At 66.5% G+C, this 57671-nt stretch carries 54 protein-coding genes, 1 tRNA gene and 1 pseudogene (2 of these 56 running past the window's edge); 23 read left to right on the top strand and 33 right to left on the bottom strand.

The features are described 5' to 3' along the window. Positions 1-130: the 3' portion of a metallopeptidase family protein gene (locus QI450_RS03180; protein ID WP_226773603.1), read on the top strand. 407 nt of this gene lie to the left of the window's left edge; the window shows 130 of its 537 coding nt (coding positions 408-537); its start codon lies beyond the left edge, outside the window; the stop codon is at positions 128-130. 45 nt (positions 131-175) lie between these two features. Here the strand turns inward: QI450_RS03180 and QI450_RS03175 are convergent, their stop codons facing one another. The 3 genes from QI450_RS03175 to QI450_RS03165 are packed head-to-tail and all read right to left on the bottom strand — an operon-like array spanning position 176 to position 5854. Continuing rightward, the gene (locus QI450_RS03175) at positions 176-1933 is read right to left on the bottom strand and encodes a DUF5719 family protein (RefSeq protein ID WP_226773604.1); all 1758 of its coding nucleotides are present in this window, start codon (positions 1931-1933) and stop codon (positions 176-178) included. Next, positions 1923-5312, bottom strand: coding sequence for a glycosyltransferase family 2 protein (locus tag QI450_RS03170; protein ID WP_348994532.1), 3390 nt, complete (start codon positions 5310-5312; stop codon positions 1923-1925). Before QI450_RS03170 ends, QI450_RS03175 begins: the two co-directional genes overlap by 11 nt. Then, on the bottom strand, positions 5312-5854 hold the full coding sequence (locus QI450_RS03165; protein ID WP_256446544.1) for a WhiB family transcriptional regulator: 543 nt from the start codon (positions 5852-5854) through the stop codon (positions 5312-5314). Before QI450_RS03165 ends, QI450_RS03170 begins: the two co-directional genes overlap by 1 nt. 350 nt (positions 5855-6204) lie before the next feature. On the opposite strand from QI450_RS03165, the gene QI450_RS03160 reads away from it, so the two are divergent. Further along, positions 6205-6909, top strand: a complete 705-nt coding sequence (locus tag QI450_RS03160) for a TIGR03089 family protein (protein ID WP_226773606.1) — start codon at positions 6205-6207, stop codon at positions 6907-6909. 8 nt (positions 6910-6917) lie between these two features. Here the strand turns inward: QI450_RS03160 and QI450_RS03155 are convergent, their stop codons facing one another. After that, positions 6918-7496, bottom strand: coding sequence for a GtrA family protein (locus QI450_RS03155; RefSeq protein ID WP_226773607.1), 579 nt, complete (start codon positions 7494-7496; stop codon positions 6918-6920). A 302-nt stretch (positions 7497-7798) separates the two neighbouring features. On the opposite strand from QI450_RS03155, the gene QI450_RS03150 reads away from it, so the two are divergent. The 5 genes from QI450_RS03150 to QI450_RS03130 all read left to right on the top strand — a co-directional run bounded on the left by QI450_RS03150 (position 7799) and on the right by QI450_RS03130 (position 13551). Further along, entirely contained in the window at positions 7799-8947 is a 1149-nt protein-coding gene (locus QI450_RS03150; protein WP_256446556.1) for a 5-(carboxyamino)imidazole ribonucleotide synthase, read from the top strand. A gap of 83 nt (positions 8948-9030) precedes the next feature. Beyond that, on the top strand, positions 9031-9555 hold the full coding sequence (purE, locus tag QI450_RS03145; RefSeq protein ID WP_226773622.1) for a 5-(carboxyamino)imidazole ribonucleotide mutase: 525 nt from the start codon (positions 9031-9033) through the stop codon (positions 9553-9555). Between the two features lie 10 nt (positions 9556-9565). Beyond that, positions 9566-11203, top strand: coding sequence for an LCP family protein (locus tag QI450_RS03140; RefSeq protein ID WP_226773609.1), 1638 nt, complete (start codon positions 9566-9568; stop codon positions 11201-11203). 58 nt (positions 11204-11261) lie between these two features. Next, positions 11262-12554: a mannose-6-phosphate isomerase, class I gene (gene manA / locus QI450_RS03135; protein WP_226773610.1), complete on the top strand. Its 1293-nt coding sequence runs from the start codon at positions 11262-11264 to the stop codon at positions 12552-12554. A gap of 4 nt (positions 12555-12558) precedes the next feature. Continuing rightward, on the top strand, positions 12559-13551 hold the full coding sequence (locus QI450_RS03130) for a peptidoglycan bridge formation glycyltransferase FemA/FemB family protein (RefSeq protein ID WP_226773611.1): 993 nt from the start codon (positions 12559-12561) through the stop codon (positions 13549-13551). Positions 13552-13719: 168 nt separating this feature from the next. Here QI450_RS03130 and galE read toward each other — a convergent pair whose 3' ends face one another. Further along, complete coding sequence (galE, locus tag QI450_RS03125; RefSeq protein WP_226773612.1) at positions 13720-14694, bottom strand: UDP-glucose 4-epimerase GalE; 975 nt, start codon at positions 14692-14694, stop codon at positions 13720-13722. A gap of 107 nt (positions 14695-14801) precedes the next feature. Continuing rightward, entirely contained in the window at positions 14802-15824 is a 1023-nt protein-coding gene (glpX, locus tag QI450_RS03120; RefSeq protein WP_226773623.1) for a class II fructose-bisphosphatase, read from the bottom strand. Positions 15825-16050: 226 nt separating this feature from the next. Between glpX and QI450_RS03115 the strand changes: the two genes are divergently transcribed. The 5 genes from QI450_RS03115 to QI450_RS03095 all read left to right on the top strand — a co-directional run bounded on the left by QI450_RS03115 (position 16051) and on the right by QI450_RS03095 (position 21435). Then, positions 16051-16779, top strand: coding sequence for a DUF4245 domain-containing protein (locus tag QI450_RS03115; protein ID WP_226773613.1), 729 nt, complete (start codon positions 16051-16053; stop codon positions 16777-16779). A gap of 9 nt (positions 16780-16788) precedes the next feature. Next, entirely contained in the window at positions 16789-17403 is a 615-nt protein-coding gene (locus QI450_RS03110; protein ID WP_226773614.1) for a carbonic anhydrase, read from the top strand. 71 nt (positions 17404-17474) lie between these two features. Beyond that, a complete protein-coding gene (locus QI450_RS03105) occupies positions 17475-18911 on the top strand; it encodes a class II fumarate hydratase (protein WP_226773615.1) in 1437 nt (478 codons plus the stop codon). 173 nt (positions 18912-19084) lie between these two features. After that, positions 19085-19765 carry a TetR/AcrR family transcriptional regulator; helix-turn-helix transcriptional regulator gene (locus QI450_RS03100; RefSeq protein ID WP_226773624.1) on the top strand — a complete coding sequence of 227 codons (681 nt, stop codon included), beginning with the start codon at positions 19085-19087 and terminating at the stop codon, positions 19763-19765. Further along, positions 19762-21435: an MDR family MFS transporter gene (locus QI450_RS03095; protein WP_226773616.1), complete on the top strand. Its 1674-nt coding sequence runs from the start codon at positions 19762-19764 to the stop codon at positions 21433-21435. The genes QI450_RS03100 and QI450_RS03095 overlap by 4 nt, the downstream gene beginning before the upstream one ends. Before the next feature lie 78 nt (positions 21436-21513). Here the strand turns inward: QI450_RS03095 and QI450_RS03090 are convergent. The 4 genes and pseudogenes from QI450_RS03090 to QI450_RS03075 all read right to left on the bottom strand — a co-directional run. Continuing rightward, positions 21514-21858: pseudogene (locus QI450_RS03090) on the bottom strand (NUDIX domain-containing protein); the annotation flags it as partial. A gap of 24 nt (positions 21859-21882) precedes the next feature. Next, positions 21883-22845: an IS481 family transposase gene (locus QI450_RS03085; protein ID WP_282468098.1), complete on the bottom strand. Its 963-nt coding sequence runs from the start codon at positions 22843-22845 to the stop codon at positions 21883-21885. Between the two features lie 52 nt (positions 22846-22897). After that, complete coding sequence (locus QI450_RS03080; protein WP_309485668.1) at positions 22898-23050, bottom strand: hypothetical protein; 153 nt, start codon at positions 23048-23050, stop codon at positions 22898-22900. A gap of 37 nt (positions 23051-23087) precedes the next feature. Beyond that, positions 23088-23651, bottom strand: coding sequence for an A24 family peptidase (locus QI450_RS03075; RefSeq protein WP_226773518.1), 564 nt, complete (start codon positions 23649-23651; stop codon positions 23088-23090). A gap of 58 nt (positions 23652-23709) precedes the next feature. On the opposite strand from QI450_RS03075, the gene QI450_RS03070 reads away from it, so the two are divergent. Continuing rightward, a complete protein-coding gene (locus QI450_RS03070; RefSeq protein WP_226773519.1) occupies positions 23710-24537 on the top strand; it encodes a hypothetical protein in 828 nt (275 codons plus the stop codon). A gap of 48 nt (positions 24538-24585) precedes the next feature. Beyond that, positions 24586-25236: a GNAT family protein gene (locus QI450_RS03065; RefSeq protein WP_226773520.1), complete on the top strand. Its 651-nt coding sequence runs from the start codon at positions 24586-24588 to the stop codon at positions 25234-25236. 229 nt (positions 25237-25465) lie between these two features. On the opposite strand, the gene QI450_RS03060 is transcribed toward QI450_RS03065, so the two are convergent. Both QI450_RS03060 and QI450_RS03055 read right to left on the bottom strand, forming a co-directional pair. Beyond that, complete coding sequence (locus tag QI450_RS03060; protein ID WP_226773521.1) at positions 25466-26908, bottom strand: PhoH family protein; 1443 nt, start codon at positions 26906-26908, stop codon at positions 25466-25468. A 233-nt stretch (positions 26909-27141) separates the two neighbouring features. Further along, on the bottom strand, positions 27142-27903 hold the full coding sequence (locus QI450_RS03055) for an isoprenyl transferase (protein ID WP_226773529.1): 762 nt from the start codon (positions 27901-27903) through the stop codon (positions 27142-27144). Positions 27904-28117: 214 nt separating this feature from the next. Between QI450_RS03055 and QI450_RS03050 the strand changes: the two genes are divergently transcribed. Next, a complete protein-coding gene (locus QI450_RS03050; RefSeq protein ID WP_226773530.1) occupies positions 28118-28780 on the top strand; it encodes a hemolysin III family protein in 663 nt (220 codons plus the stop codon). A gap of 94 nt (positions 28781-28874) precedes the next feature. On the opposite strand, the gene QI450_RS03045 is transcribed toward QI450_RS03050, so the two are convergent. Together QI450_RS03045 and mca are read right to left on the bottom strand one after the other, a co-directional pair. Beyond that, positions 28875-29204, bottom strand: coding sequence for a hypothetical protein (locus QI450_RS03045; RefSeq protein WP_226773522.1), 330 nt, complete (start codon positions 29202-29204; stop codon positions 28875-28877). A gap of 110 nt (positions 29205-29314) precedes the next feature. Then, positions 29315-30220, bottom strand: a complete 906-nt coding sequence (gene mca, locus QI450_RS03040) for a mycothiol conjugate amidase Mca (RefSeq protein WP_226773523.1) — start codon at positions 30218-30220, stop codon at positions 29315-29317. A gap of 107 nt (positions 30221-30327) precedes the next feature. Between mca and QI450_RS03035 the strand changes: the two genes are divergently transcribed. Together QI450_RS03035 and greA are read left to right on the top strand one after the other, a co-directional pair. Continuing rightward, positions 30328-30786 (top strand): DUF4307 domain-containing protein, encoded by a 459-nt coding sequence (locus QI450_RS03035; protein WP_226773524.1) that lies wholly within the window; start codon positions 30328-30330, stop codon positions 30784-30786. A 177-nt stretch (positions 30787-30963) separates the two neighbouring features. Then, positions 30964-31458 (top strand): transcription elongation factor GreA, encoded by a 495-nt coding sequence (gene greA / locus QI450_RS03030; protein WP_226773525.1) that lies wholly within the window; start codon positions 30964-30966, stop codon positions 31456-31458. Between the two features lie 79 nt (positions 31459-31537). Here greA and QI450_RS03025 read toward each other — a convergent pair whose 3' ends face one another. The 4 genes from QI450_RS03025 to QI450_RS03010 are packed head-to-tail and all read right to left on the bottom strand — an operon-like array spanning position 31538 to position 35710. Beyond that, the gene (locus QI450_RS03025) at positions 31538-32152 is read right to left on the bottom strand and encodes a rhomboid family intramembrane serine protease (RefSeq protein WP_226773526.1); all 615 of its coding nucleotides are present in this window, start codon (positions 32150-32152) and stop codon (positions 31538-31540) included. Positions 32153-32161: 9 nt separating this feature from the next. Beyond that, a complete protein-coding gene (gene ilvA / locus QI450_RS03020) occupies positions 32162-33400 on the bottom strand; it encodes a threonine ammonia-lyase (protein ID WP_226773527.1) in 1239 nt (412 codons plus the stop codon). 3 nt (positions 33401-33403) lie between these two features. Continuing rightward, positions 33404-34696, bottom strand: coding sequence for an AI-2E family transporter (locus QI450_RS03015; protein ID WP_282468097.1), 1293 nt, complete (start codon positions 34694-34696; stop codon positions 33404-33406). 48 nt (positions 34697-34744) lie between these two features. Continuing rightward, the gene (locus QI450_RS03010) at positions 34745-35710 is read right to left on the bottom strand and encodes an aldose 1-epimerase family protein (protein ID WP_226775033.1); all 966 of its coding nucleotides are present in this window, start codon (positions 35708-35710) and stop codon (positions 34745-34747) included. Between the two features lie 76 nt (positions 35711-35786). Between QI450_RS03010 and galK the strand changes: the two genes are divergently transcribed. Further along, a complete protein-coding gene (gene galK / locus QI450_RS03005; protein WP_226775034.1) occupies positions 35787-36947 on the top strand; it encodes a galactokinase in 1161 nt (386 codons plus the stop codon). A gap of 20 nt (positions 36948-36967) precedes the next feature. Further along, complete coding sequence (locus QI450_RS03000; protein WP_226775035.1) at positions 36968-38206, top strand: acetyl-CoA C-acetyltransferase; 1239 nt, start codon at positions 36968-36970, stop codon at positions 38204-38206. Positions 38207-38320: 114 nt separating this feature from the next. Here the strand turns inward: QI450_RS03000 and QI450_RS02995 are convergent, their stop codons facing one another. After that, the gene (locus QI450_RS02995; protein WP_226775036.1) at positions 38321-39193 is read right to left on the bottom strand and encodes a Bax inhibitor-1/YccA family protein; all 873 of its coding nucleotides are present in this window, start codon (positions 39191-39193) and stop codon (positions 38321-38323) included. Positions 39194-39709: 516 nt separating this feature from the next. On the opposite strand from QI450_RS02995, the gene QI450_RS02990 reads away from it, so the two are divergent. From QI450_RS02990 to QI450_RS02975, 4 genes are read left to right on the top strand one after another with little or no spacing between them, the layout of a single operon-like run. Further along, on the top strand, positions 39710-41011 hold the full coding sequence (locus QI450_RS02990) for a branched-chain amino acid ABC transporter permease (protein WP_226775037.1): 1302 nt from the start codon (positions 39710-39712) through the stop codon (positions 41009-41011). Positions 41012-41020: 9 nt separating this feature from the next. Further along, positions 41021-41989, top strand: a complete 969-nt coding sequence (locus QI450_RS02985; protein ID WP_226775038.1) for a branched-chain amino acid ABC transporter permease — start codon at positions 41021-41023, stop codon at positions 41987-41989. Next, complete coding sequence (locus tag QI450_RS02980; RefSeq protein WP_226775039.1) at positions 41986-43065, top strand: ABC transporter ATP-binding protein; 1080 nt, start codon at positions 41986-41988, stop codon at positions 43063-43065. The genes QI450_RS02985 and QI450_RS02980 overlap by 4 nt, the downstream gene beginning before the upstream one ends. Further along, on the top strand, positions 43062-43835 hold the full coding sequence (locus QI450_RS02975; RefSeq protein WP_226775040.1) for an ABC transporter ATP-binding protein: 774 nt from the start codon (positions 43062-43064) through the stop codon (positions 43833-43835). Before QI450_RS02980 ends, QI450_RS02975 begins: the two co-directional genes overlap by 4 nt. Positions 43836-44207: 372 nt before the next feature. On the opposite strand, the gene QI450_RS02970 is transcribed toward QI450_RS02975, so the two are convergent. From QI450_RS02970 to QI450_RS02905, 14 genes are all read right to left on the bottom strand, one after another. Beyond that, positions 44208-45566 carry an ABC transporter substrate-binding protein gene (locus tag QI450_RS02970; protein WP_226775041.1) on the bottom strand — a complete coding sequence of 453 codons (1359 nt, stop codon included), beginning with the start codon at positions 45564-45566 and terminating at the stop codon, positions 44208-44210. Between the two features lie 176 nt (positions 45567-45742). After that, a tRNA-Leu gene (locus QI450_RS02965) sits at positions 45743-45816 on the bottom strand. Beyond that, a complete protein-coding gene (locus tag QI450_RS02960; protein WP_226775042.1) occupies positions 45807-46796 on the bottom strand; it encodes an N-acetyltransferase in 990 nt (329 codons plus the stop codon). Before QI450_RS02960 ends, QI450_RS02965 begins: the two co-directional genes overlap by 10 nt. Before the next feature lie 150 nt (positions 46797-46946). Next, positions 46947-48407 carry an FAD-dependent oxidoreductase gene (locus tag QI450_RS02955; RefSeq protein WP_226775043.1) on the bottom strand — a complete coding sequence of 487 codons (1461 nt, stop codon included), beginning with the start codon at positions 48405-48407 and terminating at the stop codon, positions 46947-46949. A 38-nt stretch (positions 48408-48445) separates the two neighbouring features. Continuing rightward, entirely contained in the window at positions 48446-49834 is a 1389-nt protein-coding gene (locus tag QI450_RS02950) for a S8 family serine peptidase (protein ID WP_282468096.1), read from the bottom strand. Between the two features lie 128 nt (positions 49835-49962). Further along, positions 49963-50910 carry a Ppx/GppA phosphatase family protein gene (locus tag QI450_RS02945; protein WP_226775045.1) on the bottom strand — a complete coding sequence of 316 codons (948 nt, stop codon included), beginning with the start codon at positions 50908-50910 and terminating at the stop codon, positions 49963-49965. Beyond that, on the bottom strand, positions 50907-51617 hold the full coding sequence (locus tag QI450_RS02940; protein ID WP_226775060.1) for a DUF501 domain-containing protein: 711 nt from the start codon (positions 51615-51617) through the stop codon (positions 50907-50909). The genes QI450_RS02945 and QI450_RS02940 overlap by 4 nt, the downstream gene beginning before the upstream one ends. Before the next feature lie 102 nt (positions 51618-51719). Continuing rightward, entirely contained in the window at positions 51720-52421 is a 702-nt protein-coding gene (locus QI450_RS02935; RefSeq protein ID WP_226775046.1) for a septum formation initiator family protein, read from the bottom strand. A gap of 189 nt (positions 52422-52610) precedes the next feature. Beyond that, entirely contained in the window at positions 52611-53891 is a 1281-nt protein-coding gene (gene eno, locus QI450_RS02930) for a phosphopyruvate hydratase (protein WP_226775047.1), read from the bottom strand. 156 nt (positions 53892-54047) lie between these two features. Next, positions 54048-54653: a MazG nucleotide pyrophosphohydrolase domain-containing protein gene (locus QI450_RS02925; protein ID WP_226775061.1), complete on the bottom strand. Its 606-nt coding sequence runs from the start codon at positions 54651-54653 to the stop codon at positions 54048-54050. 121 nt (positions 54654-54774) lie between these two features. Next, on the bottom strand, positions 54775-55932 hold the full coding sequence (locus QI450_RS02920; protein WP_226775048.1) for an adenosine deaminase: 1158 nt from the start codon (positions 55930-55932) through the stop codon (positions 54775-54777). Positions 55933-55987: 55 nt separating this feature from the next. Beyond that, a complete protein-coding gene (locus QI450_RS02915; RefSeq protein WP_282468095.1) occupies positions 55988-56743 on the bottom strand; it encodes a DedA family protein in 756 nt (251 codons plus the stop codon). A gap of 96 nt (positions 56744-56839) precedes the next feature. Next, a complete protein-coding gene (locus QI450_RS02910) occupies positions 56840-57490 on the bottom strand; it encodes a DedA family protein (RefSeq protein ID WP_226775050.1) in 651 nt (216 codons plus the stop codon). Positions 57491-57608: 118 nt separating this feature from the next. Continuing rightward, positions 57609-57671 carry the 3' portion of a thymidine phosphorylase gene (locus tag QI450_RS02905; protein ID WP_226775062.1) on the bottom strand. 1242 nt of this gene lie beyond the right edge of the window, so only the last 63 of its 1305 coding nucleotides appear in the window; its start codon lies off the right edge, out of view — the gene reads right to left on this strand; its stop codon occupies positions 57609-57611.

Raw genomic sequence — 57671 nt, 5'->3', positions numbered from 1 at the left:
AGTCGAACATGCCTGCGCGAGCCGCGAGGAACTTCAGGACCTGGTCCATGACGTTGTGGTGGAGTACACGGCAGAGATGCTCGGCGTTCCGCCCGAGTCACTGGACCCGGTCTACCGACGCCGATACTAGTTGGCCGCCGGGGTTCGCTGCGGCGGCCTCCTGGCCAGGGTGTGGTCAGTACCCGAGGGTGACAGGCACCTGCTCCTGGCCCGCGGCCCCCGGGGCAATGGTAATCGTTGAGACGTCCTGCCTGCCGTCCTGCTGCAGCAGCACCGCGCCATAGGCGGGATCGCCCGCGGCGGACACGAGGTAGCCAACAACCTTTGCGCCGTCGGCCTCGTCCGGGACCCTGATGGAGGCCGTGGTGCCGCCGGCGATGTCAGCGGAACCGGCCGTACGGATCTTCCCGTCCGCAGTAATCGGGGAGTAGGAAATGGTGGCCCGCCCCTCGGGAGCCCCGAATATGAGGAAGCGGTCGCCTGCGCCGGGGACCGGAACAACGTGTTGGCTTCCCAGCCGCGCCGAGGCCGCCGACCAGGCGAAGTCGGCAGCGTCTTCGGCCTTGAGGCCCCGCGTGACGCGGGCTGCCGCGGTGAACGATACGTCCGAAGCGACCGCCACCGTATAGGGACCGGCCGGCACGCCGGCGAGTGGGACCTGGGTGACTGATCCGGCCTTCGCCGTGACCACCCCGCCGCCGGGAAGGGCCTTCTGGCCGTCCCGGCCGAACAGCTTAATGGCGACAACGGCGTCGGCGGACCCCGGCACCGTGATTTGCAGCGCCGGGCCGGCGTCTGCGAAACCGGGCTTGGCGGTCAGGGCTGCCACAGCTGCGCGATCCTGGATGTCGACGCCGGAGATCACCTGGCGCTGGGCCGGGGCCGCAGCGGGGACAATGAATTCCACACCGCCTGGGGTCAGCCCGCGCAGAACGCTCTGCTGGATGACAGCAGCCACGGGTCCGCCGGCGCTGCGCACCCGGACGCTGAGCTGTTCCTGTCCCGGCGCGAGTCCTGCCAGGATGACGGAGCGTGTAGTTCCCGGCGCGACCAGGAGCCCGCGGCTGCCCGGGGCCTGGAGGGGGCCCTTGGCTCCGAAGAGGTCGAGGCTGACAGTGGCCGGGCTGCTCGAAGCGTTGCTCAGCTTAAGGACCGCCGTGCGGCCCAATGCGGTGTTCGCCCCGACGAGCCAGAGATCGTTGGCGGGCTGCTGGCACGCTGCGGCTGCCGCCCCGCGGAGGTCCCCGTCCCCTGCCGTGTAGCTCATCACAGCTCCCGCGGAGGGCTGCAGGCCGCCTTCGGCGTCAGCGCTGAGGACGCTGACGTCATCAACTCCGCGCTGGGACACCACCCCGGCCACGGGCGCGGCATTGGCCGGCCTGGTTGGTGCGGGGGCAGGGCTTTCGGCCGCCGCCGTGGTCTTGGCAAGCTCCACCAGCGTGCTCCCGGTGAGCGCGGCGAGCCTGCTGCCGGGCAGGGCACCGGTGCCGGATGCCAGCACAATGGCGCTGACGTCGGTTTTGGCGGTCGCAGAGACAGGACTGAATTGCGGGTCAGTACCGATGGGTGCGCCGTCAAGCAGCCTGGCCGGGCCCGGGCAGACACCGACGCTGTTGCCTGCCGGGACGGCCGTCAGGGGGGCCGCGATGGGGCGGCTGCCGGCGGGCCCCTGCGGGGCAAGCGCCGTGGCGGCCACAAGTCCGCCGCCGGCAGCGACGAGCGCTATGGCGGCGAGCACGCCGCCCAGCCGCCGGACGCGCACAGCAGCAGCCGCCCGCTCGCCGCGCGACCCGAGTGTCCTTCGCTTGGCGCGGGCCAGCTTGGCGGGTGTGCCCGCCGTCCCAGCAGGCTCGCCTGCTGGGACGGCGGGCTTCCCGTCGGTGTGCAGGGCGTCCGGGGCTTTGTTCACCGGGTAGTCGTCGTTAGGGATCAAGACGTTCCTTACGCAGGGAGCCTTCGTCCCGGGAGAGGCCGGTGTTTGGCCGGCGGGCAGGCATGGGGATGGCAAGAAGGGCTGTCAGTCCAATGATGACGGCCTGGGCAACCCCGGCCCAGAGCGCCCAAGGTGCTTCGTAGCGGACACTTAGCTGCCCGCCCTGGGCCGGCAAGGTGAAGGCCTGCGCCCAGCCCGAAGTGGTGGCGGTGAGGCGGCGGCCGTCGAGCCAGGCACTCCAGCCCGGATCGGCGCGTTCGGCCAGCACCACCAGCCGGCCTTCCGGACCGGCGGCGACCGCAGCGTCGGCGGACACGGCGCGGGACGGGACCAGAGCGACTGTGGCGCCTGCGCCATCAACGATCCGCACCCGGTGGGCTACGTCGGCGGCCTGGATTACCGGCTGGTTCAGCGGGCTTATACGCCACAGCCAGCCGACGTCGGTTTTGCCGACGGAGACGAGTCCGGGGACGGCATCCATCCGGCTGGCTGTCAGTTGCGCCGCGGTATCGTCTGCCCTGAGGACCACGAAGCCAACGCCGAGCCGTTCAAGGTCGCCGCGGGGGTCCACGCCCTGGGCTGCGACGATGGTGGCTACAACCTTGCGGACGGACGCCACAACGGCGTCGTCGTCACGGGCGGTCTCCTGCCCCGGCGCACCCATGATCGGGCGCGCAGTGGCGATGGTGGACAGGGCATCGAGGGTGGTGCCGGCACCACGCATCAGTGCGGCGTCGAACGTGCCGTTATCGCCGGTGGAAATGACCAGGCTTCGAGTCTGTTCCGGCCCCTCGCCGCGGTCGATTGCCGTTGCCGGCAGGACCCGGGACGCTGCGGGCTGCACCAGCCGGCGAACGCCAAGTGAAGCCGTGGCCGGCGAATCAGCCGGTCCGGCGCCAGGACCAGCCGCGGCCAGGGTGGATTGTGAGAGGACGTTTTGCGTGGCCCACACGGTGAGGCCGGCCGCGGGTCCGGCCAGCAGGAGGACCATGGCCACGGCCGCGGTGACCCGGGTCGTGACCTTGCGGCCCACCGTTGCGGCGGCCGCGCGGTCGGCGGTGTCCAGCAGGCCCGCCGCGCCGATCAGCGCCGACGCCAGCAGGGCGAAGCCTGCCGCCGACACGGCGGGGCCCGTAAAGGGGGTGACCAGGACGTTGGTACCGGCGCCGGTGGCGAGCTGGCTGCTGAGCCAGCCGCCGGCCAGCAAAAGCAGCGCCGCGGCCCAAAGGGCCCGCGCGATCCGCGGCGGGCGGCCGGGGAGGAACAGCGCAGCAACGGCCAAGGCCAGCACCGGCAGCCCCACCAGCAGGGCAAGCAGGAGCGCCCACGGCACAGCAAAACCAGCGCCGAAGAGCGGCAGGCCGGTGAGCCCGCCGTCGGCTGCGAAGCGCAGCGGCTGGCCGAGGAACTGCTGCCACAGGGGTGCGGCGTCAAAGGCCAGCGGCACGCCGGGGTCGGCGAGCAGTGCGCGGGGCCGGTCAAGGGTGGAGGCCAGGAACGGTACGAATAGGGCGAGGCTTGGCAACAGCGCCCACCAGACGGTCCGTCCGCGACGGCCCGGAAGAGCTCCGCACAGCGCCACGAGGGCGATGCCGGGCACCAGCAGCGAAGGGGCTGCCGCTGTGCAGGCCGCCAAGGCCAGGCCGGCAGCAGCGGCGGCGGTCCAGGACGGGGTGCCGTTGATGCCGGGCTTGGCTGGCGGCAGCTCGGTGAAGCGCCGCTCGCCTGGGGCCGGAACGGCGTAGCGCCCGCGTCCCGCGGCGGTTCCGGTGGCCCGCAGCAGGGCCAACACCAGCACCGGCATCAGGACGTGGACCACCAGGGCCCCAACGCGGCCCTGGTTGAGCGCCACCTGCAGGGCGGGTGCTCCGGCCCACACGAGGGCTGCCGCGAGCCGGAGGCGGCGGCGCTGCGTCAGGGCACCGGCAGCAAACCAGGCTCCGAGGGCGGAAAGGGGCATGGCCAGGATCAGCAGCGAACCCAGCGCGGTGTTGGCGTTGCCGGCGCCGAGCACGCCGAGGACCCAGAGGAGGTACCCGAAGGGATCGCCATGGCCGGGAACCCCCGGGCCGAGGCTGATCCACCAGCCGGCGGCGTGGTCCCAGATCTCACCCAGCCGCTGCGAGACGGGGATCATCGCGCCGCCGGAGACGGCTTCGGCCCGGAAGAGGCTGAGCAGCCCGGTCAGGGAGGCTGCGGTGGCAATCAGGATGGCGAGAAGCGCGCCGTTGCCCACCCAGCCGCGCTCGGAGGTAGTGAGCGCGGCGAAGTCGTCGTCCGAGTCGCCGGTGGGCTGTTCGGCCAGCGGATCATTCGCCGCCAGGGCGTCCGCTGAATCGTCCGCGCCGAGGGCTTCCATCAGTGAGCGGCGGTGCGCCCACACTTCGCGGCGCGGTGTCTGCAGACCCTTAATCACAGAACGCCGGATGCGGCGGGACCGGCCAGCACTGCGCCGCCCGCGGACCACGGCAGCGGGCCGGCCAAGCGCAGCAAACGTTGCCAGGAGTTGGGAAAAACCGTGGCCCGGATCCTTGACCGCAATACTCAGGACTACTTTGAAAATGCTCCCCAGCAGGGCACCGGCTGCATGCAGCGGCACCTTCCATACCGGGGCGTGCTTGAGCCGCAGATACACCTGCGCCTTGCGCGCCGCCTTCGCATTGCCCAGGGCATGCGGGCGGTGCGAGACGTGGAACATTTTGGCACCCGGCACAACGACTACCCGGTGCCCGGCGAGCCGGTTGCGCCAGCAGAAGTCAACGTCGTCGCCGCTGCCGGGCAGGGCCGGATCGAAGCCGCCGAGGTCCTCCCAGACGTCGCGGCGGACCAGCATCCCCGCGGAATTGACGGCAAACGTGTCGCTGCGGCCATCATATTGGCCTTGGTCGAGCTCGTCGGCGTCGATCAGGGTCAGCCGTTCGGCCCAGCGGCTGGTGGAGAGCCCAACGTCGATCAGCCGCCGCTCGGAGTGCCAGTCCAGCTGCTTGCAGCCGGCAACCGTGACGGACGGTGCACGTTCCACGGCCTGGAGCAGCTCGGCCAGGGCTTCCGGAGCCGGGGCAGCGTCGTCATGCAGCAGCCAGATCCATTCGGCCGGCGCCGCCTTGGACGTGCCGCGGCCGTCCCAGGGGTCGAGCGCGGCGAGGCCAGCCTGCACGGCCGCGCCCATGCCGCTGCGGGCCTGCTGATAGACGGTGACGTTGGCGGTGCCGAGAGCCTGTTGGAGGAGGGTCGCCGATTGGTCGCGGGAGCCGGTGTCGACACCGATACAGGCGTCTGCGGGCCGGGTCTGGGCTGCCAGTGCCGCGAGGGTCCTGGGGAGAAAGTCACCGCCGTCGTGGGAAACCACAACGGCGGTGACTCGTACTTCCTGAAGAATTAGATCGCTCGCTTCCTAAGCCGGCGCCGCTCGCGCTCGGAGAGGCCACCCCAGATTCCGAAACGCTCGTCGTTCGACAGAGCGTATTCGAGGCACTGCGAGCGGACGTTGCACGCCCCGCAGACCTTCTTGGCGTCGCGTGTGGAGCCGCCCTTCTCGGGGAAGAATGCCTCCGGGTCCGTCTGGGCGCAGAGCGCGTCCGTCTGCCAGCCCAGCTCGCCTTCATCGTCGAAGTCCTGCTGGGAGGGCAGTCCGATCCACACCGGCTGCGTGGTGGTGCCGGCATGGAGGGTCTGAAGTTCCATCGGGGGATCGTGAAGATCGTTTTCCTGGTCCGGTCCGGACAGGAGTTCATCGTGCGCCGCAAGGAAGGCAGTCGCCTGGTCCTGCAGCGGGTCTTTGGCCCGTTCGTTGTAACGGTCCGCAGCGTCCGGATCGGCCGGATCGACGTACCAGTCGCTCGGTACACCTCGTGAACGGTACGTGGCCGTGGCCTGCCCAGCAACGACGGCCTGTTCATGGATACGCTCTGCTAGCCCCATTGGCGTTTCCTTTCTGGTTTTGCGGCCCTTGCCTGTCCCGTTGACACTCGGCTCGAGTACGGGATTCAGCGCTTTGGCCTTCGATACCTAATTACACGTGTGTAAGTATCCGGTAGTCAAGCCACGCCGGGGATAATAATCACTTTCCTACCTGAACGCCGGGCACGCCACGCGAGTAATTTTTTGGCATCAGCCCGCTGATTACGCGGATTAATCAGCGTACTGAGCACTTCCGGGGACATTTAGCTGAATTTTAGGCAAACTTCCCCGTGCACCGTGGCGCCGCAGAGCTAAACCCCCGCGACACAGGTGATGGAGATCACGCGGTTCGGCCGTGGCAAGATGAACCCATGAGCATCCCGGCAATCGAACTGATGACAGCCCTGCGTTCCGGCCAGTCGACCTCTCCGCGGCTGACTTGGTACGGGCCCGACTCCGAGCGGGTAGAGCTTTCCGGCCGGGTTTTGGACAACTGGGTCGCGAAGACAGGCAACCTGTTGCAGGACGAGCTCGACGCCGAGCCCGGGACGCGGTTGCGGCTGGACCTGCCGGCGCACTGGAAATCCGCCATCCTCGCCCTCGCGGCCTGGCAGCTCGGTATGGAGGTTGTGTTCGGCGACGCCGAGGCCGAACTGCTGGCCACCGCCGATCCCGGCCCCGGCGCAGCGCTCGGCGCCTTCGACGCCGTCCTGGCTGTGGCGCTCCCGGCGTTGGCCATGCGCTGGCCGGGTGAGCTGCCCAGCAGTGTGCTGGACTATGCCGCCGAGGTGCGCTCCCACGGCGACGTTTTGATGCCGCATGTGGCTCCGGAGGCCTCACGGCGGGCCGTGCGGTCAGCAACCGGGGCAGAGCATAGCCACGGCGGATTGCTGGACGGCTTCGCGGCGGCCCCGGCGGACGGCGTGCGGTTGCTGGTGCCGGCCGGCAACGGCTTGGAAGCAGCGTTGGCCCAGGCCTTGGGCGCCTGGCACCGTAACGGTTCGGTAGTGCTGGTGCACCCCGAGGTCACGGTAACGGAAAAGCTGCTCGCGGACGAGCGCGTCAACGGCGGCTGAGGGCTGACTTAGGCCGGCGGGCCGGGGACTTCCCGGTCCTTGGCGGTGCTGCCCTGGACCAGGTGGCTCTCGAGGGCGGGGCCGGACTGGGTGTGCGGGTGCCGCTCGATGATCTCGTGGTCGTGGGAGAATTCCGGTTCTTCGTCGAGTTCCTTGTTAAAGACCAGGAACCGGTAGGCGAAAAAGCGCACCACTGTGGCAACCAGGATGCCAACAATGCCGGCGGCGAACAGCATGTTTTTGTCCGTCACGTTGAAGCTGTACTTGGCGAGGGCCGTGAACCCGGTGGAGATACCGATGCCAATGCCGTTGATCAGGATGAACATCGCGAGCTCCCGGAGGACGTTGTCCTGGCGGCGGTGGCGGAAAGTCCAGAAACGGTTCGCAATCCAGGAGAAGATCGTGGCGAGGGTGGCGCCGACAAAGCGGGCTTTGGCTTCGCTGTCGGTCATCGGCCCGTGCATCAGGTAGTAAGTGAGGCCGTTGTCAATAATGAACGCCACCCCGCCGACGGCACCGAACTTGGCGACTTCGCGCCAGAACAGCGAGGCAAGTCCGCGCAAGCGCTCGGTAAGTGTAGTAATCATGACCCTCCGTGGCCGTCGTGAACTCGTAGGCCATTGGGCCAACGGCCCATTTTAGCGCCGATTCCCGGCAACTCACCGCCTCCAGCGGTCCGGCCGCCGCAAACCGGCCAGCGTGGAATGGTACCGGCGGCCGGTTGCCGTGCCGGGCGCGTCCCCTGCCGAAGCTTGCTTAAATCCGGCCAATGGCAGCCCGGAACCCGCTCCGGGACTACCAAAAGCCGGGTTATTGCGAGCTTTTCGGTAGGCTGGGGCTTGTGACTTTTCCTGTGATCGGTGTAGTTGGCGGCGGCCAGCTCGCCCGTATGATGGCCCCCGCGGCCACCGCCCTGGGCTTCGAGCTCCGCGTCCTCGCCGAAGCTGAGGACGTTTCGGCAGTTTCGGCCGTGGCCCATGCCCCGGTCGGTGACTACACCGACTTGGACCATCTCCTTGAGTTCTCCCGCGGCCTTGACGTCCTGACCTTCGACCATGAGCACGTGCCCACCGAGCACCTGCGGGCCCTGCAGCGGGCCGGTGTCAACGTCCACCCCGGACCGGATGCGCTGGTCAATGCCCAGGACAAGCTTGTGATGCGGGCCGCTGTCGACCGCCTGGAGCTGCCCAATCCGCGCTGGGCCGCCGTCGACGGCGTCGCCGCCCTGATCGCGTTCGGTGCGGACAGCGGCTGGCCCGTTGTCCTGAAGACCCCGCGCGGCGGATACGACGGCAAGGGCGTGCGGATCGTGGCCTCCGCGGCCGACGCCGAGGAAACCGCGGACTGGTTCGAGGCAATGTCGCCGCTGCTCGCCGAGGCCAAAGTGGAATTCAGCCGGGAACTCTCGGCCCTTGTAGCCAGGACACCCGACGGCGAGTCGCGGGCCTGGCCCGTGGTGCATACCGTCCAGGTCGACGGTGTCTGCGACGAAGTCATCGCCCCGGCGCTGGACATCCCGCTGGACGTCGCTGCCGCGGCGGAGAATGCCGCCTTGCGGATCGCCAATGAGCTCGGCGTCACGGGGGTGATGGCGGTGGAACTGTTCGAAACCCCGGGCGAGGGTGCCGGCTTTCTGATCAACGAACTGGCGATGCGTCCGCACAACACCGGTCACTGGACCCAGGACGGTTCGGTGACAAGCCAGTTCGAACAGCATCTGCGGGCAATCCTCAATCTGCCGCTGGGCGCCACGGACCTGCTGGGTCCAGTTGTGGTGATGAAGAATTTCCTGGGCGGCGAGAACGAGGATCTGTTCTCCGCCTACCCGGCAGCCCTGGCCAGCGAACCGGCAGCAAAGGTCCACTGCTACGGCAAGTCCGTGCGGCCAGGGCGCAAGATCGGCCACGTTAACCTCATCGGCGGTTCCGTGGCCGAGGTCGATTCGGTGCGCGACCGCGCCGCCACGGTCGCAAACATCATCCGCAACGGCGGGTCCCAGTCCCGCACCGCCGCCGGTGCCCACGAGGAGAACGCATGAGCGTCAGCAACACCGTCCCGTCCACGGACCGGTCCCCCGCAGCCGCGGACACCGAGCCGGCGACCCCGATCGTTGGGCTCGTGATGGGTTCGGACTCCGACTGGCCCGTGATGGAAGCAGCTGCCGAGGCCCTTGCCGAGTTCGGGATCCCTTTTGAGGCCGACGTCGTCTCCGCGCACCGAATGCCGCTTGAGATGATCCGTTACGGCCAGACGGCCCATGAGCGCGGCCTGCGTGTGATCATCGCCGGCGCCGGCGGCGCGGCCCACCTGCCCGGCATGCTCGCCGCCGTCACTCCCCTGCCGGTCATCGGCGTCCCGGTCCCGCTCAAAACCCTCGACGGGATGGACTCCCTACTCTCCATCGTCCAGATGCCCGCCGGGGTACCGGTCGCGACAGTATCCATCGGCGGGGCCCGCAACGCCGGGCTCCTGGCCGTGCGCATCCTGGCCTCGGGCGCGGACCCGCTGGCCGTAAGACTCCGGGCGGAACTGCTCGACTTCGCCCGGGAGCTCAACGACGTCGCCACCCGGAAGGGCGCGAACCTGCGGCACAAGGTGGGCGACGTGTTCGCAGCCGCAAACGTTGTCACCCGGGGCAGCCGTTAAGGATCACCAGATGACCAACAGTTACGCCCCTTCCCGTCAGCCGGCGCCACGGAACCCGAGAGCTTCCGGGTCCCTCACGGATCCCGTTCGCTACCCCTCGGGAGCGGCTGCCCCGGTCCGGATCAAACGTGCTTTTTTGCTGGTCCTGATGACGCTGCTGGTGCCCGGCAGCGCCCAGACGGTCGCCGGCGACCGGCGGCTGGGACGGATCGCCCTCCGTGTCACCCTGACCGTCTGGGCGCTGGCGGTTGTTGCCGCGGTACTCCTCGCGGTGTCCCGGTCCACGCTTATCAATCTGCTCACCAACCGCTTTACCTCGCTGCTGCTGATCATCGGGCTCGTGGCGCTGGCCCTCGGCTGGGCAGCCCTGTTTATCAACACCCTGCGACTGATCCGCCTCGTGCTGCTGCCGCCGGGAGTTCGTCCCGCCGTCGTTATTTCCCTGGTGGTCGCGATGGTCCTCAGCAGTGGCTCGCTGGGCTACGCCGCCTACCTGCTCAACGTCAGCCGCGACGCCATCGGCAACATTTTCTCCGCCGGGCCGACAATTGAGCCCTCAGAGGGCCGCTATAACTTCCTGATGATGGGCGGCGACGCCGGTGCGGACCGAACCGGCCGCCGGCCGGACAGCCTCTCCGTCATCAGCGTTGACGCCAAAACCGGCCAGACCGCCATCATCTCGGTGCCGCGCAACCTGCAGAACGCACAGTTCAGCAAGGATTCCTCGATGCGCGCAATTTACCCTGACGGCTACAACTGCGGCGATGAGTGCCTCATCAACGCCATCAATACCGAAGTCACCAACGAGCACAAGGACCTTTACCCCGGTGTGCAAGACCCCGGCGCGCAAGCCACGCTGGAGGCCGTCTCCGGGACCCTTGGCATAAAGGTCCAGGCCTACGTCCTGGTCGACATGGACGGCTTCGCCAAACTTGTGGATGCCATGGGCGGCATCCGGATCAAGGCCGGGGGCTGGGTCCCGATCAGCGGCGAGACCATTGATGAAGCCAACGGTATCCACGGTATGCCGCTGGGCTGGATCCCCGCCGGCGACAATACGCTCGACGGGTACCATGCCCTCTGGTACGGCCGCTCGCGCGAATTCGTGGACGACTACGCCCGGATCGCCCGCCAGCAATGCGTCCAGCAGGCCATGCTCAAGCAAATGGACCCCGCAACCCTGCTCACGAAGTTCGAAGACATCGCCAAGGCCGGGACCAAGGTGGTCGAATCCAACGTCTCGGCCAGCCAGCTTGGAAGTTTCGTTGACCTGGCCATCAAGGCGAAGGGCCAGGAAACGAAGCGGCTGACCATTGGACCGCCCGACTTCGACGCCTCGTTCTCGACGGTCCCGGACTTCGACCAGATCCACCAGAAGGTCGATGCCCTCCTTGGGCCCGCCCCCGCGGCCGCCGGTGACAGCCTCCGCCCGCAGGACGCCGTCCCCGGGCCGCTGTCCGCCGCCGGCGGATTGCCGCGCACACAGCCCGGCACCGAGCCCGGGCCGTCGTCGGACTTCACCCCGGTGACAACCACACCGGACGGCGAGCCGATCACCGAAGACATGCTGAACCAGTTCAAGCTCGACGGTGATGAGCAGTCCATCCGCAACCTGGTGGCCACCAACGGCCAGTGCGCTCCGCTCTAGCGCCGTCGATCAGTCTTATTCCGTAACAGGCTTCCACAACAGACAGGGACACCCGGCAGTGTACGAACTCGAAAATGTCCTCCGCCCCTATGCCTGGGGCTCCACCACAGCTATTTCCGGGCTCCTGGGCAGGCCGGCTTCAGGCGGTCCCGAAGCGGAGCTGTGGATCGGCGCGCACCCGGATTCGCCCTCAGTTGCGCTCAGTCCCGCCGGTGCGGGATCAACCGGCGCCCACGCCGCAGTGGCGGAGGACGGCGGCCGCCTGGGCTTGGATTCGCTGATCGCGTTGGACCCCGAGCACCATCTGGGCAGCGACAGTGTTGCCCAATTTGGCCCCCGGCTGCCGTTTCTGCTCAAGGTCCTGGCCGCCGACAGTCCGCTGTCCCTTCAGGTGCACCCGACCCTGGAGCAGGCGCGCGCAGGGTTCGCCCGCGAGGAGGCCGCCGGCGTCGGCCACAAGGCCACGGAACGCAACTACAAGGATGACAACCACAAGCCGGAGATGATCTTCGCGCTGACACCGTTCGAGGCGCTGTGCGGTTTCAAACCGGCCTCGGACGCCCGCGCCGTCTTCGATCTGCTGGTGGCGGACTTTGAGCTGGCCGGCCTCGATCTTCCGGAGCTTGTGCCGCTGCTGCTGCAGGATCTGGCGCAGCCGGACGAGCACACAGCCCTGCAGTCGGCCTTCGAGCGGCTGATCGCCGGCGGCGAGGCCGTAGCCGAGGCGACGGCCGTGATTGCGGCCGCCCTTATCTCCGGCGCCCCGACGGCGCCCTACCAGGCCGAGCTTTCCACAGTGGTGACCCTCAACGCCCGGTATCCGGGCGATCCCGGCGTACTGATTTCGCTGCTGCTCAACCGGATCTCGCTGGCACCGGGCGAGGCTGTCTACCTCCCGGCCGGCAACGTCCACGCCTATCTGCACGGGCTGGGCATCGAGGTCATGGCCGCCTCGGACAACGTGCTGCGTGGCGGGCTGACGCCGAAGTTCGTGGACGTCCCAGAACTGCTCCGGACCGTTTCCTTTGCGGCCGCCGGTGTGCCGAAGCTCAGCCCCGAGACCACCATGTTGGGCCAGGAGCTCTTCCGGCCGCCGTTTCGCGAATTCCAGCTGCAGCGCATTGTGCTGGAGTCCGGCGCTGGACCTGTTCCGGTGGCGCAGTCGGGCGCCGCAGTGATCATCGTGGTGGCCGGATCCGTGCTCCTGGACTCTCCCAAGGGCGAGTTGCGGCTGGAGCGCGGTGCCAGTGCTTTCCTGCCCGCCGCCGAGGCACCGGTCAACGCCCACGCAGTGTCCGGCGCCGCCGGGACCGCCATCGCATTCGCCGTCACTACCGCCCTGAAAGCCTGAATCCGTGGACCACTTCCTGCAGAGCCCGGCGTGGGCCGATTTCCAGCGCAGCCTGGGCCGGACAGTACACCAGCGCTCCGGTCCCGGCTGGAGTTTCCTGGCCATCGAGGAAAGCAACCCGGCCGGAAAACTCCTCTACGCACCCTACGGCCCGGTCGCCGCCTCGCTGGCTGCTTTCGACGCCGCCGTCGCTGTGCTGACGGACCTGGCCCGCGGCTGCGGCGCGGTGTTTGTCCGGATCGAACCGGTCGATGCCGGTTTCACGGCCGCTGACGCCGATGCCGTGCTGCGCACGCGCGGCCTCCGTCCCGCCCCGGCCAACCAGCAGCCGGAACTCAGCTGGGTCGTGGATGTGGACCGCGACTTTAAAGACGTCCTCGCGGAGATGAAGCCGGCAAACCGCAACCTGTACCGGAACATCCACAAGAAGGGCGTAACGTTCCGCTCCAGCCAGGACGCTGGTGAGATCTCCGTGCTGCTGGGATTCCTGCATCTGACGGCGGCACGAAACGGTTTTAAGCCCCAAAGCGACGACTACCTCACTGCGGTGGCCAGCTCACTGATGCCGGCCGGTGCTGCGACGCTCTTCATTGCCGAACTCGAGGGCGAGCCCATTGCTGCATCCCTGGCCTACGATTCCTCGGACACCCGCGTCTATGCCCACGCCGCACTGGACGACGCGCACCGGAAGCTGAGCGCCGGCATTCCGCTGCTGGTCACACTGATGGCTGATGCCAAAGACAGGGGCCTGAAGTTCGTGGACCTGTGGGGCGTGGCACCGGCAGACCAGCCGGAGCACAAGTGGGCCGGGTTCACGGCCTTCAAGAAGTCCTTCGGCGGCCGTGAAGTCGCCTACCCCGGAACCTGGGATTTGCCGGTGCGGCCCCTGCGCTACGGCGGATACCAACTGGCCAGAAAGGTCGCGCAGGCCGCACGCCGCGTACTCGCGGCGGCGCGAAAGGTGCCTGTCCGGCTGCGCAGCGCGCTCCGCCGCTAGGTCTCCGCACCGCGGACCGGCTCACCCCCCTGCTGGACATGCCCCGCGTCAGGCTTGGCGAGTGGACACAACACCACTATGTCCACGCCCTGGCGTGACCAGCGGACATGTCCGTCGGTGGGGGCACGTCCCGGCCGCAAGACCGGACATGTCCGTCGGGAGGCGTCCCTAGTTGCCGGCTTCGGCAGCTTTCTTCTGCGCTTCGTAGGCACTGGCCACCATGTCCTCGACGGAGTGCCGCATCTTCCAGTCGAGGTCGCGTGCGGCCAGGGTGCCGTCCGCCACGATCCGGTCCGGGTCTCCTGTCCGGCGGGGTCCGATCTCCGGCTCGAAGTCGATGCCGGTCACCGCGGCCATCGCCGTCATAATCTGCCGCACCGAGAGCCCGTCGCCGGACCCGAGGTTGTAGACGCGTTCCAGCGGCCCACCGGCGGCGAGGGCCTGGGCGGCCGCGACGTGCGAGGTCGCCAGGTCGGCGACATGAACGTAGTCGCGCACGCAGGTGCCATCGGCTGTGTTGTAGTCGATGCCGTTGATTCTTGGTGTTTTTCCTGCGGTTAAGGCGCGGAGCACTATCGGGAAGAGGTTGTGCGGGCTCGTGTCGTAGAGCTCGGGCGAGCCGGATCCGACGACGTTGAAGTAACGCAGCGAGGTGTGTTTGAGGCCCCTGGCCCTGCCCTGGTCACGGATCAGCCATTCGCCGATCAGCTTGCTTTCCCCATAGGGCGATTCCGGCTGCGTCGGAGTCTCTTCCGTAACAATGTCGCCGGCGGGGGTGCCGTAGGTCGCGGCGGAGGAGGAGAAGACCAGATTCTTCACCCCGGCTCGTTCCATCCCAGTCAGCAGCACCGCCGTGCCGGTGACGTTTTGCTCGTAGGTCAGCAGCGGTTCCTGCACCGAAACGCCAGCGTATTTGAAGCCGGCAAGATGGATCACGCCGGTTACCGAATGTTCCGCCAGGGTTCCGGTGACGAGGTCCAAGTCGAGAATACTGCCGTGCACAAAGGGCACGTCCGCCGGAACAAACTCGCGGTGCCCGCTCGAGAGCGAATCAATCACCACCGCCTGGATGCCGGCCCCGCGCAAAGCGGAGACCACATGCGAACCGATATATCCTGCGCCACCTGTTACGAGCCATGTCATGGTCCCACCCTACCTAACGACGACGGCCAGCGGCCGGCCGGAAACGCCGGATCCCGGGGCGCGGTCCGCGCCCCGGGATCCGGGTGTTCTGGCCGATCCGGCAGGCGCTAGTTCCTGCGCGCGTAGCCTTCCCACTTGCTGGCTTGGTGCTCGCCATCAACGAAGCGGATGGTCCCGGACTTGGACCGCATCACGATGGACTGGGTAAGAACCTTGTCCTTGGAGTAACGCACGCCCCTGAGCAGGTCACCGTCGGTGATGCCGGTCGCGGCGAAGTAGCAGTTGTCGCTGGAGACGAGGTCGTTGGTCGACAACACCCGGTCCAAGTCGTGTCCGGCGTCGATCGCCTTCTGCTTTTCGTCATCGCTGGTGGGCCACAGCCGGCCCTGGATCACGCCGCCGAGGGACTTGATCGCGCAGGCCGTGACGATTCCTTCCGGCGTTCCGCCGATGCCCATCAGCGCGTCAACCCCGGTGCCGGAGCGGGCCGCGGCGATGGCTCCGGCGACGTCGCCGTCCATGATGAACTTGGTCCGCGCGCCGGCTTCGCGGATTTCCTCCACAAGCGGGCGGTGCCGGTCCCGGTCGAGGATCATCACGTTGAGCTGGTTGACTTTGACGCCTTTGGCTTTGGCGATGAGGTGCAGGTTTTGTTTGACCGGCAGGCGCAGGTCAACCATGTCGGCCGCTTCCGGGCCGGTGACGAGCTTCTCCATGTAGAACACCGCGGAGGGATCGAACATCGAACCGCGCTCGGCCACGGCAAGGACGGCCAGGGCGTTATTGATGCCCAGGGCGGTCAGCCGGGTTCCGTCGATCGGGTCAACGGCGACGTCGCACTCGGGGCCGGTGCCGTCACCGACGTGCTCGCCGTTGAAGAGCATCGGGGCTTCGTCTTTTTCACCTTCGCCGATCACCACAACACCGTTGAAGTGGACGGTCTGGAGGAAGGAACGCATAGCGTCGACGGCGGCGCCGTCGGCCTTGTTCTTGTCCCCAAAACCCACCCAGTGGCCACCGGCGATGGCGGCTGCTTCGGTGACGCGGACCAGTTCCAAAGCAAGGTTGCGGTCCGGCTCGTCGATACCGACGGCGAGCGACGGGGAGAGCGTGGAGTACTTCTGGGTCATTGGCGCTGGTGTCACGTGAACCTCTTCTTCGAGTGGCGATCATTGAAGCCGCACGGACAGGATCGATCCGCGGCGGTGATTCGTATCATGGTGATCTCGTCTGCTACTGATCATAGTCGCGGTGGAAAGCTGCGTCGTGGAATGACCAATCCGTGAACGTTATGCCCCGCGGCCGGCCCCGCCCGGCCGAATGTGAGATCGGCCCGGAATGGGCGACTATAGAGGGGTGAGCGAATTGCAGGAAACACCCCCAGCAGCCCGGGCCGGCAACGCCGGCAGCGCCGGCCCGAATGTGCCCGGCGCGCCGGACCAACCGCCCGTTAAGCCAGTCCTGAGCGCCGGAGCGGCCAAGCGGGCGAACGCCTCGGTGCTCGGCATGATCATTGCGCTGGTCCTGAGCATTGCGGCATTCCTGCCGATCGTCCTGATGAACCCGTCGCCCAAGACCGACGGCTACCGGCCCAACATCGATGTCAGCGCCGTGGCGCGCAACGCGGCCGGTGTGGCAGGATTCACACCCGCGGCCCCGGAAACCGGCGACACATTCCGCGCAAATTACGCCCGCTGGGAATCGGGCGCGGGCAGCGGCGTCCCGACGTGGGAAGTGGGCTACCTCACCCCCAAGGAGTCCTTCATTGCCCTGGTGCAGGCCCGGCAGTCCAATCCCACGTGGCTGCTGCAGCAGGTGAAGAGCGCGCCCGTGACCGGCACCCGCAGCGCCGGCGGACGCGATTGGGAACTCCGTGACACGGGCAAGGGTGAGAAGAGCATGGTGCTTGCCGACGCCGGCGGCACCACGGTTATCCTGACCGGATCCGCGCAGCTGGACGAATTCACGCTGCTCGCTGCCGCCGTGGTGAAGTCACTCGAGGGCACTTCCGGTGCGGCCGGCGGCGCGTCACCAGGGAGCTCCGCGGACGCAACAGGTTCGCCGTCGCCCGCCCCTTCGCCGTAAGGTAGGGCCGTGGCCACCTATCTCACCCCTTCCCTTGCCTGGCGCCGCCTGCGCGAAGGCAACGATCGCTTTGTTGCCGGCGAATCGTCCCATCCCAACCAGGACGCGTCCCGCCGTTCCTCGCTGGTGGAGAACCAGCACCCATTTGCGGTGATCTTCGGCTGCTCGGATTCCCGGCTGGCCGCTGAGATTATCTTCGACCTCGGCCTTGGCGATGCATTCGTGGTCCGCACCGCGGGCCACGTGATCGACGACGCCGTCCTCGGCTCGCTCGAGTACAGCGTCAGCGTCCTCTCGGTGCCGCTGATCGTCGTCCTCGGGCATGACAGCTGCGGCGCGGTCACGGCCACCAAGAACGCCATGGAGACCGGGCAGATGCCCGTCGGCTTTATGCGCAGCCTGGTCGAACGCATCACGCCGTCGGTGCTGACCTCGCTGCGCAACAACCAGAACGACATCAACGACATGGTGGTTGAAAACGTCAAACAGACATCACAGCGGCTCGTGGACAGCTCACGGGTGATATCCGATGCTGTCGGGGGTGGCCGGGCCGCCGTGATCGGCCTCGCCTACAGCCTGTCCGACGGCAGGGCGGACCTCGTCTTCGAAATCGGCGAACTCTAGTTTCCTGCCACTGCAGGCAGCATGCTCTTCACGGTTTTCGATGGGACGCCTCCGCCCAATAAGCTAGCCCCATGACTTCCACAGAAGAATTGAACACCGAAGAGTTCCGCATCGAACACGACACCATGGGCGAAGTCCGCGTCCCGGTGAACGCCTTGTATCGCGCCCAGACGCAACGAGCCGTGGAAAACTTCCCGATCTCGGGCAAGACCCTTGAGCGCGCCCACATCGAGGCCCTCGCCCGGGTCAAAAAGGCGGCAGCACAGGCCAACGCAGAACTGGGAGTGCTCGACGGCGAGCTCGCCCAGGCGATCGCTGATGCTGCTGACGAGGTGGCCGCCGGCAAGTACGACGGCGATTTTCCGATCGACGTGTTCCAGACCGGGTCGGGGACCTCGTCGAACATGAACACCAACGAGGTCCTTGCCGAACTGGCCACCCGTGCGCTTAAGGCCGCCGGCAGCGACAAGGTGGTCCACCCCAATGACCACGTCAATGCTTCGCAGTCTTCCAACGATGTTTTCCCCACCTCGGTCCATGTGGCCGCCACCTCTGCCCTGATCAACGACCTGATCCCGGCCCTCGGCTACCTTGCGGAATCCCTGGAGCGCAAGTCCGTTGAGTTCAAGGACGTTGTAAAATCCGGCCGCACGCACCTGATGGACGCCACCCCGGTGACGCTGGGCCAGGAGTTTGGCGGCTACGCCGCGCAGGTCCGCTACGGCGTCGAGCGGGTTAATGCCGCGCTGCCCCGGGTCGCTGAAGTTCCGCTCGGCGGCACCGCCGTCGGTACCGGCATCAACACCCCGGCAGGTTTCCCGGAGCGGGTTATCGAGCTGCTTGCCGCTGATACCGGCCTGCCGCTGACGGAGGCACGCGACCACTTTGAGGCGCAGGCCAACCGTGACGGCCTGATCGAGGCATCCAGCCAGCTCCGCAACATCGCGATCTCCTTTATGAAGATCAACAATGACCTGCGCTGGATGGGTTCCGGTCCCAACACCGGCCTCGGCGAAATCTCGATCCCGGACCTGCAGCCGGGTTCCTCGATCATGCCCGGCAAGGTCAACCCGGTGATCTGCGAGGCCTCCATCATGGTCTGCGCCCAGATCATCGGCAACGACACTGCCATCGCCTGGTCCGGCACCAACGGCGCCTTCGAGCTCAATGTCGGCATCCCCGTGATGGCCGCCAACCTGCTTGAGTCCGTGCGGCTGCTGGCCAACACCAGCCGCGTGATGGCCGACAAGATGATCGACGGCATCACCGCCAACGTCGAGCGGGCCCGTTTCCTGGCCGAGGCGTCACCGTCGATCGTCACGCCGCTGAACAAGTTCATCGGTTACGAGAACGCCGCCAAGATCGCAAAGAAGGCAGTGGCCGAAGGCCTGACCATCCGCGAGACAGTAGTGGCTATGGGCTTCCTGGAACGCGGCGAACTGACCGAGGGGCAGCTGGACACCGCGCTGGACGTAATGTCCATGACCCGGCCGCCGCACAAAGCCTAGGCACCGCGGGCGGCGGCGCCCGCTCAGCGAACTAAACGTCCTTCGTCGGCCGGCACCTTTTCGCAAGGGTGCCGGCCGACGTCGTTCCTCCGGTTGGCCACCCCGGCGGCGGTGTGCTGCCCAAGGCCGGAGTGCGGCATCAATTTTTGCACTTTAAGAAATTGAGTGCAAATATGTACTTTGTGATTGATAGTGCAAAACATGAGTGCGGACTCCGCGAACGCAAACGGGCCGCAACGAGGGCGGCAATTACCGCCGTCGCGCGCACCATGACGGCCGAGCTGGGACTCAACGGCTACACGGTGGAGGAAGCCTGCGAACGCGCTGGCATCTCCCGCCGGACGTTCTTCAACTACTTCCCGACCAAGGAAGATGCCATCATCGGACACGTCGACGACGACTTCCCTGCCGACGTGGTGCGGCGCTTCGTCGAAGGCGGTGCAGGTTCGCCGGCCGGCGAAATCTCCCCGACCCTGCTCTCTGACCTCGTGCGCCTGGCCCTTGTGTTGTCCGAACAGATGACCGCCAGCGAGGAAGAAACCCGCCAGCTGATCGCCGTCGTCCAAAAGGAACCACAGCTGATGCTGCGGATTATTGGCGCCTCGGAACAACGCGAAGGCCAAATCGCGCGGATGCTTGCGGTCCGGGAGCAGGTTCCCCCGGACCACCCGGTGGTCCGGATGGCGGTTCTTCTGTTCGGCAGCATCACCCGCAAAACGAGCGCCGCCTACTTCTCGGCGGACAACTCCCGCCCGTACCGGGAGATGCTGCTCGACAACGTCGCGGCAGCCCGCACCTTTTTCTCGCAGACCCTGGATATTGACCCCGCACCCTCCACCGAAGGACCCCAATGAGTTCTGCCGTCACCACCCCGGCAGCGCCCACGCCGCTGCTCCTGACCCAGAAACGGATCTGGATCATATTTTCCGCGCTGATCGCGGGCATGCTGCTCTCAAGCCTCGACCAGACGATCGTCTCCACCGCCATGCCCACCATCGTTGGGAAACTCGGCGGCGTGGAACACCAAGCCTGGATCACCACGGCCTATCTGCTGGCGACCACGATCGTTATGCCGATCTACGGCAAGTTCGGCGACATCCTGGGCCGGCGCAACCTTTTCCTGGTTGCCATCGCCCTTTTTACGCTGGCTTCGGTCGGCTGCGCCTTTGCCACTGACTTCTGGGGCTTCGTGATCTTCCGCGCCGTTCAGGGCCTGGGCGGCGGCGGTCTCATGATCCTCTCCCAGGCGATCATCGCCGACATTGTTCCGGCCAAGGACCGCGGAAAGTACATGGGCCCGCTCGGCGCCATCTTCGGCCTGTCCGCAGTGGCCGGTCCGCTGCTGGGCGGCTATTTTGTGGACCACCTGACCTGGGAATGGGCCTTCTACATCAACATCCCGATCGGCATCGCGGCTTTTACCATCGCGTGGTTCACACTGACCCTGCCGAACAAGAAGGCCGAAAAGCGGATCGACATCCTGGGCGTACTCCTGCTGTCCGCGGCCACCACTTGCCTGATCTTCTTCACCGATTTCGGCGGCAAAAAAGACGAAGGCTGGGATTCCCCGCTGACCTGGGCCTTTGGTGCCGGCACCGTGCTGGCCGCCGTGGCATTTGTTCTCGTGGAGCGCAAGGCCGAGGACCCCATCATCCCGCTGAACCTGTTCAAAAACCGGATCTTCGTGAACTCCACGGCGATCGGCTTTACCCTTGGCCTGGGCATGTTTGCCGCGATCGCGTTTGTCCCCACGTTCCTGCAGATGTCCTCCGGCACCTCCGCCGCGGAATCCGGGCTGCTGATGCTGCCGATGATGGTGGGGCTGATGGGCATGGCAATCTTCTCCGGCATCAGGATCTCCAAGACCGGCAAGTACAAGATGTTCCCGATCCTCGGCGCTGTCCTGACCATTGCCGCAATGCTGTGGCTGACCACGCTCACGGCGGCGACCCCCATCTGGATCATCTGCGTCCAGCTTTTCATCTTCGGTGCGGGCCTGGGCTCCATCATGCAGGTGATAGTGCTGGTGGTGCAGAACTCCGTGCCCGCTGAACAGATCGGCACGGCAACCAGCACCAACAATTACTTCCGCGAAGTGGGAGCCTCGCTGGGTGTGGCCGTCTTCGGTTCCATCTTCACCGCCCGGCTCTCGGAGTCACTGGCCCGGGCATTCACCGGGGCAGGCGCCTCGGCCGAAGAGGCCTCACAGTCCACCCGGACCCTCGATCCGCAGGCCCTGAGCCAGCTCCCGGCCCAGCTCAAGGACGCCATCGTCAACGCCTACGCCGATTCGCTGGCCCCGGTGTTTTGGTACCTGCTGCCGTTCCTCGCGATAGCCCTGGTGCTGGCGCTGACGCTGCGGCAGATCCCGCTCTCTGACACCGCTGGCATGGTAGCCCGGGGCGAAGCAGTGGGCGGCGAGGAAGCAGACCGTTTGGAGGCCGAACGCCGGGCCGGGACCAAAGCCGTTGCGGGTCAAACTGGTGCGGCACCGGCAGCGGAACTGCACAGCCTGGACCGCTAGACGCCGGAGCTTAGCTCGCCGGGACGCCGTACCCCTTTGGGTTGCGGCGTCCCTGCGTGCGTGCCGGGCCGGCGGCTGTCAGCGTCGGAAGTGCGCGTCCCCGGCCGCTGGTGCGGCACGTTTGATGCTCTCCAGATGCCCGGGCGGCAACTCGGGAAAATCCTCCGGCCGGAACCAGTCCACGGCGAGGGACACGTCGTCGTTGACACGCGCATCCCCGGAAATGTAGCGGCACCGGAACACCAGGGTCAGGAAGTGGCAGACGTCGCCGTTCGGATAGGTGGTGGGCCCGACGGAGTCCACCGAGACAAGCCGTTCAGCCGCGGCCACGACGCCGGTCTCCTCCAGGATTTCCCGCAGTATGCCCGCGGCAGCCTCTTCCCCGGGCTCCAGAATCCCGGTGATCAGTCCCCATTTGCCGTTGTCCGCCCGCTGGCCTAGGTGTACTCAGCCAGCAGGTTGGTTACATCTGCTGATGGGTGGTCGTCCTCCGAGGGCTGCGTGGTTTCGGCGGTGGTTGTAGAAGTCTAGCCAGCCGGTGAGGGCCTGGGTGCGATGGTTGCTGGAGTCGTAGGCGTTCTTGTAGGCCCAGCCTTCCTGGAGGGTGCGGTTGAACCGTTCGGCTTTGCCGTTTTGCCAGGGGCTGCGGGGTTTGGTGCGCCGGTGTTTGGCGCCGAGGTCCTCCATGACTTTGGAGAAGGCCGCGGACCGGATGTAGGCCAGGGCGTTGTCCGTCATGACCTCTTGCACGGGGGCTCCGTTGGCGGCCATGAACGCTGCGGCGTTGGCCAGGAACGCCGCGCAGGTGGGGCCCTTCTCATCCGGCAGGACCTCGACGTAGGCCAGGCGGGAGTGGTCATCGACGGCCACGTGGACATAGTCATAGCCCAGTCCGCGGCCTCTGACGGCTTCGGACCGGCCGTGGACCCGCCAGCCTCCGCCGTCCGGGATTTTCCCGAGTTTCTTCACGTCGATATGCAGTAGTTCTCCGGCGGTGTCGCGTTCGTAGCGGTGGTCGGTTGCCCGGCCGGCGCGGATGCGTTCGCCGCTGATCGGGTCCAGTTCCCATAACCGGGGCAGCCCGGCCCGGGCGATGATCCGGGAGACCGTGCGGGCCGGGACGTTGCAGCGTTCGGCCAGATCGACCGGGCCCTCGCGGTGCTTTACCCGCGCCTCGAGGACCTCGTCGATTTTCGCCGAGGGGGTGGCGTGCGGGCAGGAACGCGGGCGGGACGAGCGATCCTCCATACCGTCCGAGCCGTGCTCCAGATATCGCCGGAACCACCGGTGGGCGCAGGTCCGCGAAACACCCATTTCCTTGGCCACGTGGGCCACGGGACGGCCCTGAAGAACACGCTGGACAAGAATGCTTCTACCGGCAGGAGTCAGACGGGCATTACGGTGGACCATGAAGACCTCTTAGTCGTTCGGTGAGTGTGGTAACCACCAACCTAAGAGGTCTTCACCCTTTCACCGTGTAACCAACGTCCTGGCTGAGTACACCTAGGAGGACCCTGCCGTCGTCGTCGAACACAACGGCCCGGGCTCCGGGAATCCAGAGGCTCTCATGGCCGATCCTGCCGCGAAGCTTGAGAATGAAGTCGGGGGTAGCCATACCCCCAGCCTAGCCAGCGGACGCTGTAGTCCCCGCCTTAGCCGGCAGGCAGGAGCAGCATGGCCGCCGCGGTGCCGGCCAGCATAAACGGTCCGAAGGGAATGCTCGATTTGACCGTCCCGCGCCGCGAAACGATCAGCGCCAGGCTCCATAGTCCGCCGAGCAGGAACGCAGCGAAGGTCCCGGCAAAAACGTGCTGCCAGCCGAGGAACCCCAGATACATTCCGAGTACCCCGGCGAGCTTAACGTCGCCAAATCCCATCCCCGGCGGATACACGGCACGGAGCAGGAAGTAGAAAACCCACAGCGCCGCTCCCCCGGCCACCACACGCAGTCCGGGCAGCCCGAAGAGTCCGGCACCGCCGTCCGGCACCGCCGCCAGCGCGGGGGCGCCCGCCGCCGTGTGGGCGGCCACCGAACCCAGCAGCAGCGCAGCGGCGACCGCGTAGGCCGGAAACACGATCCGGTCCGGTAGCAGATGGTGCCTGACGTCGATGACGGCGAGCCGGACGGCTGTCACCGCCAGGAAGAGGCACGCCAGCAGCACCAGCCAGAAGGCCAGCGGCGCCACTTCCCCCAGCCCGCCGAGTCGTTGGATCATCCTCGGATGCTACGGGAAATTCCGCTGCCGTGGCCGGGCACGCGCGTAAACTGTGGATATGGCCGGATGGGAAAGTTCGTACGCGCGCGGGCCAAGCGGCCCCGGGGACCCCGGGGAGCAGGCTGCCGCGTTCCGTAACCTGTGCCGTTCCTCGCCATGGCGGTGGCAGTCCCTGCGCTTCGAGTACGTGGACCGTCCTCTCGCCGACGGTTCCGCCGCATCCCTTAACGGCAATCCCCAGGGCCTGGTGCGTGCGTGGCTGCGCCGCCCCGGAGCCCTGCGGCTGGAGTCCGCGGACGGGCTGGTCCTGCAAAGCACCACCGGGATCAATGATTCCCGTGACGTGTTCTACGTCAGCTCGACCAGGAAGACCTGGCTACTGCCGCCCCACCTCGTTACCCCGGTCTACGATGACCGCGGCCTGGTCCGGCGCCGCCCCGAAGCCGCCTACGGCGAGCCAGGCTTCGGCAACGGCCGATTCGCCGCAGCCCTCGACCCGGTGGAACTGGCAGGCAACGCCCCAGTGCCGTTGGAGTTTCCCGCGGCCAACGCCGTGGAGCTTGGCACCATCAAGGACGTGATGCACGAGGGCCGCCCAGCACTGGAATGCACCGTAACCCCGAACCCCGGCTACCGTCCCGGCGACCCCGGGGCGCCGCTGTGCCGGCCAGGGCGCACCCTGGTAAGGATCGACGCCGGCACGGGCGTCTGTGTGGCGAGCCGCTGGCTGGAAGTTGGCGGGCCCGGCCACGAACCGGACGGGTATGGGCATTGGCTCCGGATCCTTGCCGTGGACGAGTACATGCTCGATGACCTGTTCCTCGCCGAGTCCATGAACCTGACGGATGTCCGCAGGCACATTAGTTGGGAAATCCCGGCCGGCTGACGGCGCGTATGACTGGCCGGGTGCGCGCGGCGCGGCTAGGCTTCCCGGATGACTGAACTCGCCCGCTTCTGGCCGCCCTTCGGCCTCACCCTGACCACACCCCGGCTGGTGTTGCGGCCGATCCGGGACGAGGAGATCCCCGCGGCTGCGCAGGCTGCCTTGACCGGCATCCACGAACCGGGCCGCAGCCCCTTCAGCAACCCGTGGGCGGAGGCTCCGGCCGAGGAGCTCGGCCGGAACATGGCCCAGTGGTACTGGCGGTGCCGCGGAAACATGTCCCCGCAGGAATGGACCCTGCTGCTGGGCATCTGGCTCGACGGCGAATTCATCGGCTGCCAGGACATCGAGGCCAAGGATTTCGCCACCCTCAAGACGGTGAGCACCGGTTCCTGGTTGAAGCAGGGCGCGCAGGGCAGGGGGCTTGGCAAGGAGATGCGGGCCGCGGTAGCCCTCTACGCCTTCGACTGGCTCGGCGCGGAGGTCGCGGAATCCGAAGCGGCCCTCTGGAACCAGCAGTCCCTCGGCGTCTCCCGTTCCCTCGGCTACGAACTCAACGGCGTTGCGCGCGCCGCCTGGGGAGGCCGGCGCCAGGAAACCCAGAAGGTCCGTCTCACCCCCGCCACGTTCAACCGCCCCGACTGGACGCTGCAGGTCCAAGGCCACGAACCCACGGCGAAGTACCTGGGGATCCAGAGCTAGCAGAAGCGTGGCAGCGGCGTCCCGCCGTCGCTTAGACACCTCCCGTCGCTCCGCTGCGGTCGCTGGGCGACCTTCGCTTCGCTTTGGTCGGCGATGCGCTCCTTAGCGGAACACCGCAGCCCAGCGACCGAAGCGGGCGGCAACCGTCGTGTCTAAGCGACGGCGAAGGTGCCGCGGCCCGGCGAACCCAGCCACGGCCCCCCGCACAGGCGAGCCAAAGACCGAGGACTTAGATCTCCGCCCCTTCGAGCAGTTCGGTCACCAACGCGGCGATCGGCGAGCGCTCCGAACGGGTGAGGGTGACGTGGCCGAAGAGCGGGTGTCCCTTGAGTGTCTCGACGACGGCGGCCACGCCGTCGTGCCTGCCGACCCGGAGGTTGTCGCGCTGGGCGACGTCGTGGGTGAGGACAATCTTGGAGTTCTGCCCGATCCGGCTCATCACTGTCAGCAGCACGTTCTTCTCGAGCGACTGGGCCTCATCCACGATCACAAACGCGTCATGCAGCGAACGCCCGCGGATGTGGGTCAACGGCATCACTTCGAGCATGCCGCGGTCCATCACTTCCTCCACGACTTCCTGGCTGACCAGTGCCCCGAGCGTGTCAAAGACGGCCTGCGCCCATGGGTTCATTTTCTCCGCTTCGGAACCGGGCAGGTAGCCAAGCTCCTGGCCGCCCACGGCGTAGAGCGGACGGAAGACAATCACCTTGCGGTGTTCCTGGCGCTCCAGGACCGCCTCAAGCCCCGCGCACAGGGCCAGCGCCGACTTCCCGGTGCCGGCCCGGCCGCCGAGGGACACAATACCGACCGCGGGGTCCATCAGCAGGTCGATCGCCAGCCGCTGTTCGGCTGACCGCCCGTGCAGCCCGAAGACGTCCCGGTCACCCCGCACCAGCCGGACCTGTTTGTCAGCCCCTACCCGGCCCAGGGCAGAGCCCCGCGGCGAGAGCAGCACCAGGCCGGTGTTGGTCGGCAGCTCCGCGGCTTCCGGGATGAAGACGGGCTCGTGGCCGTAGAGCGTCGAGACGTCCTGCTCGCTGGCATCAATTTCCGCGACGCCGGTCCAGCCGGAGTCCTTAACGAGTTCGTTGCGGTACTCGTCGGCCTGCAGGCCCATGGCCGACGCTTTGACACGCATTGGGAGGTCTTTGGACACCACAGTGACGTCCCGGCCTTCGTTGGCAAGGTTCTTGGCGACGGCGAGGATCCGGCTGTCGTTGTCCCCGCCGCGGAAGCCGGCCGGGAGCACCTCGGATGAAATGTGGTTCAGCTCCACCATCAGCGTGCCGCCGTCGTGGCCGAGCGGGATGGGGCGGTCGAGTCCGCCGTGCTGGACCCGCAGGTCATCGAGGAGCCGGAGCGCCTTGCGGGCGAAATAGCCGAGCTCGGGATCGTGGCGCTTGCCTTCCAGTTCGGTGATGACGACTATCGGCAGAATCACTTCGTGTTCCGCGAAGCGCAGCAGGGCCCGCGGGTCAGAGAGCAGCACCGAGGTGTCGATCACGAAGCTCCGGGCCGGTTCCGGTTGTGCTGTTCCTTCCCCGGAAACAGCAAGACCGGCTCCAGCGGCGCTCTGCCCTGTACCGGTCTCTGCGGTGGCTCGCTTGGCGCGAGAGGTAGCTTTCTGTCCCTGGTCGCTCGCAACGTCGGGCAGTTGTTCAGAAATAGCCACATCGACTCCAGCCCCGGGGCGTATGCCCGGAATTGTTAGTGGTGAGGCGGCTCGGCCTTGAGGCCGGACACGGCCTCCCATACACCCGGTGCGAACTTCCGCTCCATGTACTGGCCTCCCCGATCAGCCGGCGGCTTGCCTGCTGATGGGATTAACGTACGTCCCGCGGGCGGCGTTTGGTTGTCCATTCCCCGGCGATTCCTGTTGCCATCGGGTGAACACGGGATGACGCGTCAGGAGCCGTAGCGCCGTTGCCTGCCGGCGTAGTCGCGCAGGGCCCGCAGGAAGTCCACTTTCCGGAAGGCCGGCCACAGGGCTTCGCAGAAATAGAACTCGCTGTAAGCACTTTGCCACATCAGGAACCCTGATAGCCGCTGCTCCCCGGAGGTCCGGATCACGAGGTCCGGATCGGGCTGGCCGCGGGTATAGAGGAAACGTGAGATGTCATCAACACTGAGTTCCTCGGAGAGTTTCCCGATGTCCGCACCGCGTCCGACGGCGTCGTGCAGCAGTTCCCGGACGGCATCGACGATTTCACGGCGTCCGCCGTAGCCGACGGCAACATTGACGTGGAGCTTCTCGCGCGCCGGGGTACGGGCCGTGAGCCGGTTGAGCCGGGCGGCGAGGTAATCGGGGAGCAATTCCGGTGCACCCATGGCGTGGACCGAAATCTCGGCGTCCCCGTCCAGCCTGTCCAGCGTGTTGGCAATGATCCCCATCAGCAGGTCCAGTTCTTCGCCGGAACGGCTCATGTTGTCAGTGGACAGCATGTACAGGGTGACCACCTTGACGCCCAGTTCCTGGCACCAGCCGAGGAACTCGTGGATCTTGTCGGCACCGGCCTGGTGTCCCTGGCTGGTTGGAGCGTTGAACTGCCGCGCCCAGCGGCGGTTGCCGTCCACCATGACGCCGATGTGCCGGGGGATGCGTTCCGGGTCCAGGGAGCGCTGTAACTTGCGCTCATAGAAGCCATAGAGGAACCCGGGCATTTCCATCCGGAGTTTCACCTGGCTTCCTTGAAGTACGACGTCAGTGCACAACCTAGGCTACCTGCCGCGGTGCCGGCCGTGGCGCATGAACGTGACGATTCTGCACCGGGCATCTTGTTACTCGAAGGTAACTTACTGCGCCGTAGTTTATTATTGCGGCATGGAAAGCAACAGTCCCGAGCCCCGGCCGGATGAGCCTGCGGAGCGCGGGACCGGCCCGATGGACGACGCTGCCGTGCGACTTGCCGAACTCCTGATGATCAAACCCAAGTGGCGCGGCTGGATCCACACCGTGACGGCTCCGCTGGCACTGGCAGCGGGCCTGGTCCTGGTGCTGCTGGCACCGACGCCGGACCTGAAGATTGCGTCCGCGGTCTACGCCTTCACCGGTGTCCTGTTGTTCGGCATCAGCGCCATCTACCACCGCGGGAACTGGTCAGCGGGCGTAAAGATCGTGTTGAAGCGGCTGGACCATACCAACATCATGCTGGTCATCGCCGGCAGCTACACGCCGCTCGCCTGGGCGCTCCTGGACCGGCCCAAAGCCGAAGTGCTGCTGTGGGTGATCTGGACCGGGGCCATCCTGGGCGTGCTGTTCCGCTTGCTGTGGACGGACGCGCCGCGGTGGCTGTACGTGCCGATCTACATTGCACTGGGTTGCGGCGCGCTGTTCTACCTGCCGGACTTTTTTACCGCCAATGTCGCCGCCGCCGTGCTGATTTGTGCCGGCGGTGCCCTCTACATCACCGGCGCCGTCTTCTACGCGATGAAAAAGCCGAACTTCAGCTATGAACACTTCGGTTTCCACGAGCTCTTCCACGCACTCACGGTTTTTGCTTTCGCGGCGCACTACATCGCCATTGCCATAGCCGTGCTGAGCTAGAGTCCGCATCCACGCCCCGCGGCACCGGGGAGGTGCGCAAGCTGTCTTCGACGACGGCGCCACCCTACGGTGCCGGACCGCGGCTGGGGAGTCGTCAGTGGTTTCCGGGTTCTGCCTTGCCGGTGGTCTCCGGGCTGTCCGCGGGCCGGCCGGATTCACGGGCTGCGGGGGTCTTCGCAGCTCCGTCATTGGCGGCTGCTTCGGCGGCGGCCATGCGTTCCTCCTCCACCTGGGCGCGGTACCGGACCCGGCGGATCCGCCGGACCATGTCCACAATCAGGAGCGCTGTCAGCACCACGATAAAGGCCGTCAGGAGGAACCCGAGCAGGCCGGGCGTGACCTGATCCTGGGAGAGGCCCTCACGCAGTGACGGCGACGGGGCGGGAGCCGGGGAGGTTGCCAGGGCGATAAGCAAGGGATGCACGGTGAGGACCTTCTGTGGGGCTGGTTGGCGGTCCGGCGGGGCGGGACGCGGAGCTGCGTTGGAACGGCTTCCACGACGTCTTCTACACGTCATAGAAAAGCCCTTTAGCTCTATCTTAGCCCGGCGAAGAAGTCCTTTTCCGGCAGTTCCGAGCTAACCCGGGATTGGATCAGCGAGTAGTCCTCCCAGGGCCAGACCCGGCGCTGCATTGCCGGTGTGACGGCGAAGAAGAAGCCTTCCGGGTCAACCTGGGTGCGGTGGGCACGGAGCGCGTCGTCGCGGGCTTCGAAGAAATCCCCGCACTCGATCTGGGTGGTCGTCGGATGGGTGGGCGCCGGCGGGGTGTGGCCTTCCGCGTCGGCTTCGAGCCAGGCAGCGATGCGCTCGGCGTAGGGCGACTGGAGACCGGTTTCCTCCAGCGCCACATGCAGGGCATGGAAACGTTCGGGGCTGAACGCACGGTCGTAGTAGAGCTTGCTCGGCGCCCAGGCTGCGCCGGCCTCCGGGTAGCGGGCCGGGTCACCTGCGGCTTCGAAGGCCTCGACGGCAACACGGTGGGCCATAATGTGGTCCGGGTGCGGGTAGCCACCGTTCTCGTCGTAGCTCAGGATGACTTGGGGCTTGAAGCTGCGGACCAGCCGGACGAGGGGCGCTGCCGCCTGTTCCAGCGGCAGCGTCGCGAAAGAGCCAACCGGCAACGGCGGGAGCGGATCACCTTCGGGCAACCCGGAGTCGACGAAACCGAGCCAGCGCTGGCGGACTCCCAGTACCGCGGCGGCACGCGCCATCTCCAGGTTGCGGGCTCCGGCCATATCGCGTTTGGGGTGCGGCATGGCCGCCATGGCCGGATTCTGGATGTCACCGCGCGAGCCGTCCGTGCAGGTGGCCACCAGGACGTCAACGCCGGCTGCGGCGTACATGGCCATCGTGGCGGCACCCTTGCTGGATTCGTCGTCGGGATGCGCATGGACGGCCAACAGCCGGAGCGGCGCTGACGAGGTGGTGGACGCAGTCATCGTGGACGGCTCCTCTTTCATCTTCAGGGACAGGAATATTGGCGGGCACAACAAGCCGGATCGGCGCCACGGTGAACAGCGCGCCCGATCCACACTAAACTGAAGCAGTGACTTCCAAGGATCAGCCTGCCGCGCCCGCGCCGGTATCTCCCAGCCTAGCCAATCGTTACGGTGGTCAAAAGCCGGCGCTGAGCCGCAAGGCAAAACGCGCCATCCTCGTGCTGGCCCTCGCGGTCGGGCTGGCCTTTTTGGCATGGGTCGCGGCGTCCAACGCGACAGCGAGCGTCACCTCCAAGGACATCGGCTACAGCACCCCGGACGCCACGGTCGCGGAGGTCGATTTTCAGGTCACCAAGGAACCGGGCACGGCAGCGAAATGCGCTGTCAAAACGCTGGATGCCAAGTTCGCCGTCGTCGGCTGGAAGGTCGTGGACATTGCCCCCAATGCCGCCGACGCGGGAACCGACGGCGGGCGCACCACCTCCCACCGCGCCACTGTGCGCACCGAGTCCCAGGCCGTCTCCGGCCTCGTGGACACTTGCTGGATCCCTGACGCAAGCAAATAGCGCAACGTACGGACTCGGTTCGGGAACACGGTGTGATCCAGGCCGCAGCAATCTTTGGTTTATCCAAGGGATTGACTACAATGGATCAATACCTTTGCCCCGCTGAGCTGGTTACTGCGTCCTAAAAGTGGCCACCGTGGCGGGGTCTTTGCTTGTTTGACCATAAAGGAGAAGTCCGTGTCTACCACCAACAGCGCAACTGCAGCTTGGCTTACCCAGGAAGCTTTTGACCGCCTGAAGGCAGAGCTGGACCACCTCTCCGGCCCCGGCCGGGCGGAAATCGTCCAGAAGATTGAGGCCGCCCGCCAGGAAGGCGACCTCAAGGAAAACGGCGGCTACCACGCGGCCAAGGAGGAGCAGGGCAAGATCGAAGCCCGCATCCGCCAGCTGACCGCGTTGCTCCGGGACGCCCATGTGGGCGAATCCCCTGCCGATGACGGAATCGTCGAGCCCGGCATGATTGTTGTTGCCAAAATCGCCGGCGATGAGGAGTCGTTCCTGCTCGGCTCACGGGAGATCGCGGGTGACTCGGATCTTGACGTCTTCAGTGAGAAGTCCCCCCTGGGCGCTGCCATCGTCGGCCACAAGGAGGGCGACAAGCTCAGCTACACCGCCCCGAACGGCAAGGACATCACGGTGGAGATCATCTCCGCCAAGCCGTACGCCGGCTGACCTGCCCTGAACTGCCAGCAGCAAACGACGCCGGCCCTCCCCCACGGGAGGGCCGGCGTCGTTCGTTGCCAGGTTGCCGCTAGTTCGCGCGGGTAGCGGCCCGGGGCGAACGCAAAAGCAGGGCTGCGAGTACTCCGCCGATTGCGCCGCCCAGGTGCGCCTGCCAGGAGATGAACGCCGTCACAGTGGGCAGTACACCGAACAGGATGCCGCCGTAGCTCAGGAAGAGCACCACCGAGAGCAGGATCTGCCACCAGTTGCGGTTGAAAAAGCCGCGCACCAGCAAAAACGCGAGGAGCCCGAAAACCAGGCCCGACGCCCCAACCGTGACGCGCAAACCGCCGATCAGCCACACCGCCGCGCCCGAGGCCAGCCAGCTCAGCGCCAGTGTGGTAAAAAACACCCGCAGCCCTGAGAGCAACACCAGGAAACCGAAGATGATCAACGGAAGTGTGTTGGAGAACAGGTGCGCCAGGTTCGCGTGCAGCAGCGGGAACGTCAGGATGTCCAGGATCCCGTCGGGGCTGCGCGGCCGCAGGCCGAACACGCCATTGAGCGAATGCTGCAGCAGGGTGTTGATGATCTCGATGACGTAGAGCACCAGCACAATCGAACCCACGACCAGCAATCCCGTGCGGGCACGCCCGGCTGTGGTGTCGCCGGCACGCGGCCTGCCGCTGGTGGAGTTAAGCACAGTGGTCCCCTAATGCACAACGATCGGTTGGAAGCCTTCGGCCCGCAGCGCCGCGAGGACTTTCTCGCCGTGCTCGTGGCCCTTTGTTTCCAGGTTCACCGTGATGGACACATCGCCCATACTGATCGAACCGCCCACCCGGGTGTGGTCCAGACCCGTCACGTTGGCGTCGTTCTCGGCGATGATCCGGGCGATCGTCGCCAGTGAGCCGGGACGGTCGTCAAGCATCATCCGGACGGTCATGTACCGGCCGGCGGCGGAGAGCCCGCGCTGGATGACCTTGAGCATCAGCATCGGATCGATGTTCCCGCCGGAGAGCACCACGGCCACGGTGCCGGGATTTTCGATCTTTCCTTCCATCAGGGCAGCAACCCCCACGGCCCCGGCCGGCTCCACCACCATTTTGGCCCGTTCGAGCAGGAAGATCAGCGCCCGGGCGAGGGCGTCCTCGCTGACGGTGACGACGTCGTCGACAAGTTCCCTGATGATGCTGAAGGGCAGCTGGCCCGGCCGGCCGACGGCGATGCCGTCGGCCATCGTGGACACGCGTTTGAGCGGGACTAGGGCGTCCGCGGCGAGCGACGGCGGGTAGGCGGCGGCGTTCTCGGCCTGGACGCCGATGATCCTGATCTCCCGGCCGAGTTCCTTGGCCCTGGCCTTTACGGCCACGGCCACCCCGGCGAGCAGCCCGCCGCCGCCGACGCCCATCAGGATGGTGTCGACCTGGGGCAGCTGTTCCAGGATTTCCAGCCCCACGGTGCCCTGCCCGGCGACGATGTCGACGTCGTCAAAGGGGTGGACGAAAACTGCGCCGGTCTCGTCCGCATAGCGTTTGGCTTCGGCGAGGGCCTCGTCAACATTATGGCCGTGCAGGACCACTTCGGCCCCGTGGCTGCGGGTCGCGGCGAGCTTGGGCAACGCGACGCCGAGCGGCATGTAGATGCGGGCATTGATGCCCAGGCTCTTGGCGGCAACGGCCACGCCCTGGGCGTGGTTGCCGGCCGAGGCCGCCACCACGCCGCGCTTCTTCTCCGCCGGGGAGAGTTTGGCCATCCGGACGTAGGCACCACGGACTTTAAAGGAACCGGCCCGCTGCAGGTTCTCACACTTGAGGAACACCTCGCCGCCGACCATCCCGCCCAGGGCGCGGGAGGATTCAACGGGCGTCCGCGTAATGATCCCGTCGAGCAGCTTCTGCGCCTCCAGGACATCGTCCAGCGTGACGGGCAGGCTCTCCAGGGTGTTCACGAACTAGTCTCCTTCTGTTGGCTCAGTACCGGCATCGTCGCCGCGACCGGCGGCTGCGCCCGGCAGCCGGGCGTCCCTCACGGTGGTATCGGCGCCGGCTGCAGGAACAGGGAAGCCCTGCTGGCCCGCGGTGGCCGACGCACTTTTATGTTCCCACGTTCTGCCCGCAATGTAGCGAATCGACGAGTTTGCTACGGCGAGGATGGGAACGGAGAACAGGGCTCCGGGAATCCCGGCGAGATAGGAGCCTGCGGCGACGGCGAGGATCACGGCCACCGGGTGCAGCGATACAGCCTTGCCCATAACCAGCGGCTGCAGGATGTGGCTCTCCAGTTGCTGGACCAGCAGGACGATGCCCAGCATAATCAAGGCGTTGACCCAGCCGTTGGCGACGAGGGCCAGCAGGACGGCAACGGCGCCGGTCACGAGGGCGCCGATAATCGGGATAAAGGAGCCCAGGAACACCAGCACGCCCAGCGGCAACGCCAGCGGCACACCGATAACTGCCGCACCCACACCGATCCCCACCGCGTCCACAAAGGCCACGAACATCTGGATCCGCGCGTAGCTCACCATCGAGGACCAGCCCACCCGCCCGGCCCCGTCCGTCGCGGGGCGGGCCTGCCTGGGCAGCAGCCGGACAAGGAAGGCCCAGATGCGGTCCCCTTCCAGCAGGAAGAAGATGAGGATAAAAAGCGCCAGGATCATTCCGGCAGCGAAATGCCCGGCGGTGCTGCCGAAGGACAGAGCGCCGTTGAGGATGCTGCTGCTGTTGTTCTGCAAGGCGGCGGTGCCGTCCTGCAGGTACTGGTCGATCTGGGCCGCCGTCAGGTGCAGCGGGCCGTCCGCGAGCCAGACCTGGACTTTTTGGACTCCGGTCAGGGCCTGACTCCACAGTTCGGCGAAACCGGACGTGAGCTGCCGGCCGACGAGTGCCAGGGAACCGCCGATCACACCGATAAAGCCCAGGACGGTGAAGGCGACGGCGAGGCCGTTCGGGACGTGGCTTCTCCGGAGCAGGTCCTTGACCGGGGCCAGCAGCCCGGCGAGGAGGGCCGCAACCATCACCGGAATCACCAGAAAACTGATCCTGCCCAGCAGCCACACGAGGGCACCGGCCACAACAATGATGAGCAAGAGCCGCCAGGACCAGGACGCCGCGATCCGCACGCCGTACGGGATGTCCTCGTCGATTTCCCGGTCCGTGACGGACCGCAGCGGTGCGGCCGGGCCGTGTGTGGTCGGGCCGTGTGTGGTCGGCCGGTTCGGCAAGGCGGCATCGTCAGCTGGCGTCATAGCCCAATGATTCACCAGCGCCGCCCGGATGGGAAACCCGGAGCCCGCTCAGCGCTTGAGGTCCGCGCTGATGCCCCACGTCATCGTGAACGGTTCCCCCGGGTCCAGCCAGCGGAGATTGTCGCCGCTGTTAAAGGCATTGGCCGGCCCGGTCATGGGTTCAAGGGCCACCGCTTTGGTCCGGCCGGGAAATTCGGTAGTGACAAAAACATGGACGTAGCCGCAGTTGGCCTCCTGCCAGAGGGTCACACTTTGGCCGTCCGGCGCGCTGAGCGTGTGGCGGGCGATGCCGCCGTCGAACTCCAGATCCGTGTAGGCAGCATCGATATCCAGTGCCGCGACGGGCCGTCCGGCACGCAGGTCAAAGTCCCCGCTGGCCGGTTCGGTGCTGCGCGGAATGAGCCGGCCGTCCGTCACGAGCCTGGTGCGGGCGCGGACCGTGAGCGTGAGCTCCTCGCTGGGCAGCTCCCCCAACCGGAGATAGGGGTGCGCGCCCAGGACAAAGGGGGCCGGTTCCTGCGAGTCGTTGACGAGGCTCTGCCGCACCACCAGGCCCAGGTCCCCGGCGAGTTCGTAGCGGACCCGGTGGCGGAGCAGGAATGGATAGCCGTGCTGGGGAAAGATCACTGCTTCGAGGGTGACCGAGAACTCCGATTCCTCCACCAGCATGTAAGCGGTGTTGCGCAGCAGCCCGTGGCTGGCGTTGTTGCGCGAGACCTCGGTGATGTCGAGCTGTTGTTTTTTGCCGTTGAGGTACCACAGCCCGTCTTCCACCCGGTTGGCCCAGGGCGCCAGGGTGATGCCGGTGGCACCGGGCGGAATCTCGGCCTCGCCGTAGCTCTCGGTCAACTGGGTGCCGCCGCGGCTGTAGACCCGAAGGCCGGCTGCCAGTTCGGTCACCACGGCCAGGGCGTCACCGCGCCGCAGCTCGTATTGCCTGCCGGAGGCATAACGCCGCGCCCTGCCGCCGCCTGCCGCGGATTCGTTGTGGGGAACGAAGCTCGTCTGATCCATGCGCACCACCGTACAGACCGGCCCGGCAATCCGTATAGCGTGGACCCATGAGCCGCATCACGTTAGCCGCACAGCCATGACCCGGCCGCCGGGCACTGGCGAACTGGCGGCCCGGTTCCACAGCGCGTTCGGGGTGGCCCCCGACGGCGTCTGGCAGGCCCCGGGCCGGGTCAACCTGATCGGCGAGCACACCGATTACAACGAGGGGTTCGTGCTGCCGTTTGCGATCGACAAGGCAGCCCGGGTGGCCGTCCGGATCCGGCCCGATTCGACCCTCCGGCTGCTGTCCACGTTCGGCAACCAGGGAATGACGACGGCGGACGCCGGCGCCCTGGACCGCGGCACGGCCCGAGGCTGGACGAAGTATCCACTCGGTGTGCTCTGGGCACTGCAGCAGCGCGGGCTCCCGGTCCCGGGCCTGGACATCCTCCTGGCCTCGGACGTACCCCGGGGGGCCGGGCTGTCCTCGTCCCATGCCATTGAATGCGCCGTCATTACGGCGCTGAATGAACTTACTGCTGCCGGGCTGGGTGTGGACGAGATGGTGCTGGCCACCCGGCAAGCGGAGAACGACTTTGTCGGCGCGCCGACCGGCATCATGGACCAGACCGCCTCCTTGCGCGGCGCGGCCGGGCAGGCCGTGTTCCTGGACTGCCGGGACCGGAGCTTCCGGCTCGTGCCCTTCGATGCCGAAAGCGCCGGGCTGGTCACGCTTGTGATCGACACCAAGGTGTCGCATTCCCACTTAACCGGCGGCTATGCCGCCCGGCGGGCCGCCTGCGAACTCGGCTCGGAGGTCCTCGGGGTACAGGCCCTTCGCGACGTCGAACTCGAGGACCTGGCGGAAGCTGCTGGACTTCTGGACGACAAGACGTTCCGTCGGGTGCGGCACGTTGTGACGGAAAACAACCGTGTGCTGCAGATCCTCGAGCTGCTCGGCAGCGCCGGGCCCGCCGCGATCGGGCCGGTGCTGGATGCGTCCCACGCCTCGATGCGCGACGACTTCGAGATCTCCTGCGCCGAGCTGGATCTCGCGGTGCACGCCGCCCGTTCGGCCGGCGCCCTCGGCGCCAGGATGACCGGTGGCGGCTTCGGCGGCTCAGCGATTGCGCTCACCCCGGTGGCGGCCCAACGGCAGGTCCGTGCCGCCGTCGAACAGGCCTTCGGCGCTGCCGGTTTTGCACCGCCGGACATCTTTACCGTGCGTCCCGCCGCAGGAGCCCTGCGCCTGGCCTGACCGGAGCGTAGGCTGGGCGCATGCCAGAAGCAGTCATTGTTTCCACTGCCAGAAGCCCCATCGGACGCGCTTTTAAAGGCTCGCTGAAAGATGAGCGGCCCGACGACATCGCTGCCGCCATGGTCGCCGCGGCACTGGCCCGGATTCCATCGTTCGACGCCGCTGATGCCACCGGCCAGGGCCTGGACGATCTCTATCTTGGCTGTGCTGAGCCCAGCGGCGAAGCGGGTTCCAATATGGCCAGGGTGGTCACCATCCTGGCCGGGCTGGACAACGTCCCGGCCGCCACAGTCAACCGGTTCTGCGCCTCCAGCCTGCAAACGCTCCGCATGGCCTTCCACGCCATCAAGGCCGGCGAAGGCCGGGCATTTGTGGCGGCGGGAGTCGAAGCGGTCTCACGGTACCGGGACTGGGCCGGCGCCGGCGAGACGGACGCAAGCACACATAACCCGCTCTTCGATGCGGCCCGCCAACGCACGGCTGCGCGGGCCGCATCGAATACACCGTGGACGGATCCGCGGCTGGGCGGGCGGATGCCGGACATCTACATCGCCATGGGCCAGACCGCCGAGAACGTCGCCACGACGTACGGCATCAGCCGGGCCGACCAGGACGACTGGGCCGTGCTGAGCCAAAACCGCACCGAGGCAGCCATCGCCGCCGGATTCTATGCCCGCGAAATCACCCCCTACACGCGCAGGGACGGCACCGTGATCGACCGGGACGACTCCCCCCGGGCTGCGGTGACCCTTGGCTCGGTCAGCGCACTGCAGCCGGTGTTCCGCGCTGGTGGCACCGTTACTGCCGGGAACGCCTGCCCGCTGAACGACGGGGCCGCCGCCCTCGTGGTCATGAGCGACCGTCGGGCCGCCGAACTCGGGCTGACGCCGCTGGCCCGGATTCTCTCCACCGGCGTCAGCGCCCTGTCCCCCGAGCTGATGGGACTGGGCCCGGTAGAGGCCAGCAGGCGGGCTCTGCAGCTCGCCGGGCTGGGCATCGGGGATATCGACCTCGTGGAACTCAACGAGGCCTTCGCCGTCCAGGTCCTCGCCAGCGCCAAGGAGCTTGGCATCGACCACAGCAAACTCAACGTCAACGGCGGCGCCATCGCGTTGGGGCATCCGTTTGGTATGACCGGCGCCCGAATGATCACCACCCTGTTGAACGGGCTCAGGGAGCGGGATGCCCAGCTGGGTCTGGCCACGCTCTGTGTTGGCGGCGGCCAGGGCATGGCCGTGGTGCTGGAGCGGCTCAGCTGATGCCCTCGGGCCCGGCGCACAAAAAGCGGCCCCGGCGCACAAAAGCGGGCCCCGCCAAGTGAACTGGCTGGGCCCGCTTTCTGAGCTCACGGCGGCCGGTGTGGCCTGACTCTGTTAGTCGTTGCCGCGCAGGATCGCCAGCAGCCGGATGATCTCCACGTACAGCCATACCAGCGTCACAGTGAGGCCGAAGGCGGCGGTCCAGGAGAAGCGCTGCGGGGCGCCGCTGCGGACGCCGGCTTCAATGCTGGTGAAGTCCATGATCAGCGAGAACGCGGCCAGACCGATCGCCAGCACGCCGATAAAAACACCGAGGGGAATGCCGAAGATCTCCACGCTGGTCCGGAGCCCAAACGCCTCCTGGACCGCGCCGGTCCACATCATCACCATGTTGATGAGCGCGAAGACGGCGTAGCCAATCAAGGCAATCATAAAAAAGCGCATGGCCTTCGGTGTGGCCCGAACCTTGCCGCTCCTGAAGAGCACCAGGGTCACAGCGAACACGGAGAGAGTGCCGATCACGGCTTGCAGTCCGACACCCGGGAACATCCCGTCGAGGATCCGCGTCAGGCCACCGAGGAACAACCCCTCGAGTCCCGCGTAGGCGAGGATCAGCGCCGGTGAGGGCTGCTTCTTGAAGGTGTTGACAAGGGCGAGGACAAAACCGCCCAGCGCACCGGCGATCATCAGCGTATAGGCCAAGCCCTCCGCCACCACGAGCGTGACTGCGGCGCCGGCGATCACGGCGCCAAGGCAGACAGCGGTCTTTATGATGACATCGTCATAGCTCATCCGGCCCGTGTCCGCGGGGCCGGCGGCGGGCCGGTTGTACATGTCCTGGAGCTGGTCCTGCGTCATCGCCTGGGGGGACGCGTTCCAGCCGGACCGGCCGTGGGCGCCCTGCCCGAACGCCTGCGGGGCAGGCGGTGCCTGGGTTGCTCCACGGAAGTTCTTTCCGTTGAAGACTGGGTTTCCGCCAAGTGCCATTGAAGCTGTCCTCCATATAAAGGGGTGTGGTGATCCGGTGGTGAACTGTTCGTGTCAGCTAAGTACACGCTACCAATTCCAACCGCTGACGGGCAGCGTTAGTTCCCGCCAGCGCTTGGCTGCAACCCGACTGTGACCTCCCTGCCGCCGGGCCGCGGGCCGCGGGCACCGTCGACCGACGACTGTTTAGGCATACTCCAGATCAACAAAAGTTTACTTTAGGCCGGGTAAACCACCCCGTCGCCGATGCTTCACGGTTGTTACCTGATCGCGACGTTCTGCCTGCTCCGGAGGGCATTCATTGCCCCGGACGGGCTGTAACATGGGCCAAATAGGGTGACGGATATCACAAGCTGGACATCTCGACCGCATCGCACCAGGTTTTACCTTCCGTCACCTTGACTGTTCGCATCGGTTGCAATGGCGCAACCCACACCACCCCATGTGGAGGTTTTCATTTTGAGAAGCACACCGAGAGGCCTGTCGCAAAGACGGCGCGGCAGATTGCTGAAAGCTGTGGGGGCCGTTTTTGCCGCCGTCGCCGCACTGCTGCTGATCGTCGCGCCGGCATCGCAGGCCACGAGCCCCGCACCGGCACCATCACCGTCGGCAACCACGTCTCAACCGACCGGGACGTTTACCAACAACATCAGCGGATTCCTGCGCGGCGACGACCGCACCCCGCTTGTCGGCGTAGAAATCAGTGCCACCGGCGACGGCTTCACCGGGTCGACGAAATCCGCGGAAAACGGTTCGTGGTCCATTGGTGTCCCGAAGCAGGGAACCTATGAGGTCAAACTCAACGAATCCACCCTCCCGGACGGCCGCAAGCTCGCAGCCGGCCAGGAGAACCCCCGCCAGGTCACCTTTAGCCAGACGTCGAACCTTTCGGTGATCTTCGCCTTCGGTGAAGGCATCGTCGTCCAACAGCAGGACTTTGGCAAGAACCTGGTCAACCGCCTGGTGGCGGGCCTGAGTTTCGGACTTCTGCTGGCCCTCGCATCGGTGGGTCTGTCGCTGATTTTCGGCACTACCGGGCTGACCAACTTCGCACACGGCGAAATGGTCACCCTCGGCGCCGTCCTGGTGTTCGCTTTCAACGCCATGAACCTCCCGTTCTGGCTGGCCGTTGTGCTCGCGCTGCTCGGCGGCGGCCTCTTTGGCTACTTCCAGGACGCTGGCCTGTGGAAGCCGCTGCGCCGCCGGGGCACCGGCCTGGTGCCCATGATGATCGTCAGCATCGGCCTCGCCCTGGCCGTGCGCTACGTCATCCAGTTCTTCTTCGGCGGCGCCACCCAGCAGCTGCCGTACGCACAGAGCACGGAGATCCAGATCGGGTTGATCTCCATTTCCCCCAACAACCTGTGGTCCCTTGTGATCAGCGCCGTGGTGATCGCGCTGCTCGGGATCATCCTGCTCAAGACCCGGCTCGGCAAAGCCACCCGCGCGGTCGCCGACAACCCGGCGCTGGCGGCGGCTTCGGGCATCGACGTCGACTCTGTGATCCGGATTGTCTGGGTCACCGGCGGCATGCTGGCCTCTCTCGGCGGCATCCTGTGGGCCTACTACCGGCCCGGCGTCACCTTCGATATGGGATCGCAGATCCTGCTGCTCATCTTCGCCGGCGTCACCCTGGGTGGCCTTGGCACGGTATGGGGCGCCCTGATCGGATCCATCATCGTCGGTATCTTTGTGGAGCTGACCACCGTGTTCGGCCTCGCCGCCGACCTCAAATACGTGGGAGCACTGTTCATTATGATTATTGTCCTTCTGTTCCGGCCCCAAGGCATCTTGGGCCGGCGCGAGCGCGTGGGTTAGGAGACAGCCATGGACTTCGGATTCATATTTTCCAGTGCTGCCGGTGAACTGTTCAGCCCGACGACGGCGGCATACGCCCTCGCAACCCTCGGCCTTGCGGTTCACTTTGGCTACTCAGGCCTGCTCAACTTCGGTCAAGCCGGCTTTATGGCGGTGGGCGCCTACGGTTTCGCCATCTCCACCCTGACCTTCGGCGCCCCGTTCTTCGTCGGGCTCCTCATCGCCGTGGTGTGTTCAGCCATCTTCGCCCTGCTCCTCGGTATCCCCACCCTCCGGCTGCGGGCCGACTATTTGGCCATCGTGACAATCGCGGCGGCGGAAATCGTCCGCTACATTGTCACAACCAACCAGCTGACCGCCGTCACCGGTTCGGCCAACGGCCTCGCCGCTTTCGAAGGCGACTTCTATGCCATGAACCCTTTCCCCGAAGGTTCCTACCTGGGGATGAACAACCGCGACTTCTTCATCCGGGTTGTCGCCTGGACCGTGGTGGCCCTTCTCTGCCTGGTGATCTGGCTGCTGATGCGCAGCCCCTGGGGCCGAGTCCTTAAGGGCATCCGCGAGGACGAAAATGCTGTCCGTTCGCTGGGCAAGAACGTGTACGCCTACAAGATGCAGGCTTTGATCATCGGCGGCGTCCTCGGCGCCCTCGCAGGCATGATCTTCACCCTCCCCCGCGGCGCAGTCCAGCCGGCGAACTACGGGACCGAACTGACGTTCTTCCTCTACACCTGCCTGCTGCTTGGCGGCCTGGGCACGGTGCTGGGGCCGGTGATTGGCGCCATGATCTTCTGGGTCGTCCTGTCCCTCACACAAGGCATCCTGTATGGCCTGATCGAATCCGGCGCCGTCACCTGGCTCAACACGGTCCAGGCCGGGCAGCTGCGGTACATCCTTGTGGGTGTCGCGCTGATGCTGTTGATGATCTTCAGGCCCCAGGGTGTCCTCGGCAACAAAAAGGAGCTGGCTTTCGCATGAGCACGCAGAGCGATACACCCCGTCCCGCGGATAACCCGGAAGAAATCGACTACATGACGGATTCGCGGCCGATCGCGGCCGGGGAGACTGCTCCGGGCTGCAAAAAGCGCGACCCGATCGTGGTGGCCGAAAACGTCACCCGCAGCTTCGGCGGCATCAACGCCGTCGACGTCGAGTACCTCGAGATCCCCCGGCACAAAATCACCGCACTCATCGGGCCCAACGGCGCCGGCAAGACCACGCTGTTTAACCTGCTGACCGGCTTCGACACACCCAACACGGGCAAGTGGCAGTTCGAAGGCAACAGCCTGGCCGGCGTCTCCTCCTACAAGGTGGCCCGGATGGGCATGGTCCGCACCTTCCAGCTGACCAAGGTGATGGGCAAGCTGACGGTGATGGAAAATATGCGTCTTGGTGCCTCCAACCAGTCCGGTGAACGACTCTCCAAGGCCCTGTTCAAAGGAATCTGGGGCGGCCAGGAAAAGCAGATTACCGCCGACGCCGACGTGCTGCTGCGGAAGTTCAAGCTGGACGCCAAAAAGGACGACTATGCCGCGTCACTTTCCGGCGGCCAGCGCAAGCTCCTGGAAATGGCCCGCTCGCTGATGGTCAAGCCCAAGCTCGTGATGCTTGACGAACCGATGGCCGGCGTCAACCCCGCGCTGACCCAGTCGCTCCTGGACCACATCAAGAACCTCAAGGCTGAGGGCATGACCGTGTTGTTTGTTGAACACGACATGCACATGGTCCGGCACATCGCCGACTGGGTGGTGGTGATGGCCGAGGGCCGGATCGTAGCCGAAGGTCCGCCTGCCGACGTAATGAAGAACCCCGCCGTGATCGACGCCTACCTGGGCGCCCACCACGACGTGGATCTCGGCGATTCGGAAGGCATCAAAGAGCTCGCGGCCGAACTGGGGGCCGACGAGGAGTCGATTGTGGGCACCGACAACGCCGGCATCATCTCCCTGGATATCGTCGGTTCCGAAACGGACGCGCCGGCGGACGGCAACGGTGCCGCGCACGGCAGGCGCAGCGCAGATGAGCCGAACAGCACAGAAAAGGACACCCAATGAGCGCCACCAGTGCGGCCCCCGCCGCTACGCCAGTCCACGACGAGGATTCGGTCGTCAAGGTCACCGACCTGGTGGCGGGCTACATCCCCGGCGTTAATATCCTCAATGGCTGCAGTATCGAGGCCCGCAAGGGCGAGCTCATCGGCATCATCGGCCCCAACGGAGCCGGCAAGTCCACACTCCTGAAGGCGATGTTCGGCCTGGTGAAGGTCCACTCCGGTTCCGTTGTGGTCCGCGGCCAGGACATCACCGGGCTTAAGGCCAACAAGCTCGTCAGCCGGGGCATCGGGTTTGTGCCGCAGAACAACAACGTGTTCGCGGCGCTGACCATCGAGGAGAACCTCCAGATGGGCATGTTCCAGCGGCCCAAGGACTTTGCCGAGCGCTTCGACTTCGTCACCGGCCTGTTCCCGGAACTTGGCAAGCGGCGGGCCCAGCGCGCGGGATCACTCTCCGGCGGTGAACGCCAGATGGTGGCGATGGGCCGGGCCCTGATGATGGACCCGGCAGTGCTGCTGCTTGACGAGCCCTCCGCCGGCCTTTCCCCGGTCAAACAGGACGAGACCTTCCTCCGGGTCCACGAAATCAACCGTGCGGGCGTCTCGGTCATTATGGTCGAACAGAACGCCCGGCGCTGCCTGCAGATCTGTGACCGCGGCTACGTCCTGGACCAGGGCAAGGACGCGTACACCGGCACCGGCCGGGAACTGATGAAGGACCCCAAGGTCATCCAGCTGTACCTGGGTACGCTCGCCGACACCGTCGAGTAGTTCTCCGCAACTCCGCAGCAACAGCAGGGGCCGTCACCAACCGGTGGCGGCCCTTCTGCGCGCCCGGCGCCGCCAGCTCCGCACTCACGGGACCGGCGGGATCCCCGGTCCCGGATGCGACCGCCGGGTACCGGGTGCGGCCGCCAGTCCCCGCGCAACGGCGGCGGCGCCACGCCGGCGCAACGGCTGCGGCCGCCGGGTCCCCGCCGGGGCAACGGGTGCGGCCGCCGGCGTCCCGGCGCAACGGCGGCAGCGGCGCCACGCCGGGCAGCATCGCCACGCCGGGCAGCATTGTTGGCAGCCTTCCTCCCGGGCATACAATAGGCCCCCGCCCATTGGGCGGGGGCCTATTGCGGCTAGGGAAGGGCGAGCTTACAGCTTGCCGAATTCTTCCTTGACCGGCTTGTAGGTGTTGTCATCCTGGAACTCGTAGATGCCGATGTAGGCCTCTGTCGGGTCGCCGGCGTCGGAGAACGTTACGGGGCCGGACTGGCCGTCGTAGTCGATGTCCTTGCCGTTGCGCAGCAGGGTGACGCAGGAGGGGAAGTCGTTGCACTTTTCGCCGCCTTCAGACACGTCCTTCAGGTGCGCCGCGATGTCAGTTCCCTTGGTGCTCTTGGCTTCCTCTGCTGCCAGTGCGATCAGATTCACGGCATCGTAGGACTCGCCTGAATAGCTGTAGTCCTTCAGCGCGGGATCGATGGCCAGCAGCTTCTTCTTGAAGTCGTCCTTGGCGAAGGTGCCCGGGATGGTGCCCTGGGCACCCTTCAGGGTGCCTGCCTGGAAGTCCTTGCTGTAGTCGGACATGTTGCCGTCAACCATGAACATCTGGGTGGGCTTGACGCCCTTGCCCGTCATCAGCGGAACAATGCTCTTGGCCTGGTCAAAGGTGATCAGGGCGATGGCATCCGGCTTGGCCGCAAGCACCTTGTCCACCTGGCTGCTGAACTGCGAATCGCCTTCGTTGAAGAGTTCCTGGGCAACAACCTTGCCGCCGGCTGCCTCAAAAGCGGACTGTACGTTCTTGGCCAGGCCGGTCCCGTACGCGTCGTTCAGGACGATCATGCCAACGGTCTGGGCGCCACAGGTCGCCATGTAGTTGCCGAGGACCTTGCCCTGGAGAACGTCCGACGGGGCGGTGCGCCAGAACAAACCCTTGTCATCCCAGGCGGTGAAGTCCGGGGAGGTATTTGCCGGCGAGAACTGGATGACGCCTGCGCCGGTGATCTGGTTGATGACGGTCTTGGAGACACCCGAAGAGGCGGCACCAATGACTGCGCTGACACCCTGTCCGAGCAGGGCGCTGGTGGACTGCGTGGCAATATCGGTCTTGGTGTCACCGGAGTCGCGGTGGATGATTTCAACGGGCTTGCCCAGCACACCCCCGGCGTCATTGACTTCCTTGATACCAAGGTTGACGCCAGCGATTTCGGGCGGGCCGAGGAACGCCAGCGACCCCGTTGTCGGCAGGAGCGATCCAAGCTTAAGAGCGGTTTCGGTGGTGGTCGTGGAGGCCGGAACGGCCCCGCCGGCTGCGGCGGTCGACTTGGCGCCGGCAGTGGCGCTCGGTGCGGGGCACGCGATGCCTGCAGCGGCGTTGGCCGAAGCGGTTCCGGATCCGGACGACGACGGGGTGGACGAGCCACCACAAGCCGTAGCCAGAAGGGCAACGCCGATGCTAAGCGCGGTCAGCTTAGCGATGCGGGGTGCCGCCTGGGGGAGTGAAGTCATTTACAATCTCCTCGATCTAAAGGTGCGAACGGCCTTTGATGCGAAAGATCAGGTGTTCCTGATTTACCTTCAAGCTAGTGCACTTCCGGCCCGATCCAAAGTGACTACGGTCACATCCTTATAACACTCGTTGCATAGAGGAAATCTGGCCAGGAATCGGCAGGCGCCATAAAGTGTGCCCCAGGTGGGACTCGAACCCACAACACGCGGATTTTAAGTCCGCTGCCTCTGCCAATTGGGCTACTGGGGCGCCCGGTCCATAATAGCCCGCCGGGCGCTGGTCTCAGCGATGCCAAACGCCTCGGCGTAGTGGAAGCTTCCGCTCACCCCGCCCGGCCAGAGTGCCAGCGGCAGCAACTGGAAGTGCGGACCCCAGGCTGCACAGGGTGGCTCAACCCCGAGGGATGTCGATGGCACAAAGCCAAAGCGCGAGTAGTATTCCGGGTCGCCGAGCAGCGCGATGCCCCGCTCCCCCGCAGCGTTGGCCCGGGCAATGGTCTCCTGCATCAGCGCGCTGCCAATGCCGTGGCGCTGCAGTCTCGGCAGCACACCGATCGGCCCCAGTCCCAGCAGGTCCAGTTCGCCCGCGCGCCCGCGGGTGCTGATCACGTGCCCCACGACGGCGCCGTCGAGCTCCGCAACGATGCTGAACTCCGGCAGGAATTCGGCACAGTCAAAGAGCGCACCCACCAAACGGACTTCCCCGGGCCCGCCGTCGGCCGGCAGTCCGCTGACCGGCGAGAGCACGAAGGCGGCGGCGGTGAGGGCGAGGATGGCGGACCGGTCCGCGGGCCGCCCGGTGCGGAGCACCAGCTCCGGGGCAGGCGTGTGCTCGCCGTGCGCGGCGGACAGTTCGTGCAGCGCCTCCAGCGCCCGGTCGGCATCTGCGACGGGGACCAGGATGTGGTCATGATGGAAGCCGGCGAGGACATTGCAGCTGATTTTGGCCTCCGTGAGGGCGGTGCTGACGGCTGCCGTCAGGCCGATGGCGTCAAGCGAGGAATGTACCTTGAGGGTGATCCAGGCGCCGACGAAGCCGTAGGACAGTCCGAGGGTGTCAGCGTCCTTGCGCGGCAGGACAACAGTCATTCCTTCCGCCTCGCGAACGGCGGCTTCGATCATCCCTTCAAGCGGCCGTCCGTGCGGCCAGAGGGTGTAGACGAACTCGCCTCCGCGCAGTTCCGGGCGCATCGTGGCGAGCAGGGTGCGGAGGTCCGTTGCGGCTGTCATGGAGCCAGTCTAGGGGCCTACCCCGCCGGGGTTGGCCCGACGACGGCCGGCCCGCGCCCTTCCCGGGTGGACCTACGGCCGACCTTCCGGTTAACGGCGGCGGCGGCCGCGCCCCGGAAGGGAACGGCCGCCGTCGCGGGCAAGTGCTGGCTACTTGGCGTCAGCCGACACACTTTCCTTGCTGCTGGCCGGGCTGGCCTCTGCTGCCTGCTTCTCAGGGGCGGGAGCCGAGGCCGGCTTGGGCGCGGGCGTTGCCGCAGCGACAAATGCGCCGCGGGGGTTGTCCAAGTCGATCAGCTGGGTCGTGTCGCGGCCCATAAAGAAAGCCAGGATCCAACCGAAGATCACCCGGACCTTGCGCTCAACGGTGGGCATGGCGAATCCGTGGTAACCACGGTGTGCCAACCAGGCAAGCGGTCCCTTGAGTCCGATCCGGCCCAGAAGGTTGATGTTTGCAACACCCTTCCATTCGCCGAAACCGGCGACGGCGCCCAGGTTTTTGTGTTTGTAGTCCGTGAGCGGCTTGTCCCAGCGGGAAGCCCACAGGTTCTTGGCCAGGCGTTTGGCCTGGCGCAGCGCGTGCTGCGCGTTCGGGACGCAGGTACCGTCCGGCAGGCCGCTGCCTGTAAGGTCCGGCACTGCCGCGACGTCGCCGGCGGCCCAGGCGTTCTCGATGATGCCTTCGTCCCCGGCGATGCGCAGGTCCGCGAGGACACGGACGCGGCCGCGGGGTTCGAGCGGGAAGTCGGTGGAGCGGACCATGGGGTTGGCCTGCACACCGGCGGTCCAGACGAGGGTGTCGGCCTGGAATTCCTGGGCCGCGGTCTTGTCCGGAAGGTTGATCAGCTTCAGGGAACCTTCGGCGTTGTCCAGCGAGGTATTAAGCAGGACTTCGATGCCGCGGCTGCGCAGGTGCTCAACCACCCAGTCTGCCTGGCTGGCGGTGACCTCAGGCATAATGCGTCCCATGGCCTCGACCAGGACGAAGCGGACTTCCTCCTGGCTGATGCGGGAGTTGTTCTTGACCGCGGCGCGGGCGAGGTCTTCCATTTCGGTAATGCACTCGATGCCGGCGAAGCCGCCGCCGACGACCACGAAGGTCAGGGCGCGGGCGCGTTCAGCGGGATCGGTCATTAGCGAGCCGGCTTCGATCCGGTCCAGGACCTTGTTGCGCAGGGCGACGGCTTCCTCGATGGTCTTGAGGCCGATGCCCTTGTCCGCAAGTCCCTTGATCGGGAAGGTGCGGGTAATAGCACCGGCAGCCACCACTACGTCGAAGTAGGGAATTTCGAAGTTCTCGCCGCCGTCAGCCGGTGCGATCACTGCCGTGCGGTTTTCGTGGTCGATCGAGGTGACGCGGCCCTGAATGAGCTCTGTCTGCTTGAGGTGCTGGCGGTGCGAGACGACGGCGTGCCGTGCCTCGATGTTTCCGCCGGCAACCTCGGGGAGGAAGGGCTGATAGGTCATGTACGGCAGTGGATCAACCACGGTGACAATGCCACCGGCGTTAGCGATCTTCTTCTGCAGTTTGAGGGCTACGTACAGGCCGACGTATCCGCCGCCGACGACGAGTACCCTGGGACGGTCCTGGAGCTGAGGGGAGAATGCCATTCCCCAAGATTACCGTACTTTGTGAAAAACTTCACTAACTATGGTTTTCCGTTGGAATCCACCGAATCGAGCACACCGGTATCGGCGGCGGCCGGGCCGTCGGGGCTTCCCTGGCCGGCCGTCCGGGCGCCACGGCGGAGCTGGAAGGCTGCGGCGGCCAGGATGCAGAGGAAAAGCCCGCCGAAGCCCAGCACCACCATGGCCGGCACGGCAGCATCGAGCTCGGACGGGCGCTCCGCGACGGGGACTGTGGGTTCCGGCAGGGTGGGCGCCGCGCTGGAGGGCACGGCGGGTGCCGGCGCGGGCGCCGTCGCCAGGTTTCCCCGCCGGTGGACCCGGATCCAGTCCGAAATCGTGCCAAGTGGATTGATTTTGGTGTCCGGCACGTCGGCCTTGAGCGCCGCCTCGGCGTCGAGGATCCCGAACCCGTATAACGGATCCTTCCCCGGAGCGCCGGCGTCCTTGGCGGTGGTGACTATTCTGTTGATGACCTGGCTGGCCGTCATGTCCGGCCATTTGGAGCGGATCAGCGCCGCGACCCCGGCCACGATCGGGGTAGCACCCGAGGTGCCGGCCCACTCTGCGTAGCCGCCGCCGGGCAAGCCTCCGATCAGGTTTTCCGCGGGCGCCGCAACGCCGATGCTGATGCCCTGGGATGAGGAGTCAATACTGGCAATTCCCTTGCGGTCCAGCCCGGCGACAGTCAGCACGCCCGGGATGGTTGCCGGCGCACCAACCTGGACGTTGCCGCCCCCGCGGTTACCCGCAGCTGCAACAATCACCACGTCCTTCTGTTCGGCGTACAGGAATGCCGCGTCCCAGCTCTGCGGCCACTCGGGCGAGGTGCTGCCAAGGGAGATATTGATGACGCGGGCGCCGTTATCGACGGCCCAGCGGACGGCCTGGGGTATCTGGTCCTGGTCGGTCTTACCGCCGGGGTTCGGCGATCCGAGCCAGGTGGAGACGGAGAGCAACTGCGCTTCGGGCGCGACCCCCACGATGCCGTCCGGCGCGACGGACGGGGCGGGGCCGGCACTGGGTGTGGCAGTTGCACCGGCAGGCTGATGTCCCCGGCCCGCCAGCATGGTCGCGACCAGGGTTCCGTGCTCGGGCTTGGCACCGATGCTCTTCTGGCCGTCAGGACTGCCGGCGCCGGAGATGTCGACGCCGCCGGCAAGCACCCCGGCCAGATCGGGGTGTTTGCCGTCCACGCCGCTGTCAATCACGGCAACCTTGACGTTGGCGCCCCTGGAAACTTCCCAGGCCTTGGTGATGCCGGATTCTGCCAGCCAGTATTCCTTGTCGCGCCAGGGGTCGGCGTGCGCGGCAGGGGCAGCCGTCAGGGTGGCCGCCAACGCGCCGCCGGCAAGGGCCACGGCCATCAACGCGGAGGCGGTCCGGCGGCGCCGGGCTGTTGCTCTGGTCATTCGGGTCCTATCGGCGGGTCAGCTTTGGGCGCTGCGGTGTGGTGGCGGCGCGAAACGCCGGGCGGGATGCGGGGACGGTGTGAGGCCGGGTGGCGCGTCCGGCCAACGCAGTCAAGCCAAGCGGCCGCTTAGCTGATACTCAAGGCAATTCCATCAAGAATATCGTGTTCGCTGGTCACTGCCGTCCCGACCCTGCCCTGGGTTACCGCGGCCAGCCGATCCACAGCGCGCCGCCAGACGAGGGCACCCGCTCCGATGACATCTACCCGGCCCGGGTGCATGTAGGGCAGGACGGCCCGGTCCGCACGTGACATCTCCAGCAGTTCGGTGCAGGCCCGGCGTATGGCGTCGAGCGAAAGTTCGGTGCCGTGGATCGCAGCGGAGGAGTACTCCTCCAGCGCGAGCGCATGGGCGGTGATGGTGGTGATGGAACCGGCCACCCCAACGACGGCGGCAGTTTGGTCCAGCGGGACTGCACCGGCGGCCTCATCGAGGGCAGCGTCGACGTCTGCCTCCGCAGCGGCGATCTCTGCTGCCGTGGGCGGGTCGCTGCGCAGGTGGCGTTCGGTCAGCCGCACACAGCCAATGTCAACGCTCCTGGCGGCAATAACACCGCCGGCGTTGCCCAGCACAAACTCGGTACTGCCCCCGCCGAGGTCCACCACAAGGACGGGATCCGCGCCCCGGGAGGGCAGGACGCTGCTCGCGCCCGCGAAGGACAGGGCGGCCTCGCTGTCCCCGCTGATGACCTCAGGTTCGACGGCCAGGAGCCCGCGGATGCCATCAACGAAGACCTGCCGGTTGCGGGCATCGCGGGTGGCCGAAGTCGCCACAAAACGGACTTTGGTGGCCGCATGCCGGCGGATCTGCTCGGCATAGTCGCTGGCGGCGGCGAAGGTCCGGTCGAGGGCCTCCCGGGAGAGTTCGCCGGTGGCGTCCACGCCCTGGCCGAGCCTGACGACGCGCATTTCGCGCACAACGTCGTTCAGCCGGGGTGCCGGGCCGGCCGTGTCCACATCGGCGATCAGCAACCGGATCGAGTTGGTGCCGCAGTCGATGGCGGCGACGCGGGTCATTTGCCGGCTCCGGCGGTTTCGGTCCCGGGCGTGATGCCGGGGTCCTCGGGACGTGCCTTACGGACCGGGGCCGGCCGGCCGACGATCGCCGGCAGCCCCTGCGGGCCGTGCCTGCTCAGGTCCTGGGAGGGGGCCTCGCCGCCGGTGTGCCAGGCGCCGTCGCAGTAGCAGCGCTCCTGTGTCCACCATTCGCTGATGGCCGCAATAGCCTCGTCGCCGAGCGGATTCACACCCGGTCCTGCTGCGAGCGACTGGCCCACCAGGACGTGCAGGCATTTGACGCGGGTGGGCATACCCCCGGCGGAGATGCCGTCAATTTCGGGCACGGGACCGATTCCGGACCTGGCGCCGATCTCCGCACGGGACGCGAGGTAGGCCCGGTGGGCGGCCCGGTAGTCCAGGGCCAGTTCCGCGTCCGCCCCGAGCCGTTCGTTCATCTCGTTCATCAGGCCGGCAGCTTCAAGCCGCGAGACCGCGGATGTGATGACCGGGTGGGTGAGGTAGAAGGTCGTGGGGAAGGGTGTGCCGTTGCTCAGCCGTGGGGACGTGGCCGCTACCAGCGGGTTGCCGCACACGCAGCGGGCCGGGATCTCCACGACGTCCCGCACGGGGCGTCCCAACTGCCGGCTCAGGACATCGAGGTCACGGGCCGAGGGCCGGCGGGTTTCCGCCACGGACCGGGCCGTCTCAGGGGATCCCGGATTCACTGCAGTCGGGGTCTGGTCCACTCGGTTCTCGTCCACGGGCGCGGCACCTTCCTGCCCTGTCTGGATTGTCGGTCCGACGATCCTGCGGCGGGCGCCGCTTTTTTAGTCTGTTGCCGAGCGCCGGATCGAGTCCCAGAGGGAATCGACCCAAGGCAGCTCGGCCGGGTCTTGTTGGGATTGCGCCCCGGCCGCGCCACTGCCCGCCCCGGCAGGCAAATCGCTGCCGAAGACCCAGTAGCCCGTTTCGCCGGGCATAACCATGTTAATGCGGTCCCGGGCCTGCTGCTTTACATAGTTCGGATCCTGCCACCGCGAGACCTGGCGTTTAAGCTCATTTTGCTGCGACTGCTTGGCGGAGATGTCCGCCTGGAGTTCGGCTATTTCGCCGCGTTTTTCAATGAAGATCTTGACCGTGGGCGCCAGCATGATCGTGATGGCAATCATCACGACCAAAAGCGCCAGCATGCGTCCGGAGAAGGCTTTCGCCGGCACGGGGTCGAGGTGTTCTCCGCCGGCTTCGGCACCGGCCTTGGACGTGCCCGTGCCGCTCGTGGCCGCTCCGGGCACAGCGTTGCGCGGGGCCGGTGTACGGCGTGCAGCGCCGGCCTGCCGTGTCGAGGGTGCAGTGCCGGCGTGCTGGCCCGCGGTGCGGCCGGATCCGCGCCCATCCGCCGCGGCGTTGCTGTCCTCGTGGCCCGCTGCTCCGCGGGAGCCGCCGAAATCAGCCTCGATGACGTCGCCGGTGGCCGGAGACTTCGGGGCCGCGGGCGTGGCCCGGGGAACCTTGGGTCGGCGGGTAGCCATCTCACTCCTGTAATGCCAGGTTCTCCCCCGGCTGGCTTGCTGCATTCAGTGCTGGGTCCCGCGGCCCGCGGCACAGGCGAGGGGCCGGGGTGCTGCTCCGCTCGTACGGTGCCACGAGGCCGGTCTCAAAAACAAACCGGCAGCCATGGTCTTTCAACCATAGCCACCGGTTTTGTGTTCCTGCGGTTATTAGCCCTTGAAACGCGGGAAAGCGCTGCGGCCGGCGTAGCGTGCGGCGTCGTCGAGTTCCTCTTCGATCCGCAGCAGCTGGTTGTACTTGGCGACACGCTCGGACCGCGCCGGAGCCCCGGTTTTAATCTGCCCCGCGTTGGTGGCAACGGCGATGTCGGCGATTGTGGTGTCCTCGGTCTCGCCGGAGCGGTGTGAGGTGATGGTGGTGTACCCGGCGCGCTGCGCGAGGGAAACGGCATCCAGGGTTTCGGTCAGGGAACCGATCTGGTTGACCTTCACCAGCAGCGAGTTGGCGGTTGCCGAATCGATGCCGGTCTGCAGGCGTTCGGGGTTGGTGACGAAGAGATCGTCACCGACGATCTGGACCTTGTCGCCGATGGCGTCGGTGAGGGCCTTCCAGCCCTCCCAGTCGTTTTCGTCCAGCGGATCCTCGATGGAGACCAGCGGGTAGTCGGCCACGAGCTCGGCGTAGTAGGCGCTCATCTCCGTAGAGCTAAGGGATTTGCCCTCGAACTGGTAGGCGCCGTCCGTGAAGAACTCCGAAGAGGCGACGTCCAGGGCGAGTGCAATGTCCTGGCCCGGGGTGTAGCCGGCGTTCCGGATGGCTTCCTGGATGAGGTCCAGGGCAGCCCGGTTGGAGGGCAGGTTGGGCGCAAAGCCGCCCTCGTCGCCGAGGCCGGTGGACAGGCCCTTTGCCTGCAGGACCGCTTTGAGCGCGTGGTAGACCTCCACGCCCCAGCGCAGTCCTTCGGAGAAGGTCTCGGCGCCGAGCGGGACAACCATGAATTCCTGGATGTCGACGTCGGAGTCGGCGTGCGAGCCGCCGTTGAGGATGTTCATCAGCGGCACGGGCAGGACGTGGGCGTTCGGTCCGCCGAGGTACTTGTACAGCGGCAGGTCAGCGGAGGCTGCGGCGGCGTTGGCGACGGCCAGGGATACGCCCAGGATGGCGTTCGCGCCGAGCTTGCTCTTGTTGGCGGTTCCGTCCAGGTCAATCATCGACTGGTCGATGCTGCGCTGGTCAGTGGCGTCGAAACCGATCAGGGCCGGGGCGATCTGGTCGATGACCGCGTCGACGGCCTTCTGGACGCCCTTGCCGAGGTACCGGTCCTTGTCCCCGTCGCGGAGTTCAACGGCTTCGTGCTCGCCGGTGGAGGCTCCGGAGGGAACTGCTGCACGGCCGATCTGGCCGTCCGAGAGCAGGACTTCAACTTCTACGGTGGGGTTGCCACGGGAATCGAGGATCTCGCGGGCGTGGATGGCATCGATAAGCGCCATGGATAGGCTCCTTAGGGTGAAGCGATCTGCTGGGAATCTGATGGGATATGAGGCTGGGAATCAAGCTGAAAAACCGACGTCCTCGTCGCTACCAGCCTAGTCGAGAGTGGGATAAGTTACAGAAAGCTATCCGGCGGCGGACGTCATTTTGGCCGATTAGGGTGACCGCGGCGGGTGTTGGCCGTCCTGGAAGCGGCGGTTGGCGCCGCGGAGGGCCCGTTCGGCGTCCAGGCCCCGGGCCCGGGCGGCGGCCGCGATTGCGAACAGCAGGTCCCCGAGTTGCTCTTCCGAGGGCGGAACCGCTATCCCTACCGGCCCGGTTGACGGCGGGAAGCCGGCCCGTTTGGCGCGGTCCTGGAGTTTTTGCGCCCGTGCCAGCGCGGGAAGGGCTGCGGGGATACCGCCGAGGGCTCCGTTGGCTTCCGGGCCGGCGGGGACGAGCCGTTCCGAGCGCTTAACCGCGTCCCAGGTTCGGACGATTTCCTCAACCGTGGCCGGAAAGGACTCCTGCAGCGAACCGTCCCGGCGGAACACATGCGGGTTGCGCCGGACCATTTTGGCCGTGAGTCCGCGGGCCACGTCGTCGAGGTCGAAGGCGCCGCGTTCCTGGGCGAGCCGGGCATGGAGGACCACCTGAAGCAGGACGTCGCCCAGTTCGGCTTTCAGCTCAGCGTCGCCACCGGCCGTCTCGATGGTTTCGGCCACCTCGAAGGCCTCCTCAAGCAGGTACTCCACGAGGGATTCATGGGTGAGGGCAGCCATCCAGGGGCAGTGGGCGCGCAGCGCGCCAATCGTCTCCGCCAGCGTTTCGACAGCACCGGCCGTCCCGCGGACCCCGGCTGCCGCGGGTCCGCCCAGCGGCGGGCCCGCGGCGTCCTCCAGGCTAGCCAAGGTCGGCGTAAGCCTCGTTGATGTACTCGACGAGGGCTTCCTTCTCCTCCAGCGGCAGGAAAGCGGCCTCGGCCGCGTTCAGCGTCAGTTCCAGCAGGTCATCGAGGTCGTAGTCGAAAGTCTCGACCAGCAGCTCGAACTCATCCGTGAGCGTCACGCCGCTCATCAGCCGGTTGTCGGTGTTGATGGTGACGTTGAAGCCGAGCTGGTAAAGCATGTCCAGCGGGTGGCTTTCGATGCCCTCGCCGAACCCTGCCACGGCGCCGGTCTGCAGGTTGGAGGAAGGGCAGATCTCCAGGGCGATGCCGCGGTCGCGGACCCAGCTGGCCAGGTCACCCAAGGTCACCATGCCGATGTTGTCATCGAGCTCGTCCCCGGCACCGTCGGCATCGTCGTCTGCTTCGAATTCAACGGTGACGTCCTCGGCGATCCGGACGCCGTGGCCCAAGCGCAGAGCGCGGCCGTCGACCAGCGCCGATTGGATGCTTTCAAGGCCGGCCGCTTCCCCGGCATGCACCGTCGCCGGGAAGTTGTGCTGGGCAAGGTAGGTGAAGGCGTCCTTGAACCGGGATGGCAGGAAGCCGTCTTCGGCGCCGGCGATGTCGAAGCCTACGGCACCGTTGTTGCGGTGGCGGACCGCCAGTTCCGCGATTTCCTGGCCACGGTCGGCATGGCGCATGGCGGTGATGAGCTGGCCGACCTGGATGTCGCGGCCGGTCTCGGCGACGGCATCCACACCGGCCTCCAGGCCGGCCTGTACGGCTTCGACGGCCTCGTCCAGGCTCAGGCCCTGCTGGAGGTGCTGTTCGGGGGCCCAGCGCACTTCACCGTAGACAACACCGTCGTCGGCGAGGTCTTCGACGAATTCCTGGGCGACACGGAAGAGTCCGGCCTTGGTCTGCATCACGGCGATGGTGTGGTCGAAGGTCTCCAGGTAGCGGACCAGGGAGCCGGAGTCCGCGGATTCGCGGAACCACTCCCCCAGTGCGACCGGATCGGTGGAGGGCAGGGTGTGTCCCGCGGCCTCGGCAAGTTCAATGATGGTGGCCGGACGGAGTCCGCCGTCCAGGTGGTCGTGAAGGGAAACCTTGGGGAGGCCCTTCAGGTCAAAGTCGAGGTCAGGGGCAGCGTCAAGAATTATCTCAGTCACGTTCCAACCTTAGGGTCCGATGCCGTGCAATACCAGCCGGGCCCGGAGCCAGGAATCAGGCTTCGACGTCCGCCGGTGTCTCCCGGGTCTTGGGCGCCGGTGCAGTGCCGGAAGCCTGGCCCGGCGAGCCGGCAGCGCCTGCCGGGGCGGGTCCGGTCTTGGCTGTGGCGCCAGCGTTGGCGGATCGGCCGGCTGCCGTGGCGGCGCCCCGGGCGTCGCGCCAGCGGTGCAGCCAGGTCAGGAGGTGATCGACGACAATACCCAGCACAATGGCGAAGGCGATGGCGATGCCGACGCCCAGCAGGGGGTGTTCATGGACCCAGTTGCCGGCGAGGATGCCAACACCGGCCGAATACGCGACCCAGGTGACTGAGGCGCAGATGTCCAGGATGACGAAGCGCCGGCGCGGGTAGGCGGTGGTACCGGCAATCCAGTTGACCGCCACGCGCCCGACCGGAATGTAGCGGGCCGTGAAGATCAGCATGGCGCCACGTTTGTCCAGTTCGTAGCGGGCCCAGTTCAGCGCCCGCTGGACCTTGGGCCTGCGCATCCAGCGGAAGCGCTCGACGCCGACATGCCGGCCCAGCAGGTAGGCCATGTTGTCGCCGGCAATAGCGCCGACGGCGGCCGCTGCCATCACAAACCACATGTTCGGCTGCCCGGATGTCACGGACAGGGCACCCAGGGCGACGATCAGGGTTTCGCTCGGCAGAATCGGCACAAATCCGTCAATGAAGCAGAAGATCGTCAGAATTGGAAAAATCCACCATTGACCCGCGGCATGGAGAATTGCCTCATTGATAAATTCCACGCGGGCGTTGCTCCTAGGAAAGTGGTGAAAAGCGCTCTTCAGTGTCCCATGTCGGAAACGGATACGCTACGTTCCCGGCGGATGAATCTCCCGGTTTCAGCGCTCAGTCGGTTGGGACCCGGCAGGCGGGACCGGCAGTTCGGGCTCCACGGGCAGGGTTCCGCGGAGCCTGCGGATGAGGACGTCCACCAGGATGCCCAGGCCGATCGCGCAAATCACGGCGACGATGACCCCGAGCAGGTGGTTCTCCGCAAACCATTGGCCAAAAAACAGTCCCGTTGCGACCGAGTACAAGGCCCAGAGCACCGCGGAGAGCACCGTCAACCCAACAAAGCGCGGACGCGGGAACCCGGTGGCGCCGGCCGTCAGGTTGACCGCCACCCGGCCGATCGGGACGAACCGCGCCACCAGGACCAGGGAGGCGGGCCGTTTGCGCAGCTCGGTGCCGGCCCAGCGGAACGCACGCTGCATACGATGCCCGCGCGACCAGGCCCAGCGCTGCGTGCCGGTGTTGCGGCCGATCAGGTAGGCGATGTTGTCCCCGAGGAACGCGCCCGCGGCCGCCGTCGCGGCGAGCAGCAACGCGTTGGGAACACCGGCGCTGGCCGCCACCGAGGCCAGTCCGACGACCACGGATTCGCTGGGAACAGGCGGGAAGAAGCCGTCAATCACGCAGCATACAAACACCAGGAGGAGCACCCAGGGTTGGCCTGCGGCGGCAAGGATGAAGTCGTTGATTGCCTGCACGGTTTCCTAACAAACAACGGGAGGACTGCTGTTGTGCAAGTGTACTGCCGGCTTGCCCTATCACTTGTGGCGGCCAAACCCCGAGGGTTGGCCCACCGCCGATAGGGCAACCCGGCGGCTAGGCGATGCGGTCGATGATGAGCTGCTGCGCCGGGCGGGACCCTTCCGGGGCAATCACCAC

The sequence above is a fragment of the Arthrobacter sp. EM1 genome (genome assembly GCF_029964055.1).
Taxonomy (GTDB): domain Bacteria; phylum Actinomycetota; class Actinomycetes; order Actinomycetales; family Micrococcaceae; genus Arthrobacter.
Note: the sequence above shows the minus strand (reverse complement) of the source record. Positions and strands in the feature narration are given on the sequence as shown.

Bases quoted from the DNA above. Each gene is read 5' to 3' on its own strand.
- QI450_RS03165 (WP_256446544.1), bottom strand. From the start codon at position 5,854: ATGGGGCTAGCAGAGCGTATCCATGAACAGGCCGTCGTTGCTGGGCAG.
- QI450_RS03160 (WP_226773606.1), top strand. From the start codon at position 6,205: ATGAGCATCCCGGCAATCGAACTGATGACAGCCCTGCGTTCCGGCCAG.
- QI450_RS03155 (WP_226773607.1), bottom strand. From the start codon at position 7,496: ATGATTACTACACTTACCGAGCGCTTGCGCGGACTTGCCTCGCTGTTC.
- QI450_RS03150 (WP_256446556.1), top strand. From the start codon at position 7,799: ATGATGGCCCCCGCGGCCACCGCCCTGGGCTTCGAGCTCCGCGTCCTC.
- purE (WP_226773622.1), top strand. From the start codon at position 9,031: ATGGGTTCGGACTCCGACTGGCCCGTGATGGAAGCAGCTGCCGAGGCC.
- QI450_RS03140 (WP_226773609.1), top strand. From the start codon at position 9,566: ATGACCAACAGTTACGCCCCTTCCCGTCAGCCGGCGCCACGGAACCCG.
- galE (WP_226773612.1), bottom strand. From the start codon at position 14,694: ATGACATGGCTCGTAACAGGTGGCGCAGGATATATCGGTTCGCATGTG.
- glpX (WP_226773623.1), bottom strand. From the start codon at position 15,824: ATGACCCAGAAGTACTCCACGCTCTCCCCGTCGCTCGCCGTCGGTATC.
- QI450_RS03105 (WP_226773615.1), top strand. From the start codon at position 17,475: ATGACTTCCACAGAAGAATTGAACACCGAAGAGTTCCGCATCGAACAC.
- QI450_RS03100 (WP_226773624.1), top strand. From the start codon at position 19,085: ATGTACTTTGTGATTGATAGTGCAAAACATGAGTGCGGACTCCGCGAA.
- QI450_RS03095 (WP_226773616.1), top strand. From the start codon at position 19,762: ATGAGTTCTGCCGTCACCACCCCGGCAGCGCCCACGCCGCTGCTCCTG.
- QI450_RS03085 (WP_282468098.1), bottom strand. From the start codon at position 22,845: ATGGTCCACCGTAATGCCCGTCTGACTCCTGCCGGTAGAAGCATTCTT.
- QI450_RS03080 (WP_309485668.1), bottom strand. From the start codon at position 23,050: ATGGCTACCCCCGACTTCATTCTCAAGCTTCGCGGCAGGATCGGCCAT.
- QI450_RS03075 (WP_226773518.1), bottom strand. From the start codon at position 23,651: ATGATCCAACGACTCGGCGGGCTGGGGGAAGTGGCGCCGCTGGCCTTC.
- QI450_RS03070 (WP_226773519.1), top strand. From the start codon at position 23,710: ATGGCCGGATGGGAAAGTTCGTACGCGCGCGGGCCAAGCGGCCCCGGG.
- QI450_RS03065 (WP_226773520.1), top strand. From the start codon at position 24,586: ATGACTGAACTCGCCCGCTTCTGGCCGCCCTTCGGCCTCACCCTGACC.
- QI450_RS03055 (WP_226773529.1), bottom strand. From the start codon at position 27,903: ATGGAAATGCCCGGGTTCCTCTATGGCTTCTATGAGCGCAAGTTACAG.
- QI450_RS03050 (WP_226773530.1), top strand. From the start codon at position 28,118: ATGGACGACGCTGCCGTGCGACTTGCCGAACTCCTGATGATCAAACCC.
- mca (WP_226773523.1), bottom strand. From the start codon at position 30,220: ATGACTGCGTCCACCACCTCGTCAGCGCCGCTCCGGCTGTTGGCCGTC.
- QI450_RS03015 (WP_282468097.1), bottom strand. From the start codon at position 34,696: ATGACGCCAGCTGACGATGCCGCCTTGCCGAACCGGCCGACCACACAC.
- QI450_RS03010 (WP_226775033.1), bottom strand. From the start codon at position 35,710: ATGGATCAGACGAGCTTCGTTCCCCACAACGAATCCGCGGCAGGCGGC.
- galK (WP_226775034.1), top strand. From the start codon at position 35,787: ATGACCCGGCCGCCGGGCACTGGCGAACTGGCGGCCCGGTTCCACAGC.
- QI450_RS03000 (WP_226775035.1), top strand. From the start codon at position 36,968: ATGCCAGAAGCAGTCATTGTTTCCACTGCCAGAAGCCCCATCGGACGC.
- QI450_RS02995 (WP_226775036.1), bottom strand. From the start codon at position 39,193: ATGGCACTTGGCGGAAACCCAGTCTTCAACGGAAAGAACTTCCGTGGA.
- QI450_RS02985 (WP_226775038.1), top strand. From the start codon at position 41,021: ATGGACTTCGGATTCATATTTTCCAGTGCTGCCGGTGAACTGTTCAGC.
- QI450_RS02980 (WP_226775039.1), top strand. From the start codon at position 41,986: ATGAGCACGCAGAGCGATACACCCCGTCCCGCGGATAACCCGGAAGAA.
- QI450_RS02975 (WP_226775040.1), top strand. From the start codon at position 43,062: ATGAGCGCCACCAGTGCGGCCCCCGCCGCTACGCCAGTCCACGACGAG.
- QI450_RS02970 (WP_226775041.1), bottom strand. From the start codon at position 45,566: ATGACTTCACTCCCCCAGGCGGCACCCCGCATCGCTAAGCTGACCGCG.
- QI450_RS02960 (WP_226775042.1), bottom strand. From the start codon at position 46,796: ATGACAGCCGCAACGGACCTCCGCACCCTGCTCGCCACGATGCGCCCG.
- QI450_RS02955 (WP_226775043.1), bottom strand. From the start codon at position 48,407: ATGGCATTCTCCCCTCAGCTCCAGGACCGTCCCAGGGTACTCGTCGTC.
- QI450_RS02950 (WP_282468096.1), bottom strand. From the start codon at position 49,834: ATGACCAGAGCAACAGCCCGGCGCCGCCGGACCGCCTCCGCGTTGATG.
- QI450_RS02945 (WP_226775045.1), bottom strand. From the start codon at position 50,910: ATGACCCGCGTCGCCGCCATCGACTGCGGCACCAACTCGATCCGGTTG.
- QI450_RS02935 (WP_226775046.1), bottom strand. From the start codon at position 52,421: ATGGCTACCCGCCGACCCAAGGTTCCCCGGGCCACGCCCGCGGCCCCG.
- eno (WP_226775047.1), bottom strand. From the start codon at position 53,891: ATGGCGCTTATCGATGCCATCCACGCCCGCGAGATCCTCGATTCCCGT.
- QI450_RS02925 (WP_226775061.1), bottom strand. From the start codon at position 54,653: ATGGCTGCCCTCACCCATGAATCCCTCGTGGAGTACCTGCTTGAGGAG.